Source organism: Pseudomonas sessilinigenes (assembly GCF_003850565.1).
In the GTDB taxonomy this organism is placed as follows: domain Bacteria; phylum Pseudomonadota; class Gammaproteobacteria; order Pseudomonadales; family Pseudomonadaceae; genus Aquipseudomonas; species Aquipseudomonas sessilinigenes.
The window spans coordinates 1868628-1924720 of record NZ_CP027706.1 but is presented as its reverse complement, the minus strand read 5'-3'; the positions used below and the strand labels follow the sequence as shown (position 1 = coordinate 1924720).

At 63.1% G+C, this 56093-nt stretch carries 54 protein-coding genes, 6 tRNA genes and 2 pseudogenes (2 of these 62 cut by a window edge); 16 read left to right on the top strand and 46 right to left on the bottom strand.

Features of this window, described 5'->3' with window-relative positions; all coding sequences use genetic code 11:
- The 12 genes from C4K39_RS09125 to C4K39_RS09070 all read right to left on the bottom strand — a co-directional run.
- On the bottom strand, positions 1-347 hold the 5' portion of the coding sequence (locus tag C4K39_RS09125) for a nucleotidyltransferase family protein (RefSeq protein ID WP_068577979.1). It extends 250 nt beyond the left edge of the window; the window shows 347 of its 597 coding nt (coding positions 1-347); the start codon lies at positions 345-347; the stop codon falls past the left edge of the window.
- Positions 344-1339 (bottom strand): XdhC family protein, encoded by a 996-nt coding sequence (locus C4K39_RS09120; RefSeq protein ID WP_068577981.1) that lies wholly within the window; start codon positions 1337-1339, stop codon positions 344-346. The genes C4K39_RS09125 and C4K39_RS09120 overlap by 4 nt, the downstream gene beginning before the upstream one ends.
- On the bottom strand, positions 1339-3654 hold the full coding sequence (locus C4K39_RS09115) for a xanthine dehydrogenase family protein molybdopterin-binding subunit (RefSeq protein WP_124346170.1): 2316 nt from the start codon (positions 3652-3654) through the stop codon (positions 1339-1341). The genes C4K39_RS09120 and C4K39_RS09115 overlap by 1 nt, the downstream gene beginning before the upstream one ends.
- A complete protein-coding gene (locus C4K39_RS09110; RefSeq protein WP_068577985.1) occupies positions 3651-4121 on the bottom strand; it encodes a (2Fe-2S)-binding protein in 471 nt (156 codons plus the stop codon). Before C4K39_RS09110 ends, C4K39_RS09115 begins: the two co-directional genes overlap by 4 nt.
- Positions 4122-4370: 249 nt before the next feature.
- A complete protein-coding gene (gene murB / locus C4K39_RS09105; RefSeq protein ID WP_068577987.1) occupies positions 4371-5390 on the bottom strand; it encodes a UDP-N-acetylmuramate dehydrogenase in 1020 nt (339 codons plus the stop codon).
- The gene (locus C4K39_RS09100) at positions 5387-5851 is read right to left on the bottom strand and encodes a low molecular weight protein-tyrosine-phosphatase (RefSeq protein ID WP_068577989.1); all 465 of its coding nucleotides are present in this window, start codon (positions 5849-5851) and stop codon (positions 5387-5389) included. The genes murB and C4K39_RS09100 overlap by 4 nt, the downstream gene beginning before the upstream one ends.
- On the bottom strand, positions 5851-6615 hold the full coding sequence (kdsB, locus tag C4K39_RS09095; RefSeq protein ID WP_124346169.1) for a 3-deoxy-manno-octulosonate cytidylyltransferase: 765 nt from the start codon (positions 6613-6615) through the stop codon (positions 5851-5853). Before kdsB ends, C4K39_RS09100 begins: the two co-directional genes overlap by 1 nt.
- Positions 6612-6797 (bottom strand): Trm112 family protein, encoded by a 186-nt coding sequence (locus tag C4K39_RS09090; protein WP_056836870.1) that lies wholly within the window; start codon positions 6795-6797, stop codon positions 6612-6614. Before C4K39_RS09090 ends, kdsB begins: the two co-directional genes overlap by 4 nt.
- 24 nt (positions 6798-6821) lie before the next feature.
- Positions 6822-7832: a tetraacyldisaccharide 4'-kinase gene (gene lpxK, locus C4K39_RS09085; protein WP_124346168.1), complete on the bottom strand. Its 1011-nt coding sequence runs from the start codon at positions 7830-7832 to the stop codon at positions 6822-6824.
- Positions 7832-8260: an ExbD/TolR family protein gene (locus C4K39_RS09080; RefSeq protein WP_068577995.1), complete on the bottom strand. Its 429-nt coding sequence runs from the start codon at positions 8258-8260 to the stop codon at positions 7832-7834. Before C4K39_RS09080 ends, lpxK begins: the two co-directional genes overlap by 1 nt.
- On the bottom strand, positions 8257-8892 hold the full coding sequence (locus C4K39_RS09075) for a MotA/TolQ/ExbB proton channel family protein (RefSeq protein WP_068577997.1): 636 nt from the start codon (positions 8890-8892) through the stop codon (positions 8257-8259). The genes C4K39_RS09080 and C4K39_RS09075 overlap by 4 nt, the downstream gene beginning before the upstream one ends.
- Positions 8893-8994: 102 nt before the next feature.
- Positions 8995-11226 (bottom strand): DNA internalization-related competence protein ComEC/Rec2, encoded by a 2232-nt coding sequence (locus C4K39_RS09070; protein ID WP_124346167.1) that lies wholly within the window; start codon positions 11224-11226, stop codon positions 8995-8997.
- A 140-nt stretch (positions 11227-11366) separates the two neighbouring features.
- Between C4K39_RS09070 and C4K39_RS09065 the strand changes: the two genes are divergently transcribed.
- Positions 11367-11882: a DUF2062 domain-containing protein gene (locus tag C4K39_RS09065; RefSeq protein ID WP_124346166.1), complete on the top strand. Its 516-nt coding sequence runs from the start codon at positions 11367-11369 to the stop codon at positions 11880-11882.
- Between the two features lie 51 nt (positions 11883-11933).
- On the opposite strand, the gene C4K39_RS09060 is transcribed toward C4K39_RS09065, so the two are convergent.
- From C4K39_RS09060 to C4K39_RS09045, 4 genes are all read right to left on the bottom strand, one after another.
- Complete coding sequence (locus tag C4K39_RS09060; RefSeq protein WP_068578002.1) at positions 11934-12713, bottom strand: ABC transporter permease; 780 nt, start codon at positions 12711-12713, stop codon at positions 11934-11936.
- The gene (locus C4K39_RS09055; RefSeq protein WP_124346165.1) at positions 12710-13642 is read right to left on the bottom strand and encodes an ABC transporter ATP-binding protein; all 933 of its coding nucleotides are present in this window, start codon (positions 13640-13642) and stop codon (positions 12710-12712) included. Before C4K39_RS09055 ends, C4K39_RS09060 begins: the two co-directional genes overlap by 4 nt.
- 132 nt (positions 13643-13774) lie before the next feature.
- Positions 13775-14398: a glutathione S-transferase family protein gene (locus tag C4K39_RS09050; RefSeq protein ID WP_068578027.1), complete on the bottom strand. Its 624-nt coding sequence runs from the start codon at positions 14396-14398 to the stop codon at positions 13775-13777.
- A gap of 42 nt (positions 14399-14440) precedes the next feature.
- A complete protein-coding gene (locus tag C4K39_RS09045; protein ID WP_124346164.1) occupies positions 14441-15100 on the bottom strand; it encodes a transglutaminase-like domain-containing protein in 660 nt (219 codons plus the stop codon).
- Between the two features lie 225 nt (positions 15101-15325).
- Here C4K39_RS09045 and C4K39_RS09040 point away from each other — a divergent pair, with 225 nt between their 5' ends.
- Entirely contained in the window at positions 15326-17773 is a 2448-nt protein-coding gene (locus C4K39_RS09040; protein WP_124346163.1) for an acyl-CoA dehydrogenase, read from the top strand.
- 85 nt (positions 17774-17858) lie between these two features.
- Positions 17859-18266, top strand: a complete 408-nt coding sequence (locus C4K39_RS09035; protein WP_068578010.1) for a PA2817 family protein — start codon at positions 17859-17861, stop codon at positions 18264-18266.
- A gap of 75 nt (positions 18267-18341) precedes the next feature.
- Here the strand turns inward: C4K39_RS09035 and C4K39_RS09030 are convergent, their stop codons facing one another.
- Positions 18342-19286 (bottom strand): LysR family transcriptional regulator, encoded by a 945-nt coding sequence (locus tag C4K39_RS09030; protein WP_124346162.1) that lies wholly within the window; start codon positions 19284-19286, stop codon positions 18342-18344.
- A gap of 89 nt (positions 19287-19375) precedes the next feature.
- Between C4K39_RS09030 and C4K39_RS09025 the strand changes: the two genes are divergently transcribed.
- The gene (locus C4K39_RS09025) at positions 19376-20002 is read left to right on the top strand and encodes an alanyl-tRNA editing protein (RefSeq protein ID WP_068578013.1); all 627 of its coding nucleotides are present in this window, start codon (positions 19376-19378) and stop codon (positions 20000-20002) included.
- Positions 20003-20037: 35 nt separating this feature from the next.
- Positions 20038-20670, top strand: a complete 633-nt coding sequence (locus tag C4K39_RS09020; RefSeq protein WP_068578015.1) for a LysE family translocator — start codon at positions 20038-20040, stop codon at positions 20668-20670.
- On the opposite strand, the gene C4K39_RS09015 is transcribed toward C4K39_RS09020, so the two are convergent.
- From C4K39_RS09015 to C4K39_RS08975, 9 genes are all read right to left on the bottom strand, one after another.
- Positions 20659-21669, bottom strand: a complete 1011-nt coding sequence (locus C4K39_RS09015) for a CobW family GTP-binding protein (RefSeq protein ID WP_124346161.1) — start codon at positions 21667-21669, stop codon at positions 20659-20661. The genes C4K39_RS09020 and C4K39_RS09015 overlap by 12 nt on opposite strands.
- A gap of 64 nt (positions 21670-21733) precedes the next feature.
- Positions 21734-23491, bottom strand: a complete 1758-nt coding sequence (locus C4K39_RS09010; RefSeq protein ID WP_124346160.1) for an amidohydrolase — start codon at positions 23489-23491, stop codon at positions 21734-21736.
- A 107-nt stretch (positions 23492-23598) separates the two neighbouring features.
- A complete protein-coding gene (locus tag C4K39_RS09005) occupies positions 23599-24573 on the bottom strand; it encodes an AraC family transcriptional regulator (RefSeq protein WP_164487270.1) in 975 nt (324 codons plus the stop codon).
- A gap of 721 nt (positions 24574-25294) precedes the next feature.
- A tRNA-Gly gene (locus C4K39_RS09000) sits at positions 25295-25370 on the bottom strand.
- 3 nt (positions 25371-25373) lie between these two features.
- Positions 25374-25449, bottom strand: a tRNA-Glu gene (locus C4K39_RS08995).
- Between the two features lie 105 nt (positions 25450-25554).
- A tRNA-Gly gene (locus tag C4K39_RS08990) sits at positions 25555-25630 on the bottom strand.
- Positions 25631-25633: 3 nt separating this feature from the next.
- A tRNA-Glu gene (locus C4K39_RS08985) sits at positions 25634-25709 on the bottom strand.
- A 105-nt stretch (positions 25710-25814) separates the two neighbouring features.
- Positions 25815-25890, bottom strand: a tRNA-Gly gene (locus C4K39_RS08980).
- Between the two features lie 2 nt (positions 25891-25892).
- A tRNA-Glu gene (locus C4K39_RS08975) sits at positions 25893-25968 on the bottom strand.
- Positions 25969-26373: 405 nt separating this feature from the next.
- On the opposite strand from C4K39_RS08975, the gene C4K39_RS08970 reads away from it, so the two are divergent.
- A complete protein-coding gene (locus tag C4K39_RS08970; protein ID WP_068587940.1) occupies positions 26374-27132 on the top strand; it encodes a hypothetical protein in 759 nt (252 codons plus the stop codon).
- 66 nt (positions 27133-27198) lie between these two features.
- Here the strand turns inward: C4K39_RS08970 and C4K39_RS32180 are convergent, their stop codons facing one another.
- The 3 genes and pseudogenes from C4K39_RS32180 to C4K39_RS08960 all read right to left on the bottom strand — a co-directional run bounded on the left by C4K39_RS32180 (position 27199) and on the right by C4K39_RS08960 (position 30126).
- Positions 27199-28062 (bottom strand): methyl-accepting chemotaxis protein, encoded by an 864-nt coding sequence (locus tag C4K39_RS32180; protein WP_416220677.1) that lies wholly within the window; start codon positions 28060-28062, stop codon positions 27199-27201.
- Positions 28060-28284: pseudogene (locus C4K39_RS32175) on the bottom strand (HAMP domain-containing protein); the annotation flags it as partial. The gene C4K39_RS32180 and the pseudogene C4K39_RS32175, both read right to left, overlap by 3 nt.
- Before the next feature lie 1080 nt (positions 28285-29364).
- Complete coding sequence (locus C4K39_RS08960) at positions 29365-30126, bottom strand: SDR family oxidoreductase (protein ID WP_068587941.1); 762 nt, start codon at positions 30124-30126, stop codon at positions 29365-29367.
- Positions 30127-30361: 235 nt separating this feature from the next.
- Here C4K39_RS08960 and C4K39_RS08955 point away from each other — a divergent pair, with 235 nt between their 5' ends.
- Complete coding sequence (locus C4K39_RS08955; RefSeq protein WP_124346158.1) at positions 30362-31366, top strand: NADP-dependent oxidoreductase; 1005 nt, start codon at positions 30362-30364, stop codon at positions 31364-31366.
- A 61-nt stretch (positions 31367-31427) separates the two neighbouring features.
- Here the strand turns inward: C4K39_RS08955 and pyrF are convergent, their stop codons facing one another.
- The gene (gene pyrF, locus C4K39_RS08950; RefSeq protein WP_068587945.1) at positions 31428-32129 is read right to left on the bottom strand and encodes an orotidine-5'-phosphate decarboxylase; all 702 of its coding nucleotides are present in this window, start codon (positions 32127-32129) and stop codon (positions 31428-31430) included.
- 314 nt (positions 32130-32443) lie between these two features.
- Here pyrF and C4K39_RS08945 point away from each other — a divergent pair, with 314 nt between their 5' ends.
- Both C4K39_RS08945 and C4K39_RS08940 read left to right on the top strand, forming a co-directional pair.
- Positions 32444-33208 carry a response regulator gene (locus C4K39_RS08945; protein ID WP_068587947.1) on the top strand — a complete coding sequence of 255 codons (765 nt, stop codon included), beginning with the start codon at positions 32444-32446 and terminating at the stop codon, positions 33206-33208.
- Positions 33208-34260, top strand: coding sequence for a sensor histidine kinase (locus C4K39_RS08940; protein WP_124346157.1), 1053 nt, complete (start codon positions 33208-33210; stop codon positions 34258-34260). The genes C4K39_RS08945 and C4K39_RS08940 overlap by 1 nt, the downstream gene beginning before the upstream one ends.
- A 14-nt stretch (positions 34261-34274) precedes the next feature.
- Here the strand turns inward: C4K39_RS08940 and C4K39_RS08935 are convergent, their stop codons facing one another.
- From C4K39_RS08935 to C4K39_RS08890, 10 genes are all read right to left on the bottom strand, one after another.
- Entirely contained in the window at positions 34275-35327 is a 1053-nt protein-coding gene (locus tag C4K39_RS08935; RefSeq protein ID WP_068587950.1) for an AI-2E family transporter, read from the bottom strand.
- 69 nt (positions 35328-35396) lie between these two features.
- On the bottom strand, positions 35397-36200 hold the full coding sequence (locus C4K39_RS08930; protein ID WP_178083955.1) for a DUF4892 domain-containing protein: 804 nt from the start codon (positions 36198-36200) through the stop codon (positions 35397-35399).
- 8 nt (positions 36201-36208) lie between these two features.
- Positions 36209-36868, bottom strand: coding sequence for a glutathione S-transferase family protein (locus tag C4K39_RS08925; protein WP_124346155.1), 660 nt, complete (start codon positions 36866-36868; stop codon positions 36209-36211).
- 50 nt (positions 36869-36918) lie between these two features.
- Positions 36919-37773 (bottom strand): alpha/beta hydrolase, encoded by an 855-nt coding sequence (locus C4K39_RS08920; RefSeq protein WP_124346154.1) that lies wholly within the window; start codon positions 37771-37773, stop codon positions 36919-36921.
- Positions 37770-38576, bottom strand: coding sequence for an alpha/beta fold hydrolase (locus C4K39_RS08915; protein ID WP_124346153.1), 807 nt, complete (start codon positions 38574-38576; stop codon positions 37770-37772). The genes C4K39_RS08920 and C4K39_RS08915 overlap by 4 nt, the downstream gene beginning before the upstream one ends.
- Before the next feature lie 114 nt (positions 38577-38690).
- Positions 38691-39134 (bottom strand): hotdog fold thioesterase, encoded by a 444-nt coding sequence (locus C4K39_RS08910; protein ID WP_068587959.1) that lies wholly within the window; start codon positions 39132-39134, stop codon positions 38691-38693.
- A 31-nt stretch (positions 39135-39165) separates the two neighbouring features.
- Positions 39166-40833 carry an AMP-binding protein gene (locus tag C4K39_RS08905; protein WP_124346152.1) on the bottom strand — a complete coding sequence of 556 codons (1668 nt, stop codon included), beginning with the start codon at positions 40831-40833 and terminating at the stop codon, positions 39166-39168.
- Between the two features lie 157 nt (positions 40834-40990).
- Positions 40991-41440 (bottom strand): phosphohistidine phosphatase SixA, encoded by a 450-nt coding sequence (gene sixA / locus C4K39_RS08900; protein WP_124346151.1) that lies wholly within the window; start codon positions 41438-41440, stop codon positions 40991-40993.
- The gene (locus C4K39_RS08895; RefSeq protein WP_124346150.1) at positions 41437-41784 is read right to left on the bottom strand and encodes a DUF4389 domain-containing protein; all 348 of its coding nucleotides are present in this window, start codon (positions 41782-41784) and stop codon (positions 41437-41439) included. The genes sixA and C4K39_RS08895 overlap by 4 nt, the downstream gene beginning before the upstream one ends.
- Before the next feature lie 18 nt (positions 41785-41802).
- Positions 41803-42828 carry an NAD(P)H-dependent glycerol-3-phosphate dehydrogenase gene (locus tag C4K39_RS08890; protein WP_068587967.1) on the bottom strand — a complete coding sequence of 342 codons (1026 nt, stop codon included), beginning with the start codon at positions 42826-42828 and terminating at the stop codon, positions 41803-41805.
- 195 nt (positions 42829-43023) lie between these two features.
- Between C4K39_RS08890 and C4K39_RS08885 the strand changes: the two genes are divergently transcribed.
- The 5 genes from C4K39_RS08885 to fabB all read left to right on the top strand — a co-directional run bounded on the left by C4K39_RS08885 (position 43024) and on the right by fabB (position 49969).
- On the top strand, positions 43024-45150 hold the full coding sequence (locus tag C4K39_RS08885) for a TonB-dependent receptor plug domain-containing protein (protein WP_124346149.1): 2127 nt from the start codon (positions 43024-43026) through the stop codon (positions 45148-45150).
- Position 45151: 1 nt separating this feature from the next.
- Positions 45152-46075, top strand: coding sequence for an ABC transporter substrate-binding protein (locus C4K39_RS08880; RefSeq protein WP_068587971.1), 924 nt, complete (start codon positions 45152-45154; stop codon positions 46073-46075).
- Positions 46072-47973: an ATP-binding protein gene (locus C4K39_RS08875; protein ID WP_068587973.1), complete on the top strand. Its 1902-nt coding sequence runs from the start codon at positions 46072-46074 to the stop codon at positions 47971-47973. The genes C4K39_RS08880 and C4K39_RS08875 overlap by 4 nt, the downstream gene beginning before the upstream one ends.
- A gap of 248 nt (positions 47974-48221) precedes the next feature.
- Positions 48222-48737 carry a 3-hydroxyacyl-[acyl-carrier-protein] dehydratase FabA gene (gene fabA / locus C4K39_RS08870; RefSeq protein ID WP_068587975.1) on the top strand — a complete coding sequence of 172 codons (516 nt, stop codon included), beginning with the start codon at positions 48222-48224 and terminating at the stop codon, positions 48735-48737.
- Between the two features lie 11 nt (positions 48738-48748).
- Entirely contained in the window at positions 48749-49969 is a 1221-nt protein-coding gene (fabB, locus tag C4K39_RS08865; protein WP_068587977.1) for a beta-ketoacyl-ACP synthase I, read from the top strand.
- A gap of 58 nt (positions 49970-50027) precedes the next feature.
- Here the strand turns inward: fabB and C4K39_RS32170 are convergent, their stop codons facing one another.
- The 4 genes and pseudogenes from C4K39_RS32170 to C4K39_RS08850 all read right to left on the bottom strand — a co-directional run bounded on the left by C4K39_RS32170 (position 50028) and on the right by C4K39_RS08850 (position 53299).
- On the bottom strand, positions 50028-50891 hold the full coding sequence (locus C4K39_RS32170; protein ID WP_416220676.1) for a methyl-accepting chemotaxis protein: 864 nt from the start codon (positions 50889-50891) through the stop codon (positions 50028-50030).
- Positions 50883-51653, bottom strand: a pseudogene (locus tag C4K39_RS32165) (MCP four helix bundle domain-containing protein); the annotation flags it as partial. The pseudogene C4K39_RS32165 and the gene C4K39_RS32170, both read right to left, overlap by 9 nt.
- A gap of 139 nt (positions 51654-51792) precedes the next feature.
- Positions 51793-52257, bottom strand: coding sequence for a DUF3859 domain-containing protein (locus C4K39_RS08855; protein ID WP_068587980.1), 465 nt, complete (start codon positions 52255-52257; stop codon positions 51793-51795).
- Positions 52258-52336: 79 nt separating this feature from the next.
- A complete protein-coding gene (locus C4K39_RS08850; RefSeq protein ID WP_124348327.1) occupies positions 52337-53299 on the bottom strand; it encodes an amidohydrolase family protein in 963 nt (320 codons plus the stop codon).
- A 194-nt stretch (positions 53300-53493) separates the two neighbouring features.
- On the opposite strand from C4K39_RS08850, the gene C4K39_RS08845 reads away from it, so the two are divergent.
- Positions 53494-53910 carry an OsmC family protein gene (locus C4K39_RS08845; protein ID WP_068587900.1) on the top strand — a complete coding sequence of 139 codons (417 nt, stop codon included), beginning with the start codon at positions 53494-53496 and terminating at the stop codon, positions 53908-53910.
- Between the two features lie 61 nt (positions 53911-53971).
- Entirely contained in the window at positions 53972-54844 is an 873-nt protein-coding gene (locus C4K39_RS08840; protein WP_124346148.1) for a pirin family protein, read from the top strand.
- A gap of 45 nt (positions 54845-54889) precedes the next feature.
- On the opposite strand, the gene C4K39_RS08835 is transcribed toward C4K39_RS08840, so the two are convergent.
- Both C4K39_RS08835 and htpG read right to left on the bottom strand, forming a co-directional pair.
- Positions 54890-55618 (bottom strand): dienelactone hydrolase family protein, encoded by a 729-nt coding sequence (locus C4K39_RS08835; protein ID WP_124346147.1) that lies wholly within the window; start codon positions 55616-55618, stop codon positions 54890-54892.
- Positions 55619-55692: 74 nt separating this feature from the next.
- Positions 55693-56093, bottom strand: the 3' end of a protein-coding gene (gene htpG, locus C4K39_RS08830) for a molecular chaperone HtpG (RefSeq protein WP_068587936.1). It continues 1504 nt past the right edge of the window; the window shows 401 of its 1905 coding nt (coding positions 1505-1905); its start codon lies off the right edge, out of view; the stop codon is at positions 55693-55695.

Below are 56093 nucleotides of genomic sequence, written 5' to 3'. Positions count from 1 at the left end.
AGGATAAAGGGCATATCCCCCAACCAGATCATCCAACCATTGGCATCGGCACAAGCAGCCACTGCCACAGCCAGGCTATGCCCCATCCCCATGGACTCCAGCAACAGCACCTGGCAACCGTAGGCATGCGCCAGTTCCACCACCTGCGGTCGATCCGGCGTGGTCACCAGCACTCGTCGCTCAACCTGCACCGGCACATTCACCAGCACCTGTTCCAATACGGGACGCATTACCCCGTCACGACCACGGCACGGCGCCAGCAACTTGTCCTTCTCAGCTCCGGCCATCTGACGAAAGCGCGTGCCCTGCCCCGCCGCCAGGATGATTGCACAGGGCCGCTCGTTCACTTCACCGTCTCCACCACCCGCGCCGGCAGCTTCTTCTGCAACAGCTCGACGCCATTCTTGAGCGCAACGATTTCCGCCAGCAGCGACAAGGCAATCTCTGCCGGTGTGTGGCTGCCGATGTGCAACCCGACAGGTCCGTGCAAGCGCTCGATGGACTGCGCCGACAGGCCCAGCAACGCCAGGTTGTCCCGGCGTTTCTGGCTGTTGGCCCGGGACCCCAGGGCGCCCACATAAAATGCCCGGGAGTCCAGTGCCGTCAGCAACGCCATGTCATCCAGGCGCGGATCATGGGTCAGGGCCACCACCGCCGTGCGCTCGTCGGGCTCGATGCTCAGCACGGCATCGTCAGGCATTCCTGCGACGAACCGCCCATCCTGTGCTTCCCAACCGTGTACAAACTCCTGGCGCGGATCGCAGATCAGTACTTCGAAATCCAGCAGGCGCGCCATCTGCGCCACATAGCGTGACAGTTGCCCGGCACCGATCAGCAACAAGCGCCAGCGCGGCCCATAGATTGCTCGCAGGATCACCCCATCAAACGCCAGTTCATCACTGCGACTCGCCGCTTTGAGCAGCACCTCTCCAGTGCGCAGGTCCAGCTCCCTGGCCACGATCTGGTGCGCCTGGCAACGTTCGAGCAGCTCGGCGACCCAGGCCGGATCCCCAACCCGCTCCTCGGTCAGGCGCAAGGTTCCCCCGCAGGGCAAGCCGAAACGCGCCGCCTCCTCCAGGGTCACGCCATAGGTCACCAGTTGCACCGGTGGCCCATCCGGCAGCAGGCGCCCATCTCCCAGGCGAGTGATCAGGTCGTCCTCGATGCAGCCACCGGACACCGAGCCGATCACCACGCCATCGTCGCGCAGGGCCAACATGGCCCCGGGCGGTCGCGGCGCACTGCCCCAAGTCTGGACCACGCTGTACAGCACTACCGCGTGCCCGGCACGCCGCCACTCCAGGACGCTACGCAGGACATTCAGGTCGACGCTGTCCATCAAGCGCTCGCCTGTTGCCAGCCCTGCAACTGGTAACGCACCGGCAGGCTACGGATACGCTTGCCAGTGGCGGCGAAGATCGCGTTGCACAACGCCGGGGCAATCGGTGGCACGCCGGGTTCCCCCACACCGCCCAGCGGCACCTCGCCAGGTGGCGTCACCAGATGCACCTGGACCTCCCGGGGCGCCAGGGACATGCGCGCCACTTCGTACATATGGAAATTGTCCTGCTGGACCTTGCCATCCTTGAAGCTGATTTCCCCCAGCACCGCATTGCCCAGCCCCATGACGCAGGCCCCTTCGAACTGCGAGCGGATGCGCTCAGGATTGATCTGCGGACCACAATCCACGGCAATGTCGGCCTTGTGCACAATCAAGGTGCCATCCGCCTTGACCTCCACCTCGATCACCGCCGCCACATAAGTCACGAAGCTGTAGTGCACCGCCAGCCCCAGGCCACGCCCCTTGGGCAACTCACGGCCCCAGCCAGCGGCTTTCGCCGCGGTTTCCAGTACCGTACGCAGGCGCCCGGTATCGATGGGGTAGCGCTCGGGGGACTCGCCGTAGTTCCACTCCTCGCTCAAGGTCCGCGGATCGATCTTCCGATCCGGCCCCAGCAACCGCAGCTGATACTTCAACGGATCCTCGCCGGCCTTGTGGGCCAGCTCATCAACAAAACTCTGGATCGCGAAACCGTGGGGAATGTTCGAGACCGAGCGATACCAGCCAACCCGGGTATGGGCCGCCGCCTCCGGGTTCTCCAGTCGCACATTGGGGATCGCATAGGCCATGTTGGTGAAACCCATGCCCAGTTCGAAGGCCGCCTCATGGTTCATGCCCGGGGCGAACAACGCGGTGATGCTCGGTGCCACGGTGCGATGCAGCCAACCCGCGGGCATGCCGTCCTTGTTCAGCCCGGCCTTGAGGTACTCGGCCGACACGGTATGGAAGTACGAGTGGTGGATGTCGTCCTCACGAGTCCATTGCACCCGTACCGCCTTGCCGGGAAAAGCCTTGGCCAGGACCGCCGCCTCGAGAATGAAGTCGGGCTTGGACTTGCGGCCGAAACCACCACCCAGCAATGTCACGTTCACCGTGACCTGATCGAAACCGATGCCCAGGCGCTCGGCAATCCGCTCACGGGTCACCTGTGGTGCCTGGCTCGGCGCCCAGGCTTCGCAGCGCCCCTCCTGGAAACGCGCCACCGCCACCATCGGCTCCATGGGTGCCTGGGCCAGGTGTGGCAAGTAATAGGTAGCCTCCAGGCTGCTGTCGGCGCCACCCAGGGCCCCATCGATATCGCCGGTGCTGCGCACCACCTTGCCCGGCTTCTGCGCGGCCGCTTCCAGCTCCTTGCGATACTCGATGGAGTTGTAGCTGGCGTTGGCCCCATCATCCCATTCGATCTTCAAGGCATCGCGCCCCTTGATCGCCGCCCAGGTATTGCTCGCCACCACCGCCACTCCGCCCAAAGGCTGGAACTCCGAAGGCAATGGGCGACTGTCGATGGGGATTACCTTGATCACACCCGGTACTTTCAGTGCAGCGCTGTCGTCCACGGACTTGACCTTGCCGCCATACACTGGCGGCCGCGCCACCGTAGCGAAGAGCATGCCTTCGAAGTGCACGTCGGCGCCGTACACCGCACGGCCATTGACGATGTCCTCGCCATCGATCGCCCGGGTCGCTTCCTTGCCGATGTACCGAAACTGCGACGCCGTCTTCAGGCGCAAGCTGTCCCGCGCCGGTACCGCCAGGGCCCCGGCAGCCACAGCCAGGTCGCCATAGCCCAGCTCCCGCCCGCTGGGCTGGTGGACCACCTTGTGCAGCTGCGCCCGGCATTCCGCCAGTGGCACTTGCCACTGCGCGGCAGCCGCCTGCTCCAGCATGGTCCGCGCGGCGGCGCCACAACGGCGCATGGGCTCGAACCAATGGCGCATGCTGCGCGAACCATCGGTGTCCTGATTGCCATAGCGCGCTTCGTCACCTGGCGCCTGCTTGACCTTGACCCGGGCCCAATCGGCCTCCAGCTCATCAGCCACCACCATGCTCAGACTGGTGCGCACGCCCTGGCCCATTTCCGAGCGATTGCAGATCACCGTCACCGTACCGTCGGCGTCGATGCTGACATAGACCTTGGGATCGTCGACCCAGCCATGGGGCATGCCTTCGGCACCGAACTTCTTGTCCTCGGCAAACGCATCCTGCCAACCCCAGCTAGCAGCCAGCACCAGGGCACCGGTGGCGCCCACGCCCTTGAGGAACCCCCGGCGACTGAGGTTGTTCAGTGTGAAATCACTAGGCAAGCGGTTCATGCCTTGGCCTCCTGCAAGTGAGTGGAGGCCTGGCGGATCGCGGTCTTGATCCGATTGTAGGTACCGCAGCGACAGATATTACCGAGCATCGCTTCTTCGATCTGTTCATCGCTGGGATTGGGATGGGTCTTGAGCAGCGCAGTCGCAGACATGATCTGGCCACCCTGGCAGTAACCGCACTGGGCCACCGCAGTATCGAGCCAGGCTTGCTGAACCACCTTACCTACCGGGTCATTGTGCAGGTTGTCGATGGTGCTGACATTCTTGCCCAGGACCGAGCCTACGGGGGTAATGCAACTGCGTGCCGGATCACCATCGATATGGATGGTACAGGCGCCGCACAGGCCCATGCCGCAGCCGAACTTGGTACCGCTATAGCCGATCACATCGCGAATGGCCCATAACAGGGGCATGTCCTCGGTGACGTCCAGGGGGTGATCTTGACCATTGAGCTTAAGGGTAATCATGGGCACGCCCGCATTCTGTAGGGTGATGGGGTCGAGCCATCTGTCGCGCGGCACCGCGATCGCGGGGCACGCAGATCGGCTCAGGCTAATCGGGCTCTCTTATGAAGACAGGGCTTCAACGGGCCTTTCAGGGATAACAAAAGCACATTCTTAGCCTGCTAAGTTAAGCCCTAATTAAAAAAAAAGCCTTGCCCGAACGTCAGCCGGGCAAGGCCTTGTGATCATGGCTGGCAATAGCGCCAGCCGCACTTAGTAGAGATTGGGCTCCATCTCCAGCTCGACCTGGAAGCGCTCGGCGATATCTCGTTGAATCCGCCGTGCCAGCTCCAACAGCTGCTGCCCCGTGGCGCTGCCATAGTTGACCAGTACCAGGGATTGCAGGCGATGAACTCCGGCGTCGGCTTCGCGAAAGCCCTTCCAGCCCGCTTGCTCGATCAACCAGCCGGCAGCCAGCTTCACCTGCCCGTCCGCCTGTGGATAACCCACCAACCCCGGGTGAGCCTGGCGGATCTGCTCCGCCAGCCCTGCCGGTACCACCGGATTCTTGAAGAAACTGCCCGCGTTCCCCAGCACCGCCGGATCAGGCAGCTTCTCGCTGCGGATGCTGCAGATCGCACGACTGACATCACGGGCATCGGGCTGCTCGACCCCCTGCTCGCTCAAGCGCTGGCGCACCGGACCGTACTCCAGGTGCAAATGCCCGGCCCGACTCAGGGCAAAGCGCACCCGCAGGATCAACCAGCGACCGGCCTCACGCTTGAACAGGCTGTCGCGATAGGCGAACTGGCATTGCTCCAGGTCGAAGTCCCGCAGCTCCCCGGTCTGCCGGTCGAGCGCCGTGAGGCCGGCGAATACATCCTTGATCTCGACGCCGTAGGCACCGATGTTCTGCATTGGCGCGGCACCGACGGTACCGGGGATCAGACTGAGGTTCTCCAACCCGGACAACCCCTGCTCCAGCGTCCACTGAACAAAGGGATGCCAGGTCTCCCCTGCCTCGGCCTCTACCACCACCCGCTGCCCGTCATCGCTGAGCAGGCGGATGCCACGGCTGGCCATGCGCAGCACCAGGGCCTGGATATCCTGGGTCAGCAGCAGATTGCTGCCACCGCCGATCACCAACAGTGGCACCTGGTGCTCACGGCTATAGGCCAGCGCCTCACGGACATCTGCATCGTCGTGGGCCTGGGCGAACAACTGGGCCTTGACCTCGACCCCGAAGCTGTTGAACGGCTTGAGGGATACATCGGACTGGACATGCAGGCTCATAACCGCCCCTTCAATTCGATCACCAGGCGATCGCAGGCCGCCTCGATCAGGTCCAGCACTTCCTCGAAGCCCTTTTCCCCGTCGTAGTATGGGTCTGGCACCTCGTCGCGCACCGCCTCGTAGCGCCGCAGGAACAGGTCCAGCTCAGCCTTGCCCAAAGCAGGCTGCAAGGCCTTGAGATTGCGCAGGTTGCTGTGATCCATGGCGAGGATCAGGTCATAGCGCGAGAAGTCGGCGCTGCCGACCTGCTGCGCCCGTTGTGCCGACAGGTCATAGCCACGCTGCAGCGCCGCCCGTTGGCTACGGGTGTCCGGCGCCTTGCCGACATGCCAGTCGCTGGTACCGGCGGATGCGACCTGCACCTGCTCTGCAAGGCCGGCCTCGCGCAACTTGTGGCGCAACACGCCTTCGGCGGTGGGCGAACGGCAGATATTGCCCAGGCAGACGAAAAGGACCTGCATCAAGCCTCCAGCAAGCGCCGGACGCGCTCCAGGTCTTCTGCGGTATCCACGCCGGTGGGCGGTGCTTCGAGGGCATCGGCTACATGAATCCGCACGCCGTGCCACAGGGCCCGCAGCTGCTCCAGGGACTCGGTATTCTCCAACCAGCAAGGCCCCCAGCTGACGAAGTCGTGAAGGAAGCCAGCCCGGTACGCGTAGATGCCGATATGGCGGCGATAAGGCACGCCGGCCGGCAGCTCGTCGCGATTGCGGGCAAAGGCGTCCCGAGCCCAGGGCAAGGTCGAACGGCTGAAGGTCAAAGCCAGGCCATTGAGGTCGCTGACCACCTTGACCACATTGGGGTTGAACAGGGTCTGTGCATCCTCGATCGGCTCGGCCAAGGTGGCCATGCGCGCTTCGGGATGGCCAGCCAGGTTGGCGGCTACCTGGTCGATCACCGCCGGCGGGATCAGCGGCTCGTCGCCCTGGACGTTGACTACGATGGCGTCTGCCGCCAGGCCCAGTTGGCTGGCGACTTCCGCCAGGCGATCAGTACCGGAGTTGTGGTCTTCACGGGTCAGCAGCGCCTCGGCACCAAAGCCCCGGCAAGCGTCGACGATGCGCTGATCGTCAGTGGCCACGACCACACGCTCGGCGCGACTCTTGCTGGCCTGCTCCCAGACCCACTGGATCATCGGCTTGCCGGCGATCAGTTGCAGCGGTTTGCCTGGCAGGCGGGTGGAAGCAAAACGTGCCGGGATAACGACGGTGAAGGCGCTGGTCATTTCTCCAGGCGCTCCTCGGCGGTCAGGGTGCGAGCTTCGCTCTCCAGCATGACCGGAATGCCATCGCGAATCGGGTAGGCCAGGCCGGCTCCCTTGCTGATCAGCTCGGTCTTGTCGGCGCTGAGTTTGAGAGGGCCTTTGCAGATCGGGCAGGCCAGGATGTCGAGCAGTTTGGTGTCCATGAGGGTTTCCCTGGATAAAAGCGGTTAAGGCAATAGGCGATCGGGCAGCAGGCGCATCAACTGGGTATCGAACCAGGCGACGAAAGCCGGCGATGGCACCGCGTCCACCGCCAGGTACCACCAGTCGGCAGCCGCGAAGCCGCGGCATTTGACCGCGTCTTTTTCAGTCATGACCAACGGCAATGGCGGGCTGAAAGCCAGGGCCTGCGCACTGAATTGGGCGTGGTCGGCAAATGCATGGGGAACAGGTCGCCAGTGTAGCGTTTCAAGGGTATTGAAGAAACGCTGGGGGTTGCCGATGCCCGCTACCGCATGCACGGCCTGCCCCGGGGCAAAATGCTCAACGCCGCGACGCTCGCCGCTTTGCAGGTTGACCAGTGCCGAGGGCTGGAGCTGAAAGGCGAAACCATCGTCGCGATCATCGCTGGCGCCGTTGTACAACAGTGCATCGACGCTGTGCAGGCGCTCCACCGGCTCACGCAGCGGCCCGGCCGGCAGGCAACGGCGATTGCCCAAACCACGGGCAGCGTCGATCAGCACCAGCTCCAGGTCCCGGGCCAGGCGGTAGTGTTGCAGGCCATCATCGGACAGAATCAGGTCCAGCGGTTCCGCGGCCAGCAAGGCCTGCACCGCGCGACTGCGATCAGGATCGATCATCAATGGCACGCCACAGCGCTGGACGATCAACAACGGCTCGTCGCCAGCCACCTCGGCGCTGTCCTGGGCATCGACGCGCCATGGCAGGTGCGGCGGCTTGGCCCCATACCCACGGCTGACGACCCCAACCCGCAGGCCCAGGCGCTGGCAATGCTCCACCAGCCACAGGATCAAGGGCGTCTTGCCAGTGCCGCCGACGGTGATATTACCCACCACCACCAAGGGCACCGGCGGCTGGTAGATCTCGCCCTGGCCCGCCAGGAAGCGCTGGCGCTTGCCCACCACGACACGGCGATACAGCCATTCCAGGGGCTGCAACAGTTTCAACGCGGGATGGCCCTGGTACCAGGCGGCCAACAGACGATCGGAAAATGCCATCAGGGTGCCGTTGCCGCCTCGACGGTAGTCATGCGCAAGTGGCTGAAACCGAGCTTGCCAGCGGCGTCCATGGCGGTGATCACCGCCTGGTGCTGGGTCTTGCCGTCGGCACTGATGGACAGCGGCAGGTTGGTGTCGCCACCGGACTCCTTCTGCAATGCATCGATCAGGCTCGCCAGGTCACTCTTGGGCAGCACCTGGTTGTTCACCGAGAACACGCCATCGGCACTGATGGCGATATCCAGTTGCTTGACCTGCTGGTCCTCGGCGGGCGAACCGCTGACCGCCTCCGGCAAGTCGACACGCAGTTCGGTTTCCCGGGTGAAGGTGGTGGTCACGACGAAGAACAACAGCAGGATGAACACCACGTCGATCAGCGACGCGAGGTTGATATCCACGGTTTCCCGGGGTTTGCGACGGAACTTCACGCTTTGTCCTCGGCCAGGTCGACATCGCGGTCGCCCTGGATCACCTCGACCAGCTTGATCGCCTCCTGCTCCATGCCCACCACCAACTCATCGACCCGGCGTTGCAGGAAGCGATGGAAGAACACCGACGGAATACCCACCATCAGGCCGGCCGCCGTAGTGATCAGCGCCTTGGAAATCCCCCCCGCCAGTACATGGGCGTTGGTGGTCATGCCCGAGCCCATGAACGAACTGAAGATATCGATCATCCCCAGTACCGTACCCAGCAGGCCCAGCAAAGGCGCCATGGCGGCGATGGTGCCGAGGGCATTGAGGTAGCGCTCCAGCTCGTGGATGACCCGGGCAGCCGCCTCCTCGATGCATTCCTTCATGATCTCGCGGCCATGCTTGGAGTTGGCCAGGCCTGCGGCCAGGATCTCACCCAGTGGCGAGTCGGCGCGCAACTCCTTGAGCTTGTCCTTGTTCAGCTGCTTGTCCTTGATCCAGCGCCAGACCTGGCCCAGCAGATGGGGCGGTGTGACACGGCTGGCTCGCAGGGTCCACAAGCGCTCGGCAATGATGCCCACGGCAGCGATGGAACTCAGAATGATCGGCAACATCATCCAGCCGCCGGATTTGACCAATTCCCACACAGTGACAGCCCCCTCGAAAAAGTGCGCCACTCTAACATAGGGGCTGGACGCACCGAAGACCGTGATGTCGCATGTTCAGAGGCTTTAATAACCCACGGTTATTTAAGGCATTGCCGGTGGAGCACGCCAGAAACGCCGCTGCTCCCGCACGCTGTATGGCTTGCTGAAGGCCCCCAGTTGCAGCTTCAGTGCCCCCTGCTCGGCGCTGTCGTAGATGATCACGCCCTGGCGTCGATAACGCGCCACCACTTGCGGGTGGGGATGGCCATAGGCATTGCCACGCCCCCGGGAGATCAGCACCGCGCCAGGGGCCAGGCGCTGCAACAAGGCCCTGGACGACGAGGTCCGGCTACCGTGGTGAGGCGCTTGCAGCCAATGCACAGGCACCCCCAGCGGACTGTCTAGAAAGGCTCTTTCGGCCTGGACGTCGATATCGCCGGTGAGCAGCAGGCGCTCTCCATTCGCCTCGACCAACAGCACGCAGGATGCCTGGTTGCCATCACGGGCTTGGGCCCATTGCCATTGGCTGAAACGCACGCCATCCCATTGCCAGCTCACTCCGGACTCACAAGGTGTGGCTTGCAGGGCCGCCGGCAACTCCCGGGGCTCGCCACTGCGTACCAGGTGCACCGGCAACGCCCGCTGCACCGCCAGGGCACCTCCGGCGTGATCGTTATCGGCATGGCTGAGCAGCATCAGGTCCAGTTGCCGGATGGCCAGCCGATGCAAGGTCGGCACCACCACTCGCTCCCCCAGGTCGAAATCACCGCTGCGGGCGCCGGCGTCATACAGCATCGCGCGCTCCCTGGTACGCAGGATGAATGACAATCCCTGCCCCACATCCAGCTGCCAGACCTCGGCCTGGCCATAGGGCACCCGCTGCGGCGGTGGCCAGGCCACCAGCAACAACAAGGGCCAGCCGAAAATCCGCAACGGTGTACCAGCAGGCAACAGCAACAAGCCAGCACCCAGGCAGGACAAGACCCAGAGCCACCAGGGAAGCAGGGGTGCCATCCAAGCCGGGGACCATCGGGCCACCACCTCCAGCCAACGAAACAACCCGTCGAGCAACCCACCGGCCAGCCACAGCATTCCCTCTCCCAGATAGGGCACGGGCAACAGCAGGCACCCCAACAAGGCTGGCGGCAGTACTAGAAAACTGATCCAGGGAACGGCCAGCAGATTGGCCACTGGACCACTGAGGCTGATGGGCAGGCCCAGGGCCAGTAGCGATGGCAAGAGGCCGATGGCCACCAACCACTGGGCGCGGCTCCAGCTTTGCCACCAGCGCCATGTCCCCAGGCGCCCAGCGAAGGTGAAGACCAGGATCGCCACCGCGGCGAACGACAACCAGAACCCCGGTTGCAGGCTGGCCAGGGGTTCGAACAGCAAGACCGCATCAAGCGCCAGCAACAACGGCCACCAGGTCCCCAGGTGACGAAAGCGCAAGCGCCAGAGCAGGACCAGCGCCACCATCACACAAGAGCGCTGGACGGGCACGTCGAACCCGGCCAGCAGCCCATAACCCAGGGCCGCGAGGAATGCCAGGGCACAAGCCCAGGGCAGCCAGGGCCAACGCTCGGGCCACGCGCCATGACGTGCCAATCCCGCCACGGCCAGGTAAACCACCCCGGCCAACAGGCTGATGTGCTGCCCGGAGATCACCATCAAGTGCACGGTGCCAGTGTCCTGCAGCAGCTGCCAATCCTCACGCGCCAACCCGGAACCGTCCCCCATCACCAGAGCAGCCAGCCCTCCGGCACGCCCATGGGCCTCGACGGCCAATAACCGCTGGCGCAAGCCATCACGCCAGGCACCACGGGCCGCAGCCAGTAGCTGGCCGTCCTTGATCGTACCGGTGGCGCCAATCCGCCTGGCCAGCAACCAGGCTTCGTAGTCGAAACCCTGCAGATTGAGCAGGCCCGCCGGGCGCCGCAAGGTCACCGCCAGGCGCCAGCGCTCGCCACTTCTGACCTGCGGCCCATCACGCCAGCTCAGGCGCATTCGCCTTGGCAACCGATCACGCCGGGCCTGGGCATCCTGCACCTCGAAACGTACTACCCCTGTTCCGCTCTCCGGCAAACCGACGACCCTCCCCTCCAGCCAACGGGTCTGCCCATCCAGTCGCGAGGCCAGGCGGTCATCAAGCGCCCATTGCGCGCACGTGCACGCCCAAGCCAGGCCGAACAGGAAAAATGCCACCGGATGTGTACGAAACGGCAGCATCATCAATGCCAGTATCCCCATCGGCCACAACCACCAGGCGGGCGGCAAGGCTGGCAGGAAACCCAGTGCCAGAAGCCCCGCGGCCAACCCCAGCATCCCTGTGCGCATTCGCCACTCCATCCATGACAATCCCTACCCTGGGATTAGCCAAGAATGTCGGGAGGCGGCTTTATCATTTGTCACAATGTCTGAATTTGCCCTAGTTACAATCCGGTCATAATTGCCGCTTGACCCGACCGAGAAGCCTTATGCCCCGGCGCTTATTCCGACGCTACATGCCAGATCCCAGCAGCATCCGCGAACACAAGTCCTTACGCTTTCTCGGTACCCTGCTGCATGACGCCAACCTCTGGCACCTCAACCGGCACTCGGTGGCCCGGGCCATGGCCGTGGGCCTGTTCGCCGCCTTCATCCCGATCCCGATGCAGATGCTTCTCGCCGCAGTGCTGGCCATCTGGCTGCGGGGCAATATGCCCATCAGCGTCAGCCTGGTGTGGCTGACCAACCCGATCACCATGCCGCCGGTGTTCTTCTGCACCTATCAGCTAGGAGCCTGGCTGATGAACGTACCGCCACGCACCCTGCCCGACAGCCTTACCTGGGAGTGGATCAGCGGCCAGTTGTCCACCCTGTGGCAACCCTTCCTCCTGGGTTCGGTGGTGGCCGGCCTGGTACTGGGGGCCCTGGCCTATTGCCTGACCATGCTCTATTGGCGTTGGTGGGTCGCCCGCCAATGGCGACGGCGCAAGTTGCAGAGGCGCTAGAAACGACAACGGCCTCCCGAGGGAGGCCGTTTTCATTGCCGACAGTGCTGCTTACTGGCGCATGCCGCGCCCGCTGACCAGCAACCGGGCACAACCGATATAAAGCACCGCCGTGGCCACCAGCATGAACGTGATCGCGGTGCCGATACTGATATCCGATACCCCGAGGATGCCGTAGCGGAACGAGTTGACCATGTGCAACACCGGGTTGGCCAGGGACACGGTCTGCCAGAACGGCGGCAGCAGGTTGATCGAGTAGAACACCCCGCCCAGGTAGGTCAGTGGTGTCAGGACGAACGTCGGAATAATCGAGATATCGTCGAAGTTGCGTGCGAACACCGCGTTGATGAAGCCCAACAGCGAGAAGATCGTCGCCGTCAGCACCACCACCAGCACAGTGATGCCCAGGTGATGCACCTGCAGCTTGGTGAAGAACAGCGACAGCAGCGTCACGATCACTCCCACCGCCAGCCCACGCAGCACCCCACCGAGGGTGTAGCCGACCAGAATAGTGTGGGGCGACACCGGCGACACCATCAGTTCCTCGATGGAGCGCTGGAACTTGCTGCCGAAGAAGCTCGACACCACATTGCCGTAGGAGTTGGTGATCACCGACATCATGATCAGCCCCGGCACGATGTACTCCATGTAGGTGAAGCCACCCATGTCACCGATTTGCCGGCCAATGAGGTTACCGAAGATGACGAAGTACAGGACCATGGTGATGGCTGGCGGCAGCAGGGTCTGCGGCCAGATCCGGGTAAAGCGCTTGACCTCGCGGTAGACGATGGTATTGAGCGCCACCAGGTTGGCTTGGAACTCTGAACTCATACCGCCACCTTCGACAGATTCTTCTCCACCAGGGACACGAACAGTTCCTCAAGTCGGTTGGTCTTGTTACGCAGGCTCAGCACTTCGATGTTTTGCAGCGCCAATTGGCCGAACAGCGCGGTGATCCCTGCGGCTTTGTCCACCTGGACCTCCAGGGTATGGCTATCCACCAGTCGGGCCGGATAACCGACCAACGAGGGTGCGACGGACAGGTCATGCTTGAGGTCGAGCAGGAAGGTCTCCACATGCAGTTGGCCGAGCAACTGGCGCATGCTGGTGTTCTCGACGATGGTGCCGTGGTCGATGATGCCGATGTTGCGGCACAACTGCTCGGCCTCTTCCAGGTAGTGAGTGGTGAGGATGATGGTGATGCCCTTCTGGTTGAGCTCGGTGAGGAAGCTCCACATCGAACGGCGCAGCTCGATATCCACCCCGGCAGTGGGTTCATCGAGGATCAACAGGCGCGGTTCATGGACCAGGGCCCGGGCGATCATCAACCGGCGCTTCATGCCACCGGACAAGGAGCGCGAAGGCATGTCGCGCTTGTCCCACAGGCCGAGCTGGGTCAGGTATTGCTCGGCCCGCTCCCTGGCGATCTTCGCCGGAATACCGTAATAGCCGGCCTGGGTCACGACGATGTCGAAGGTCTTTTCGAACTGGTTGAAGTTGAATTCCTGCGGCACCACGCCAATGCTGCGCTTGAGCGCCGCCGGCTGGCGATCCAGGTCATGGCCGAAGACATTCACCGTTCCGCTGGTCTTGTTCACCAGGGTCGAGAGAATGCCGATAGTGGTGGATTTACCGGCCCCGTTGGGACCGAGCAGGGCAAAGAAGTCACCCTCGGCGACATCCAGATCGATACCACTCAGGGCCTGGAAACCGTTGCCGTAGGTTTTGGTTAGCTGCCGGATGGACAGAGCGGAACTCATATCGGATTCATGCACCAAGAAGAGGGAGTTTTATAGTTAAGGGCGGCCCGGCCAGATTGCAACGACGCCGGACGCTCGCCATGTTGCGTGCCGACGCCCTGCAAGTACAGTCATGTCTATCAATAGTGGGTATTAAGTCAACGCGGTCATCACCGCCCGACGATAGGCCGGGCGCTGCTGCAGGCGCTGGTACCAGGCTTCCAGATGGGGCATCGATGGCCGCTCGATCGGCATCTCGAACCAGGCATAAATGAAACTGCCCAAGGGAATGTCGCCCATGCCGATCTGCTGGCCGGAGAGGTAGGGTTGCCCGGCCAGCGCCTGGTCGACCCGCCCCAGCAAGTCGGCACAGGTGTCCCTGGCCGCATTGATCTTCACCCAATCCTGTTGTTCCGACGGGGTGCGCAATACCCCCCAGAACAGGGGACGGAACACATCGGCGAAGGTCGAGGTGTTCCAATCCATCCACTTCTCGGCACTGGCCCGTGCCTGCACGTCGGCCGGATACCAGGGCGTGCCGGCGGCATGCCGAGCCAGTAAATAGCGCACGATGGTGTTGGATTCCCAGAGCACGAAGCCTTCGTCCTCGATCATCGGGATCCGCCCGTTGGGGTTCAGCGCCCGGTACTCGGGGGTGTCCACCACACCGAAGGCGCCACCGGCATCCAGGGACTCATAGGCCAGCCCCAATTCCTCGGCGCACCACAGCGCTTTCCTGACATTCGATGAATTCTTGCGTCCCCAGATCTTCAGCATGACCATCCCTCGGTAATGAATGCCGGGGCAGTCTACGCCTGATCAGCCGCGACTCAAATCGCTGTGCATATCCCCAAGTCCTGTGAATTGCGGCTGGCCGATCAGATGCGGATAGCATTTTTTCAGGTGGTCGAAAAAGAAGTGCTCCGGGACATCGGCAAACTGCCCATGGTCCACCAGGTATTCCATCAACTGCTCGCCCTGGCGATTGAAGGGATGGAAGACGCTGTCATGCACGCCGTCGAACTCCAGCGGCGCCACATCGAACAGCTCGCACAGGTCCTGGTTGAACGCCGGCGTGGCCTTGACCCAACGCCCGTCCAGGTACAGCTCGGTATAGCCGTGCATGGCGAACACGTCGCTGCGCAACAATTCCAGCAAGCGCGGGGTCGAGAGATGGTTGCGCACGTCCGCCAGGCCTATCCGGGCAGGAATCCCGCAATGCCGTGCACAACCGGCCAGCAAGGTCGCCTTGGGCACGCAATAGCTCTCGCCCGTGGCCAGGGCGTGGCTGCCGCGCAGGCTCCCGGGGTCGAGGCTGAAAGTGTAGGGGTTGTAGCGCACGGCCTCGCGTACCGCGTAGTAGAGGCTCACCGCTTGCTCCCTGGGGTCGCCTCGGGTGCCGCGATGAGATTCGGCGAACTCCACTACCGCCGGGTGGTCACTATCGATGAAGCGGCTGGGACGCAGGTACTCGTGCATGGGCATAACCTCCAGGTGAACCCTGAGTCTATAGAGGCATCCAGCACAGAGATAACGACGTTTCAGCCAAAGATCATGGCCTGCTTCACCCAGCCGGACGAAACGGGCAGCCGACGTTCACCGGCCAGGGCCTGCCTGTCCCGCACCGCCCCGGGCACCCGCTTGGTCGCACGCCGACTAAGCTCTGAGGGTGCTTCGGCCCCCTGGCCTCATGGAGGATTGAATATGCTGTTGTTGTGGATACTGGTTCTGCTGGCTGGCGTCGCCTACCTGGCACATCGCCGCACCGCTCCGTTGCCCGCCCTGGGCGCAGTCGCTGTCTACCTGCTGGCCATGGGCATCTTCAGCCACGCTCCCGGCTGGTTGCTGCTGGTGTTCTGGGTCGTCCTGGCGGCAGTGGCCGCGCCCCTGTTGCTGCCGGACCTGCGGCGCAAGCATTTCAGCGCCCCGCTGTTCAACTGGTTCCAGAAAGTCTTGCCACCGATGTCGCAAACCGAGCGCGACGCCATCGACGCCGGCACCGTGTGGTGGGATGGCGAGTTGTTCAGCGGGCGTCCTGACTGGAACACCCTGCTGGCCTATCCCAAGGCCCAGCTCACCGAGGAAGAACAAGCCTTCATCGACGGTCCCACCGAAGAACTCTGCGCCATGGTCAGCGACTGGCAGATCGGCCAGCAGATGGACCTGCCTGCCGAGGCCTGGGCGCATATCAAGGAACATGGTTTCTTCGCCCTGATCATTCCCAAGGAGTACGGCGGCAAGGGCTTCTCGGCCTATGCCCACTCCCAGGTGGCGATGAAGCTGGCGACCCGCAGCGGCGACCTGGCCTCCACGGTCATGGTTCCCAATTCCCTGGGCCCGGCCGAACTGCTGCTGCACTACGGCACCGACGAACAGCGCAACCACTACCTGCCGCGCCTGGCCCGGGGCGACGATATTCCCTGCTTTGCCCTGACCGGCCCCCTGGCCGGCTCCGACGCCGGGGCCATGCCGGACACCGGCATCATCTGCAAGGGCCAGTGGCAAGGCGAGGAAACCCTCGGCCTGCGCCTGAACTGGGAAAAGCGCTACATCACCCTGGGCCCGGTAGCGACCCTGCTGGGCCTGGCCTTCAAGGCCCATGACCCGGACCACCTGCTGGGCGAAGAGGAAGACCTGGGCATCAGCCTGGCCTTGATCCCCACCGACACCCCCGGGGTGGAAATCGGCCGCCGCCACCTGCCCCTGGGCGCCGCCTTCATGAATGGCCCCAACTCCGGCAAGGACGTGTTCATCCCCCTGGACTTCCTTATCGGCGGCCAGGACATGCTCGGCAAGGGCTGGATGATGCTGATGAACTGCCTGTCGGTGGGACGCTCCATCTCGCTCCCGGCAGTGGGCACCGGTGCCGCCAAGTTCACCAGCCTGGTCACCGGCCAGTACGCCCAGGTACGTGAGCAGTTCAACGTGCCGCTGGCGGCCTTCGAAGGCATCCAGGAAGCCCTGGCGCGCATCGGCGGCAATGCCTGGCTGATGGACAGCGCGCGCATGCTCACCGCCAACGCCGTGGACCTGGGGGAAAAACCCTCGGTGCTGTCGGCGATCCTCAAGTACCACCTCACCGAGCGCGGCCGCGAATGCATCGGCCACGCCATGGATGTGCACGGCGGCAAGGGCATCATCATGGGGCCCAACAACTACCTGGGCCGCAACTGGCAGGGCGCGCCGATCTTCATCACCGTGGAAGGCGCCAACATCCTGTCGCGCAACCTGATGATCTTCGGCCAGGGGGCGATCCGCTGCCATCCCTTCGTGCTCAAGGAAATGGCCCTGGCCGGGCGCGAAGACCATGACCAGGCCCTGAGGGAGTTCGATGCCCTGCTGCTCAAGCACATCGGCTTCGCCGTGAGCAACGCCGCCAGCACCCTGGTGCTGAACCTGGGCCTGGGTCGCTTCGAAAAAGCCCCGGGGGACAGCCTCAGCCAGGGCTACTTCCGCGCCTTGAACCGCCAGGCCGCAGCCTTCGCCCTGCTCGCCGACCTGTCGATGATGCTCCTGGGTGGCGAACTCAAGCGCCGCGAGCGCCTGTCCGCACGCCTGGGCGATGTGCTCAGCCACCTGTACCTGGGCTCGGCGGCGCTCAAGCGCTACCACGACCTGGACTCGCCGGAGTACCTGCAACCGCTGCTGGCCTGGGCCATGGAAGAAAGCCTCGGTCACTCGGAACGGGCCCTGGACGAACTGCTGCGCAACTTCCCCAGCCGCACCTTCGGCTGCCTGCTGCGGGTCCTGGTGTTTCCCTTCGGCCGGCGCCATACCGGCCCCTCGGATCGACTGGACGCCGAAGTGGCGGCGATCATCGGCCGGGCCAAGGGTGACCCGGCCCTGGAAGCCGTGCTCGAAGGTTGCTACCGCCCGCAAGCGGCGGACGATCCGGTGGGTGCCCTGCAGCATGCCTGCGAACTGATCAGCGCCGCCCATCCACAATACAAGCGCCTGCACGAGGCGTTGAAAAGCGGCCAGTTCAAGCCCGCGGCCGGCGAATCGGTCATCGACACCGCGCTGGAGGCCGGTGTCCTGCAGGCAGCCGAGGCGCAAAGCCTGCACGCGGCCGAAGCAGCGCGGCGCAAAGTCATCGATGTGGATGATTTCGCCAAGCAAGAGTTGACCTTGAGCGAAGGCAAGACCCGCTAGGCGACCGCCCTTGGGCTGGTCGATTATGAAACCGGGCGTGGGGGCTATATACTCCCGCGCCCGTTTTGCTCTTGAGGACCCTGTCATGTCCAACACCGTCGCCGACCATCTCGTCCTGCTGGACCACCTGCGCAGCATCCTGGTGGCCGTGGGAGAAGCCGAACAGGTTCCCGAAGAAAGCCACGCGCTGTTCCTGGAGCGCTTCGATGAACTGCGCGCCTCGCTGCCGATCGATCCGATCGAAAGCCAGTACCTGGGCCAGGACCTGCTGTGCCAGATCATGCAACGCTACCCACAGATCGCCCACCTGGTGCCGCGCGACCTGCTGTGGTACTTCGCCGGCGACTGCCTGCACTACATGCCCGACGAGGAAATCGACCTGTACCAGGCCCTCGAGGAGCGCCGCTACGAGGCCGAGCAGAACGACGAGCCCTTCGACTGGAACCAGGAAAAACAGCTGCTGGCGCTCTCCGACCAGGACAGCAAGCACTGATCGATACGCCTGGCGTCACCAAGGCCCGTACGGTTACACCGGCGGGCCTTTTTCATGGGCGCCGTTTGCCGGCGACTAGGGCGCCTTGCCCGGCCGGCCCAAGGTCGGTTCCTTGGCCAGGCACTCCACCAGGTAATCGATGAACACCCGCAACTTGGGCGGCAGGTAGCGGGTCGGCGAGTGCAGCAGCCAGGCGCCGCCGTGGTAGGAGGCCAGGAAGGTCCACTCCGGCAGCACCTGCACGATCAAGCCCTGCTCCAGGGCATGGCGCGCAGTGAAGTACGGCAGGCTGCCGATCCCCAGGTGCTGCAGCACCGCATCCAGGCGTACGCCGGTGTGGTTGGCGGCGTAGCGCCCACGCACCGCCACGGTGACCGCCTTGCTGCCCTGGGTGAACTTCCAGCGCGCGTCGCTGGGCGTCTCGCCCAGGTAGATGCAACTGTGCTGGCGCAGGTCCTGGGGATGGCCCGGCGTGCCGTGCTCCGCCAGGTACTGCGGCGTGGCACACAGCAGATGATCGATGCGCAGCAACTGGCGGCCGATCAACCCAGGCGGCGGCCGGTCGGTGATGCGGATCGCCAGGTCGACATGATCGTCGATCAGGTCGACGTCCCGGTCTTCGTGCAGTAACTCCACATCCACCTTCGGGTAACGCCGCAGGAACTCGGGCATGTGCGGGTGCACCACGAAACGCCCCACCGCCTTGGGCACGCTGACCCGCACCACGCCCTCGGCCTCGTGGGTGAACTGGCCGCTGATCTCCATCACCGAACGCGCCGCGCTGACCATCTCGCAGCAGCGCTTGAACACTTCCTCGCCACCATCGCTCAAGCGCAGCTTGCGAGTGGTGCGTTGCAGCAAGCGGGTGGCCAGGGCCTTCTCCAGGCGCGAAACGCTGCGGCTCACCGCCGAAGGCGAAGAACCCAGCTGGCGCGCGGCCTCGGAGAAGCTACCGGTCTCCACCACTCGGACGAAAATGGCCATTTCGGCCAGCAAAGGCAGGGGTAGATTTATGCTCATGACGCAATAGTCCATTGAGTTTCGAACGGATTATCACGCAATCGAGGCCGCCACATAATAAAAAAACACTCACTTGCAAGGTCTCGAACATGACGCTGCGCCTGTATTTCCAAGACGATGAATTGAATATCCCGGTGCAAGTCCTGGGCTGCACCAGGGTGGACGACTCGTTTATCGCCACCCTCGACGCCACGCCTTTCCATCCCCAGGGCGGCGGCCAACCCAGCGACACCGGCTGGATTGGCGAGGCCCGGGTGCTACGGGTACTGCAGGACGGTGAACAGATCCTGCACCACCTGTCCCAGCCCCTCGAGCCCGGCTCTTTCATCGCCCGGGTGGACCCGGACCAACGCCTGTTCAACAGCCGTATGCACTCGGCCGGACACCTGATCGGCCACTTCGGCCAGAGCCTGGGTTGGATACCGGTCAAGGCCCACCACTGGCCAGGCGAAGGCCGGGTGTCGTTCAAACCGGGGCCGACACCTCAGGCCATCGATGCCGACTTGCTGCACAGCGCCATCGAACAATGGATAACCGCGGATTTGCAGCGCCGCATCGAGTTGCAGGACGGCATGCGCCAGGTCGGCTTCGGCCCGTTGCCGACCTTTGGCTGCGGAGGTACCCATGTACAACGACTGCGGGAACTGGGCCAGGTACGCATTGAATCGGTAACGGAAAAAAAGGGCGTGCTCTCGGTCAGCTACGACCTGGCCTGATCCCTCGCCCCTTCAACCTGCCTCACGGAGTTTCCATGCTGTCCACCTATCTCGGTGAATTCGCCGCCCTGGCAGTGGTTCACTTTCTCGCCGTGCTCGCTCCCGGGCCGGACTTTGCCGTCACCATCCGCCAGAGCGTGCGTTTTGGCCGCATGATCGGCACTTGTACCGCCCTGGGGATCGGCGCCGGCATCTCGGTCCATGTGCTCTATACCCTGTTGGGCGTCGGCGCCCTGATGCACACCACGCCCTGGTTGCTGAACGTCGCCAAGCTACTGGGTGCCGCCTATATCCTCTACCTGGGCATCAGCCTGCTGCGCAGCAAGGCCAAGTCCAGCGTACCGGGGGAAGCGGAGCCTGAGCCGGCTCGACAGACACTGCCGCGCGCCTTCATCACCGGTTTCCTGACCAACGCCACCAACCCCAAGGCGACCCTGTTTTTCCTGGCAATCTTCACCACCCTGGTCAGCGCCAGCACGCCACTGAGCATCCAGGCCCTGTATGGCGCCTGGATGTGCCTGGTGAACGCGCTGTGGTTCGTCATCGTCGCGCTGTTTTTCTCCAGTTCCCGCGTCCGCCTGCTGTTCATGCGCCTGGGGCACTGGTTCGAACGCTGCATGGGGCTGGTCCTGCTGCTGTTCGCCGGACGCTTGCTGTTATCGCTCTGAGCCCACGGCCAGCCGGGTAACAGTGAGCTCTGGGTGGCAGACCGATTGCTCCAGGCGCTCACACAGCGCCTGGGCATCCAACTGCCTGGAGCCGATCACCACCAGGTGGCTACCCACGGCCTCTTGCTCATCCCAGGTCGCGGCAGGCTGGATATCCAGGCGCGCGCCCACCAGATGCAGGACAAAGCGTCGTTCGGGGTACCCCTGCAGATAAAGAAACCCCTTGGCTCGGTAGACATGGTCCGGAAACCCGCCAATCACCTTGCGCAGGGCCGCCAGGGACAGGGGCGCCGAGCTGTGCCAACTGAAACTGCTGAACAGTTGATCATGTCGCTGGGGCCTGGCCACGGCATAACCCGGCTGGCGGGCATGGAACGCAAGCGGCGCGAAACGCTCCGGGCTGGTATCAAAGATGAAGGGCAAGGGGATATTGGCAAAGACCGCCTCATGGACCTTGGCCCGGGGAAACAGCCACTGCCGCTTCAGCTCCTGCAAGCTCTCGGGACTGACCAGATCGACCTTGTTGATCACCACGATATCGGCAGCGGCCAACTGTTCCTGGGCCAGGGGCCTGACCTCCTCAGGCAGGTCGCGATGACGCTCGGCATCGAGCAGCACCACCACGGTGTCGAGTACCAGCCGTTGGCGCAATTGCGGATACCTCAAGGTGTGCACCACCCGCCCAGGATCGGAAACACCACTGGTTTCTATCAGGATATGTTCGGGTCGCCCCTCTTGCATCTTGCACAACTTCTCAAGTTGCTCGATCAGATCACTTTCAACAGTGCAACAAATACAACCATTGGCCAGGCTGGTTATATTCTGCGAGGCACTGACAATCAAATTGGCGTCTATGTTTATTTCACCAAAGTCATTGACCATGACCGCAATCTTCAAACCATGGTCGCCATTAAGAATACGGTTCAACAACGTGGTTTTTCCCGAACCGAGAAACCCGGAAATAACACTGACACGAATGATCGGAAGTTTCGAAGACATTGCTCTCACCCACACTGGCAAGTTCAGGCATGACCGCACGAATGATTCGCGCACCGAATACTAATTAGATTTTTTCGTGGAACTGCGGCAGTTCCTTGCGCCAGCGTGCCTGCCATTGCGTACCGCCAAAACGATCATGTCGATCCCAGACCACTGCGCCCTCCAGGACAGTGAGATCGACTTGGGTATTGTGGATATTGCCCCTGGGCTCCAACTCGAACAGGTTGCGATCGAGCACGATCATGTCCGCGGACTTGCCGACCTCGATACTGCCGCAACGATGCTCCAGCTCCATGCACCAGGCTCCGTTGATGGTCATCACCCGGATGGCCTGCTCCAGGGAAATGGGGCTGCCGTAGTAGCAGGCATCGCTCTGGTCCCATGGGTTCTGCCGGGTGATCATGGTCTCGAAACCGATCCAGGGATTGATGTCCGATACCGGCCAATCCGTCCCCATCACCGCGACGCCTCCTGCATCGAGTACGCCCTTGAAGTTGAACAGCCGCTGGGAACGTTCCTCGCCATTGGCCTGGGCGCGGGCCATGGAGAAGGGATAGGGATACCAGGCCACCGGGGAAAAATCGGCGGTGACCTGTAATGCCTTGAATCGCGGCAGGTTCTGCTCGAGCAACACCGAGGAGTGCGCGCAATGGTGCCGCACGCCATCGGGTCCGTTGCGCCGCCGGGCCTCGGCCACGGCATCGAGGAACAGGTCCGACGCCGCATCGCCGGTACAGTGGGCGATCACCCGGATGCCTTGCCGGTCCAGGTCCACCACCAGGTCGGTGATATGTTCGGGGGTCAGGTTCAGGCTGCCTCGCCACTGCCCTGCGCCGCTATAGGGCGTGGCGAAGTAGGAAGACTGGGTTTCATGGGTGCCATCGAAGTGGAACTTCACCGCACCGGCATTCAAGCGAGCACTGCGGTAGAAGTGCCGCTCACCGGCCAGCAGCTCCCAACGACGCCTGACCGGGAAGATATCGTCCTGCCAGCTGATCGCCGCCTCCACCCGCAAGGTCAGGTCACCGGCGTCATCCAGGGTCTTGAGTGCGTTGAGGCGATGCTCGCAGACATGGACGTACTTGGTTCCGACCACCCCGCGCCCGGTCTGGTACTGGACGCCTTCACCGTAGGCACGGACCAGCGCATGCATCGGCGTGGGCGGCATGGCGGCATGAATCATGGCGTAACCGCCGTCCACGAGAACGCCACTGGGCTCACCGGTCACCGAGTCGCGAACAATGTAGCCGTTGCTCGGATCCTGGGTTTGCGCATCGATGCCCGCCAGCTCCAGTGCCTTGGAATTGACCATGATCGAACCCCAGGAACGATCGAGGATCGCCACCGGGCGATCGGCGATGATCTGGTCCAGCCAGTCGCGCCCGGGCTCGATCCCGGCCTTGCGGAACTCGAAGTGGACGAAGTATTGCCCGTAGATCCAGCCATCTCCCGGGTGTTGGTTGGCGTACTCCAGGATGCTGGCCTTGACGTCCTCCGGGGTGGGACTGTCCAGGCCGACACTCAAGTAGCCCGAATAGCGCGGCGCCAGTGCCAAGTCGGGGTGGGTATGCATATCGTAGATGCCCGGCATGGCGAACGAGCCCTGCAGGTCCACCACTTGGGTCTGCTCGTCGATATAGGCCTGGATATCGACGCTGCGCCCTACCGCGACAAAGAGCCCATCCTTTATCGCCACCGCCTCGGCCCACGGTTGTTGTTCATCGACGGTATATATCTTGCCGTTGAGAAACACCATGTCGGACTTTGCATCGCTATATCCGGCATGACTCGACTTGAAGTTTTTATTCTTTTGACTGTTCATGTGAATACCTCCCCTGGGATATCTACAGAACAGGATCTATCAATCTCTCCAAGCCCTTCAATATCATATCCTCGCATTCCACTATCATTAGATTGCAGCCAGCAACTTCACTGGCAATTCACTCCATCCCGACCAAAACGACACTCTTGCGCGGTAAAACCAAACCACTTCTTGAACGCCCGATAAAAATTCGCTGGGTAGTCATAACCCAGGGTGTAAGCAACTTCCTGTAGGGGAATACGCGTTTTTTCCAGATATTCCCTGGCCAGCCCCATTCGTACTTCAAGGACCACCATGCGGTAGTTGACCCCAGCCTTCGCCAGGTGTCGGTAGAAGGTGATGGGAGTCATCCTGACGCGCTCGGCCATGACTTCCAGGCTAGGGAACTCGCGCTGGGGGTTCATCAACAGCATCCGTCGCACGTCGTCGATCAGGCCGCTCTTGTTGTTATCCAATTGGGCCATGACCAACAGGCACTGCTCATGGCACAAACGCGAAGTGGAAGGGTTGGCCGCAGGAAAGGGCAACTCGTACCAGGTCTCGGGAAACGACAACCGCGTGCCGGGTCGGGAGAATTCGATCCGGCCGGGAAAGATCTCGCTATAGAGCGCCTTGTAGGCCGGTGCCGGGTAATCCAGCTCCAGGCGCAACTCCTGGCTGTCACTGACCTCCGGCAGGCGCTGGCAGATCCAGTGCCAGGTGGAGGCCAGCCACTCTTCCTGCAACCCACGCGCATTGACGCCAGGGTGCAGGGGCGCGTGCAGCAGCACTTCGACCCGGCCACCACAGACACGCCTGGTTCCATTGAGCGGATGCGGGAGCAAGGCGGTGCTACCGAAGGTCAGGTCCCAGGATTTGCGCAGGTTTTCTGCGCTCAGGCAGGCATACCCCAGCAAGCCGATATCGGTGATGTCGTACAACGCCCCCAAGCGCAGGTAGAAACCGCGCTCGGCAACACTCTCGGGCACCTGCTCGAGCAGTTGGTAGTACTGCTGGAAACTCAGCGCCAGCTCGTCACCCGCAAGCACCGCCCGGGCATCGCTCCCCACTCGCGCCAATGCTGTCGGCAAGTCGAATGGCACCGACATGTCCCGCAAGCAGCGGCGCAGATGCCGCAGGAAATTAGCGGCAATACGATTGGTTTCCTGTGTGGCGATCAAATGCACCATGTTTTGCCCCGCCCGCTCCATTACCCGTCATGACCGCAGGCTAGCCGCAAACGCAGTTCAATGAGGCCAGTCGTAGGGTGCCTGCAAGCGCGGCGTGAGTTCGAGGCCCTGGACATGGTCTGCGATATCGCCCAGTGCCATCACCGACCTCCAGAAGATAGGCAGCCTCGCTACTCACCAGCGAACTGCCATAGCGAAAATCACGATCGACCAGGATCAGTAGAGCGAGGTAGGACATTTCGCTCTGTGGCGCGCGAAAGGCCTGAGGGCTTACTCCAGCGAGGATAGTCGCACCCTGTTGGGATACCGTTCGGTGCTATAGCTGGGAACGAAGACAATGCTGTCCAGGCCATCGAGAGGCGGGTCATCGACGCATACCTTTATTTTTATAGTTAAGGGCAAGGTGCTTTCGATGAAGAAACTAGGCTGCGGCGCCGCTCGGTTCAATATCATATTCGATCAATCAAATATCATTTTCCTGCAAGCTCCAGTACTGCCGGGAGCTGGCAGGACAAGGGAGCGGACGAGCTCGAAACGGTATCTGCCCAGACGATTACAGGACGGCGTGAAGCCAAGATCGCTTTATGACGCGCAAACAAAAACGCCGCTCGAATGAGCGGCGTTTTTGTGAATTTGGAGCGGGAAACGAGACTCGAACTCGCGACCCCGACCTTGGCAAGGTCGTGCTCTACCAACTGAGCTATTCCCGCAAATGGCGTCCCCTAGGGGACTCGAACCCCTGTTACCGCCGTGAAAGGGCGGTGTCCTAGGCCACTAGACGAAGGGGACACGCTACCCGGAACACATGGTGTGTGTTTCGGTGTCCAGGTCCACATCCGAAGACTTGGGTCCTGGTTTCACTCAGTCTCGCCCGAAAGCCAGACTGTTTAAAATTGGAGCGGGAAACGAGACTCGAACTCGCGACCCCGACCTTGGCAAGGTCGTGCTCTACCAACTGAGCTATTCCCGCAAATGGCGTCCCCTAGGGGACTCGAACCCCTGTTACCGCCGTGAAAGGGCGGTGTCCTAGGCCACTAGACGAAGGGGACACGCTACCCGGAACACATGGTGTGTGTTTCGGTGTCCAGATCCGCATCCGAAGACTTGGGCTCTGGTTTCACTCAGTCTCGCCCGAAAGCCAGACTGTTTAAAATTGGAGCGGGAAACGAGACTCGAACTCGCGACCCCGACCTTGGCAAGGTCGTGCTCTACCAACTGAGCTATTCCCGCATTGGCGTCCCCTAGGGGACTCGAACCCCTGTTACCGCCGTGAAAGGGCGGTGTCCTAGGCCACTAGACGAAGGGGACACGCTACAACATTCACTCCCTCCAGCGTTTCGCGTTTAGCTTTCCGCTGAAAGTGGCGCGCATTCTATGGATGCTTTGGGAGGTCGTCAACCCCCAGATATAACTTTATTTAAATCAATAACTTCGGACCCGTTTCAGGCCTGCCATGGGCTTTTCTGCTGCCCGCGCTTTGACGCCTATATTCTGTCACCCGACAAGACGCTATAGTCCTGCGCAGCCGGTGATATCAATTTGAACCCATGGCCCTCCCTGTTCGCCTGCTATCACTATAGAGACGGTCATCGCATCTATAGGGACAGGGCTCAAGCCATCTCCGGCTCGTCGAGCGGCGCTATGCGCCCAAATGCCAAGCCACTACACTCGCACGCGAAATCCTATAACGAGGTTTTAACGGTGACACCACTCATGATCACCCTGCTGGTAATAGCCGGGATCGCACTCTTGATCGCCATTGGCTACATGAACCATGTGGTGGAAAACAACAAGCTGGAAAAGGTCCGCACCAAGGTCGAGCTCAATGACCGCCTGCGCCGCTGTGGCGAACTCACCGAAACCTTCCCCGGCCAATTCATGTCGCCGGCCCTCAAGTTGCTGCTGACCCGCCTGGAACTCAATGTGGTGCAGCGCCTGCTCAACCTGGATAAAGCCAACACAGCACTCAAGGCCCGCCTTGCCGAGCTGAACACCCTGGTAGGCCAAGGGGAGTCGATCCCGGTCAACAACCCGCCATCACCGATCCTGACCGAAGCCAAGGCCAAGGACGTGCGCTTCCTGCTGGAGGCCATGCACGGCCAGGTCACCCGCGCCGCCCACGATGGTTTCCTGCCCCCCAACGAAGCCAAGCGCTGGATCAAGGAAATCCGCCATATCCTGGTGCTGCTGCACATCGAATTCTTCAACAACCTGGGACAGCACGCCTTGCAGCAGAACCAGCCAGGTCAAGCCCGCCTGGCCTTCGAGCGCGGAGTGCAATACCTGCGCAAGCAACCGGACCCCAAGGTCTACAGCGAACAGCTGGAGTACCTGGACAAGCTCCTGGCACGGGCCAATGCCATGGTGCTCTCGACCCTGGAGCCGGCGGAAGACGAGGTCAACGAGTTGACCCAGGGCCTGAAAGAAGTGGAAGCCGACGCCGACTGGAAAAAGAAAGCCATCTACGACTGAGATGGATGATCGTGCCCGGCGCGCCATGCCGGGCACTGGCTGGCTACAGCCATGCCCACCTCGCCGCTACAGGCGAAAATGCCCCACCATGGATTTCAACTCGCCCCCCAATTGCGCCAGCTCGATGCTCGACGCGGCGCTGCCCTGCATCGCCTGCGAGGACTGATCGGCACTGGCGCGAATGCTGGTGACACTGCGATTGATCTCCTCGGCCACAGAGCTTTGTTGCTCGGCGGCGGCAGCGATCTGCTGGTTCATCTGCTGGATCAGCGACACGGCCGCGGCGATGCTGCCCAAGGCGCTTTCGGTAAGCAACGCATCGCTCACCGCTAGCTTGACCAACTCACCGCTGCCCTGGATCTGCTGGACCGACGAGTCCGCGGCTGCGTGCAAGGCCACCACCAGACGGGCGATTTCTTCGGTGGACTGCTGGGTGCGCTTGGCCAACGCCCGCACCTCATCGGCCACGACCGCAAATCCCCTGCCCTGCTCACCCGCCCTCGCAGCCTCGATGGCCGCATTGAGCGCCAGCAGGTTGGTCTGCTCGGCCACGCTCTTGATCACATCCAGCACGCTACCGATATTGGCGATCTCGGCATTCAGGCTCTGGATACCGCTGCTGGCGCGATTCGCTGAATCCGCCAGTTGCTCGATACGCTGCATGCTCTGGCGTACCACCTGCTGGCCAGTCTCGACCTTGTCATCCGCGGCCTGGGCCGCCAGCGCCGCCTCCTCGGCATTACGTGCCACATCATGGACCGTGGCGGTCATCTGGTTCATGGCCGTGGCCACCTGTTCGGTTTCCTCCTTCTGGTTGCTGACTTCCAGGTTGGTCTGCTCGGTCACGGCAGACAGCGACTGCGCCGATCCGGCCAGGCTTTCGATCCCCGATTGCAGGCCGCTGACGATACTGCTCAAGCCGCTGCTCATTTGTTGCATCGCCTGCATCAATTGGCCGATCTCGTCACGCCGCCCGACCGCCACCGTCGCCGTCAGGTCCCCCGCGGCTATCTGCTGGGCCACCTGCATCACAGTGCGCAGGGGCCGGACGATTGACCGGGTAATAGCCAAGGCCGCCAACAACCCCACCAACAAGGCCAAGGCCGACGACCCAAGGATCAACAGGGCGTTTTTCTCCAGCTCGTCCTGCATCGACCGATCCTGGGCGGCATAGGCCTGGTCAACACGGGCCATCACCTGGGCCGCACGCTCGTGCAACTGCCTATAGACCTGCTTCTCCTGGACCAACAGGCCCGTGTACTCGTCGAGTTTTTCGCTGAAGTTGCCGATGTGCCCCGATACCTCATTCAGAACGGTCTGGTATCCCGCGTCCTTGACGCTGCCCTTGAGCTGTTCGACCAGGGCCAGGGACTGCACGGCCTGCTCGATCCGCCCCTGCTCGCCGGGCTCCTGGTCCCCACCCTTGCGGTTCTGGTCCAGGCGCACCCGTGCCTCGTTCATGGCCTGCAACATCAGGCGCGAGACCTGGCTGACCTGGCTGGCCTGCTCGATGAACCCGGCCCCCTCCTGGCCCTGGGAATCCTTGAAGGAATAAGTGCCGTCGTCCACCAGCCCGGCCTGCAGCACATCGAGGTTGTTGGCCACGCTGGACACCGACCAACTGGCCATTTCCAGCGCCAGGTCCTTGGCCTGGGTCAACTCGACGAACCCATCGAAGGCCTTGCGATAGTCAGCCAATGCCAACTCGACATCCGCCATGACCGCCTGGTTGGCCGAGGACTGGCCCTTGAGTCGCTGAGCCAATGCCCCCAGTGCCTCCAGGTTTTCGTGCAGGGTATCGACGACCTTGCTGTCGCCATGCAACGCATAGTCCTGCTCCAGCAAGCGAATCTTGAGGACCCCGCTATTGAGCTGCGACATCTGCTTGAGGCCATCGAAACGCTGGCTGATGGTTTGCAGGGACCAGACCCCGATACCGGCCACCAGTGCCGTCAGGAGCAACACCAGGGCAAAGCCCATGCCCAGTTTCTTGGCCATGCCCAGGTTGGCAAAGCGTCCGCTAGAGGTCGTCGTCATGCTGCGCAATCCCCTTCAAGTCCCCAATGGCGACAGGGCCATTTGTTTTTGCGAAGGGTCGCAACGGCGAACACCGGCACACAAGTCTCTGGCGTCGCAATAATGGCAAAAAGCTAGACAGAGGTCGTTTTCAGGACGCTGAAGGTCGATTCCATCGACGCCTGGCGGCATTTGCCGCCAGGAACCGGCCACTCATCAGATCGCCGTGGCCCCTCCATCGACAGCCAGTGCCTGGCCGGTGGTAAAGGCTGCGCCGTCACTGCACAGATAAAGCACGGCGCTGGCGATCTCCTCGACCTTGCCGATGCGTCCGACCGGGTGCATGGCCGCGGCGAAATCGGCCTTCTTCGGGTCTGCCTCGTAGGCACGGCGGAACATGTCGGTATCGATCACCGCCGGGCACACGGCATTGACCCGAATCTTCTTCTTGGCGTACTCGATGGCCGCCGACTTGGTCAGGCCGATCACCGCATGTTTGGACGCGGCATAGATACTCATCTTCGGCGCCGCGCCCAGCCCCGCTACCGAGGCGGTATTGACGATGGCGCCTCCACCCTGGGCCAGCAACAGCGGCAGCTGATGCTTCATGCACAGCCACACCCCCTTGACGTTGACCCCCATGATGGCGTCGAACTCATCCAGCGAACCCTCGGCCAGGCGACCTTTCTCGATCTCGATCCCGGCGTTGTTGAAGGCATAGTCCAGGCGACCGTAGGCCTCGAGGGTGCGGGCCATGAGCTGCTGCACATCGGCCTCCAGAGTGACATTGCAGGGCACGAACAGCGCCTCGCCCCCCGCCTCGCGAATCAGCGCCACGGTGCCCTCGCCGCCGGTCACGTCCAGATCCGCCACGACCACCTTCAGGCCCTCGGCAGCGAACGCCAGGGCGGTGGCGCGGCCGATACCGTTGGCCGCGCCGGTCACCAGGGCTACCTGGCCGGAAAACGTCATGCTCATGCAAAGCTCCTCGATCCTGTACGGGCCCAATACCCGGGCCCATCTAGCCATAGAGGGTAGACGCAGCGGCAGCACTATCAGGCATCCGTTTGCCACCCCATGCGTCCGGGTGATGAGGCCTCCTGCCACTTATCACGGCTCTGGATCGCAGCCCATTCGCTGGGCGGGTGAGCCTTGCAGCAGCCGGCCCAAGGGACTATCAACTAGGGTTTCATCCAGCTCTCGAGGGCCTGCCATGACCACCCTGACCAACCGCCAGTTCCTGCTCGCCAAGCGCCCCGTTGGCGCGGCCACCCGCGATACCTTCACCTACCAGCAAGTGGCCGTGGCCGAGCCCGGTGCCGGACAGATCCAGGTGAAGAACGAATACCTGTCCCTGGACCCGGCCATGCGCGGCTGGATGAACGAAGGCAAGTCCTATATCCCGCCGGTGGGTATCGGCGAGGTCATGCGCGCCCTGGGCGTAGGCCGGGTGAGCGCCTCCAGGCATCCGGACTTCGCCGTCGGCGACTACGTCAATGGAGCCCTGGGGGTACAGGACTATTTTGTCGGCGAGCCCCGCGGCTTCTACAAGGTAGACCCACGCCTGGCGCCCTTGCCGCGCTACCTGTCCGTGCTGGGAATGACCGGCATGACCGCCTACTTTGCCCTGTTGGATGTCGGCGCCCCCAAGACTGGCGAAACCGTGGTGTTGTCCGGGGCCGCAGGCGCAGTGGGCAGCATTGCCGGGCAGATTGCCAAGCTCAAGGGCTGCCGGGTGGTCGGCATCGCCGGCGGCCAGGACAAGTGCCGCTTCCTCGTCGAGGAACTGGGCTTTGACGGTGCCATCGACTACAAGAGCGAAGACCTCCAGGCCGGTCTCAAGCGCGAGTGCCCCAAAGGGGTCGATGTGTATTTCGACAATGTCGGCGGCGATATCCTCGACGCCGTGCTCACCCGCCTGAACTTCAAGGCCCGGGTGGTGATCTGTGGCGCCATCAGCCAGTACAACAACAAGGAAGCGGTCAAGGGACCGGCCAACTACCTGTCGTTGCTGGTCAATCGGGCGCGCATGGAAGGCTTCGTGGTGATGGACCATGCCGCGCAGTTCGCCGCCGCCGGGCAGGAAATGGCCGGCTGGATGGCCAAGGGGCAACTCAAGAGCAAGGAGGACATCGTCGAGGGCCTGGAGACGTTCCCGGAAACCCTGATGAAACTGTTCAGCGGCGAGAACTTCGGCAAGCTGGTGCTCAAAGTCTGAAAGCAGGCCAGCCCCGGAACCGGGGCTGGAGACAGGGAGCCGGAAGAACGGCTCCCGGGTATTACAGGGCCAGCTCGGCCACTACGTCGGCCAGGGCCTTGGCCGGATCCGCTGCCTGGCTGATGGGGCGACCGATCACCAGGTAGTCGGAACCGGCATCCAGGGCCTGGCGCGGCGTCAGGATACGCCGCTGATCGTCGTGGGCGCTGCCCGCCGGACGGATCCCCGGGGTCACCAGTTGCAGGGACGGATGGGCGCTCTTCAGGGCCTGGGCCTCGAGCGCCGAGCACACCAGGCCATCCATACCGGCCTTTTGCGCCAACGCGGCCAGGCGCAGTACCTGTTCCTGGGGTTCGATATCCAGGCCAATGCCAGCCAGGTCCTCACGCTCCATGCTGGTGAGCACGGTGACACCGATCAGCAGGGGCTGCGGGCCGCTGCGCTGGTCCAGCACCTCACGGCAGGCGGCCATCATGCGCAGGCCACCGGAGCAGTGCACGTTGACCATCCAGACGCCCATTTCCGCAGCAGCCTTGACCGCCATGGCGGTGGTGTTGGGAATGTCATGGAATTTCAGGTCCAGGAACACTTCGAATCCCTTGTCCCGCAGGGTCCCGACAATCTCGGCCGCGCAGCTGGTGAACAGCTCCTTGCCGACCTTGACCCGGCACAGTTTGGGGTCCAATTGATCGGCCAGTTTCAGTGCGGCGTCACGGGTGGGGAAATCCAGGGCGACGATGATAGGTGTCTGGCAGGCGGACATGAAGAAGCTCTCAGGCAAGTCGAAATCGGCGCGGATTGTAGCGCAAGCCGCACCGATCCGGGACCCGATGCGCGCTAATTCCTCCTCAATGGCGATCCGAGGTCCCCACCAGCACGGCAAATTCCCCAGGCATCGGGTCTTTTGTATCGATCCGGATACACGAACGACACGCCCGTAACACGCCATGACGCTACCCTTGCCAGCCGCAAGACCCTCGAACAGCGCTTCCAGCCCCCGGGCCGGACGCCTATGCTGAAGTCGCAAGCTTGCCACTCCCTGGTGGCCGGCAGCCTACCTGGCAGATGACCCTACCCATGCATAACACTCCAGCCCCTCTCAACGACGACTCCAAAGCCCCGGCCAATGGCGACGACAAGCGCTGGAACACCCGGGCGCTGATCGTCGACGACGACCTGCCGATCCGTGAGCTGCTGATCGGTTACCTGGCGCGCTTCAACATCCACGCCAGCGGCGTCACCGATGGGGCCGCGATGCGCCAGGCCCTGCAAACCGAACATTTCGACGTGGTGGTTCTCGACCTCATGCTGCCCGGCGAAGACGGCCTGTCCCTGTGCCGTTGGTTACGCACCGAATCGGAGATCCCGATCCTCATGCTCACCGCGCGGTGCGAGCCTACCGACCGCATCATCGGCCTGGAACTGGGCGCCGACGACTACATGGCCAAGCCCTTCGAGCCCCGGGAACTGGTGGCGCGAATCCAGACCATCCTGCGCCGGGTGCGCGACGATCGCAGCGAACAGCGGGCCAACGTGCGCTTCGACAACTGGCGCCTGAACAGTGTCCTGCGCCAACTGATTTCCGCCGACGGCCTGGTCGTACCACTGTCCAACGCCGAGTTCCGCCTGCTCTGGGTCTTCCTTGAACGCCCACGCCGGGTCCTGAGCCGCGAGCAGTTGCTGGATGCCGCCCGTGGGCGCTCCATCGAAGCCTTCGACCGCAGCATCGACCTGCTGGTGTCGCGCCTGCGGCAAAAGCTCGGCGATGACCCCAAATCACCGCAATTGATCAAGACCGTACGTGGCGAGGGCTACCTGTTCGACGCCCGGGACATCGGCTGATGCGTGGACGCGTCGATACGCTGTTCGGCCGGCTGTTCGGCGTCTTGCTGGTGGCAATTGTCCTCGCCCATCTACTGGCATTCTTCTGGTTCCACCATTACGGCCCCCCTCCACCGCCGCCGCCCCCACCGCCCGGATCGGTGGCTCTCGACAATGGCCAGGCCCCGGCCCCGGTGCCACGCTTCCCCCGGCGACCGCGCCCCTGGTTCGGCGGCCCATTGGTGCCCCTGACCTTCCAGTTCATCTCGCTGATCATCGCAGCCTGGTACGGCGCCAAGTTGCTATCACGCCCCATCCAGCGCCTTAGCGCTGCCGCCGAGCGGCTCAGTGAAAACCTCGACAGCCCGCCGTTGGAAGAACTCGGTCCCCACGAGGCACGGCAAGCCGCCAGCACCTTCAACCAGATGCAAAAGCGCATACGCGAGCAGGTCCAGCAACGCGGGCGCATGCTCGGTGCGGTCTCCCACGACCTGCGCACGCCCCTGTCGCGCCTGAAACTGCGCCTGGAGCAGATCGAGGACAGCAAGCTGCAAGGACAGATGCGCCAGGACCTGGACGACATGATCAAGATGCTCGATGCCACCCTCAGCTATCTGCATGAACAGCGCACCAGCGAGATCTGGCAATTGATGGACGTCCAGGCGCTAGTGGAATCGATGTGCGAGAACGCCCAGGACCAGGGCGCCGATGTCCAGGCCCAGGGCCATTGCGCGCCCTTGCTGGTACAGCCCATGGCCCTGCAATCGTGCCTGAACAACCTGCTGGACAACGCGTTGCGTTATGCCGGCCAGGCCACCTTGACCCTGGAGGACAGCCGCGATCAATTGCTGATCCGCGTCATCGACCATGGGCCGGGTATTTCTGCCGACAAGCGCGAGGCGGTGTTCGAGCCGTTCTTTCGCCTGGAAGGATCGCGCAACCGCAACTCAGGCGGGGTGGGCCTGGGCATGACCATCGCCCGCGAAGCGGCCGAGCGCATGGGCGGCCAGTTGCGCCTGGAGGAAACCCCTGGCGGCGGCCTGACCGCGGTATTGCGACTGTCGCGCCCCTGAGCGCCCTGCAGGCCTCAGCGCGGTTCCTGGGGCCGTGACTGGCTGGCGCTCCAATCCAGCAACAGGCTGTAGGCCACTGCCAGCAAGGTCGGGCCGATGAACAAGCCGATGAAGCCAAAGGTGAACAAGCCCCCGAACACTCCCAGCAGGACGATCACCAGCGGCAGGTTGCCACCGCGACTGATCAGGTAAGGCTTGAGCACGTTGTCGACGCCACTGATGATGAAGGTGCCCCAGATCCCCAGGAACACCGCCATGCCGTACTCGCCCTTCCAGGCCAGCCAGGCGGTGGCCGGAATCCAGACCAGGGGCGGCCCCATGGGAATCAGGCTGAGCAGGAAGGTCACGATCCCCAGCACCAGTGCTCCGGGCACCCCGGCGATGATGAAGCCGATCAAGGCCAGCAGGCCCTGGGCCGCCGCTGTGCCGATCACCCCGTTGACCACGCGCTGCACCGTACCGGCCACCAGGTCGATGTAGTAGCCCGCACGATCGCCGATCAGGCGCTCCAGCAAGCGATGCACGAACAACGCCAGGCGCGGGCCGTCGCGATAGAAGAAGAACACGAAGACCAGGCTCAGGGTCAGCTCCAGGATGCCCCCGCCCACCTGGGCGCTACGGGCCAGCAACCAGTTGCCCACCTGCCCCAGGTAAGGCTTGACCGCCACCATCAGTGCCGCGCCCTGTTCGTCGATGCTGTTCCACCAACCCACCAGGCGCTCGCCCACCAGCGGCAAGCTGCCCAGCCATGCCGGGGCCTCGGGCAAGCCATCCACCTGGACATCCTTGATGAACGCCGTGGCATCACGCACGTGATCCGCCAGGTTGAGGCCGAGCCAGACCAGTGGAGCCGCTACCAGCAGCATCCAGCCCAGGGTCAGCAAACCGGCGGCCAGGGATTCGCGGCCGTTGAGCCAGCGAGTCAGCAAACGCATCAACGGCCAGCTGGCAAAAGCCAGGACCGCCCCCCAGAACAGGGCCGACCAGAAAGGTGCCATCACCCAGAAGCTGGCACCGAACAGCACCAGGAGCAGGATCTGCACCAACAGGCGATCGTTATTGGGCATGAAATGTCTCGCGCAAGAGTAACCAGTGAAGAGTAGGCGAGCCCGCGAGTGCGGGCCGCCTGCAAGAGCTTAACGCAGCAGTTCGAAGTGCAGGCCGGATGCCTGGGTGTCGCCGGTTTCCATTCGCGTCGCGCGTACGCCCTGGCCGATCAGGGCCTGGCGCCAGGCTTCGGCCTGTCTACCGGAGAGACTGACCCGCAAAGTGGTATCCAGGTTCAACCCACGCGACAGCAAGTTGAGCCAGGCCGGTTGTGGCTCGGCAAGCCTGGCCAGGTCCAGCCTGCCGGTATCCTTGAGCTGGCGCAGCAAGGTCGCGGAGGTAGGTAGCAGCTCTCCCAGTGGGGTCCCTGCGTCGAACTGCTCCACATGCAGGTAGGCCCGGCGATTGCCCCGGGTAATGCTGTAGAGGGCCACCAGGGAGTTGTCCCTGGGCGCTGCCAGGCGCAACAACAGGTAGGCCTGTTGCTCGTCGATGCCGTACAGCTTGGCATTGCCGAATACCTCGTTGGCCCACAGGCTGCTCTCGCCGCAGTCCCGGGCCTGGCACCAGAACAGCAGCTCGGCCCCCTGCATCTGCAAGGCTTCGCGGGCCAGGGTGAAGGCTTCGTTGGAGCTACGCTCGGCGGGCAACTGGTAGGTGACGGTAGTGAGCTTGCCGCGGGCATTGACCTGGCCATCGAAACGCAACTGGCCGCTGATTCTGCGGATCGCCCCCATGGGGTAGATCCGCTCCTGCTCCGCCTCGGGGCGGTAGTCGACGATTTGCGCATCGGTCAACCGTGGTACCAGGGGCAGATCCTGGCTGCCGGGCAGATCGGCGGCGACCGCCAGCAGGCTGACCAGCGATAGGCCCAGAACACTCAGAGAACGCATTGGGCCCCTCATCGGATCAGCATGGCCTGGGCGCCCTTGACGACGCTGGCGTCATCGCTGCGTTGCGGGACCTGCAAGCCACGCTGGACCGCAGGCCGAGCCTCCATGGCCGCCATCCAGCGTTGCAGCGCCTCCAGCCCCTGGACCGGAACACCCGACCACTCATGGCCGCGTACCCAGGGGAAGGTGGCGATGTCGGCAATGCTGTAGTCGCCGGCCAGGTACTCGACCTGCTGCAGGCGGGTGTCGAGCACCTCATAGAGCCGCCGGGTCTCGTGCTGGTAACGGTCGATGGCGCCCTGGAGCTTCTCCGGGAAATAGCGGAAGAACACATTGGCCTGTCCCTGCATCGGACCGATGCCGCCCATCTGGAACATCAGCCATTGCATGACCACCGAGCGCCCCTTGGCATCGGTCGGCAGCAAGCGGCCGGTGCGCTCGGCCAGGTACACCAGGATCGCACCGGATTCGAATACCGGAAAATCGCCATTGTCGCGGTCGACGATGGCCGGAATACGCCCATTGGGATTGATCTTGAGGAACGCCGGCGCCTTCTGCTCCTTCTTGTCGAAGCTCAGGGCATGCACGGTATAGGGCAGGCCGAGCTCTTCAAGCAGGATGGAAACCTTATGGCCATTGGGGGTCGCAGCGGTGTACAGATCTATCATGGTTGTCTCCCATTTCAACCCGCCAAGCCTCGACAGTTGACCGGATCAAGTCAAGGAAGGGCGAAAAACCGATTGAAACAGTCTGCGACAAAGGTGGCACCGGCCTCATCGTTCAGGTGCAGGTGGTGCCCGCCCGGCAGCTGTTCCAGGTTGAAGGGTAGACGCTGGAGCAATTCCTGGTGCTTGGCCAGCATGCCATCGCCAGCCACCACCAGTTGTGTTGGGCAGGCGACCCGCTGCACGAAGGACATGGCCTGCTCTTGGGTCAGGCGCAGCGGCGAGGCCAATGTCAGGCGGCTGTCGCTGCGCCAGGTGTAGCCACCGGGCACCGGCATCAAGCCACGTTGGGCCAACAGCTCGGCGGCCTCTCGGCTGACGGCCACCACCCCTTTCATCCGCGCCTCGATGGCTCGCTCCAGGGTGCTGTAGACCGGCTTGCGCTTGCCCTGCAAATCCAGTTGCGCCTGCAGTGCCATGCCCAGGCGCTCGGCGGAGCCTTCGCCGGTAGCGGTAGGCGGGATGACGCCATCGATCAGGGCCAGGTGACTGACGCGGGCCGGCATGGCTGCCGCCAGCACCAGGGACACGATGGCCCCCAGGGAGTGGCCCATCAGGGCGAAACGCTGCCACCCCAGTTGCTCGGCCACCTGCAGCACGTCGTACACATAGTCCCATAAGGCATAACCCGCTCCAGGCGGGCGATGCCCGGAGTGCCCATGGCCGGCCAGATCCAGGGCGACGATACGCAGCCCTTCGAGCCTGGGAGCCAGGCGCGCGAAGCTGTTGGCATTGTCCAGCCAGCCATGCAGGGCGATGACCGGCAGGCCGTCCTCGGGGCCGAACAGATGGGCTGCCAGCTCGATATGCGGCAGGCTCAGGCGCACTTCTTCCACGGCCTGGTTCATGCCAGGCTCCGTTGCTGGTCGTGCTGCCAGCGATTGAACAGGTCCTTGAGCAAGGTCGCGGTGTCTTCAGGTCGCTCAAGGGGAAACATGTGGCCGCCGGGCATGGTCAGCGACACGCCCTGGGGCATGCGGCCCACGGCGCTGGTGTGATGGCGCATCACCACCCTGCTCTGCTGGCCGCGTACCACCGCCAGGGGCACCTTGAGCTGACGGGCACTGCCCGGGCTGGTGTGCGGTACGCCGCGGTAGATACTGATCTCGGTGGCCGGGTCGAAACGCAGGCGCAGGCGATCGCCCACTTGCAGCAAGCCATGCTGCAAGTAGGCATCCAGGCAATCCGGGTCGAAGGCGCGAAACAGGGTCTTGCGCGAAAAGTAGCTGCGGGCCGACTCGATGTCGGTGAACTCCTCGCGGCGGCCCAGGGTACGGCCAGCCGGGGTCAGGCGGTCGATGAAGCCAAAGCGCTTGGCCGCGAGGATCACCCACTGGTCGGCGCGGGTCAGCACCGGCGAATCGAGCATCACCACCCCCCGGTACAACTCCGGGCACCGCAGGGCCGCGTGCAGGTGCAGCACGCCACCCAACGAGTGCCCCACGCCCCACACCGGCTGCGCCTGCTGTTGCAGGTGATGAATCAGCTCATCCACCAGGCTCTGCCAATTGTCATCCACCGGAAAGCGTGGATCGTGGGCATGCTGCTGCAAATGAGCCACCTCGAATTCCGGCGCCAGGGCGGCAAACAACTTGCCGTACGTGCCGGAGGGAAACCCATTGGCGTGAGCGAAAAACACCTGTTGCGACATACCGTCCTATCCATCCACCAAACGAATACCGATTGTCCGCAGGCCCTTGCACCAGGGCAATGACCGTAACGGACAGGAATACTGACACCCAGGCTCAGCCTATGGCGTGCGGCCTCACTGCGCTGGCGGAGTCTGTCCCAGGGGCACCACCGCCATGGTCAGGCGCGAGACACAGCTGGCCTTGCCTTCGTCGCTGCTCAGGCGGATGTCCCAGACATGGGTGGTGCGCCCGATGTGAATGGCCCTGGCCACCGCTGTGACCCGCCCGCTGCGCAGGCCGCGCAGGTGATTGGCGTTGATCTCCAGCCCCACGCAATAGAACTTGCTGGCATCGATGCACAGGTAGCTGGCCATCGAGCCGACCGTCTCGGCCAGTACCACCGAGGCGCCGCCATGCAATAAACCGTAGGGCTGGTGGGTACGGTGGTCGATGACCATGCTCGCGGTCAGCGATTGCTCGTCAAAGGACTCGAAGCGAATATCCAGCACTTCACCGATGGTGTTCTTCTGGATCGCATTCAATTGTTCGAGGTTTGGGGTGGTGCGCCACAGGCTCATCGCCATTTCCTTCTTGTTAGGTTGTCGTCGCTCAATCCTGCCACAGCACGACTTCTTCGCGCTCGCTCCAGGCCTGGAAACTACCGCCATAGGTGGACTCGATCACATTGCGCTTGATCTTCAGCGTCGGAGTCAGGAAACCGTTCTCCACCGCCCAGCTGTCCTTGACCACCACCAGGCGATGCAGGCGCTCATGCTTGTCCAGGCGACCATTGACCTGGGCCAGCAGGCCTTCCAGGCTGCTGTGCAGGTCTTCGCGAGTACTGCCTCCGGCAGCCCGCTGGCCAGCCGCCGACAATACGCACAACCCCAGGGGCGCGCTCAGGCCATCACCGACCACGCACACCTGCTCGATATGCGCGTGTTCGGCCAGGCGGATCTCGATGGGGGCCGGGGCCACATACTTGCCCTTGCTGGTCTTGAAGATCTCCTTGAGCCGGCCGGTCAGGCGCAGGTTGCCGGCAGCATCCTGCTCACCCTTGTCGCCCGTGCGCAGGAAGCCATCCTCCGTGACCGTTTCCGCGGTTTTCTGCGGGTCCTTGTAGTACCCCTGCATCACCGCGCCACTGCGCACCTGGACTTCCCCCGACTCATCGATGCGCACCTGGACCTCGGGACACGGGCGGCCGATCCAGCCGGGGGCATATTCCCCGGAACGGCCGATATGGGAATAACCACAGTTCTCGGTCATGCCATAGACCTCCAGCACGTCCAGGCCCAGGCGCTGGTACCAATGCAGCAGGGCCTGGGGCACCGGCGCCGCCCCGGACAGGGCAACCCGCAAGGCATCCAGCCCCAGGCCCGCCAGGACCTTGTGCCCGACCCGCTTGCCGATGAAAGGCAGGCCCAGGAGAAAATCCAGGCGCCTGGCTGGCATCTTGCTGTAGACCCCCATCTGGAACTTGGTCCAGATTCGCGGTACCCCGAACATCGCGGTGGGCCGGGCACGTCGCAGGTCAACCAGGAAGGTATCGAGACTTTCAGCGAAGAACACCGTCTGTCCGGTGTAGATCGCCGCCATCTCGACGAACATGCGCTCGGCCACATGGCACAGCGGCAGGTAGGACAGCAGCCGGTCATCGGGGCCCAGGCCAAACAGGTCGACCCCATGGCTGGCGGCAAACCCCAGGTTGGCGAAGCTGTGCATCACACCCTTGGGCATCCCGGTGGTGCCGGAGGTATAGATGATGGTGGCCAATTGCTCAGCCGCTGGGCAGGGACTCTCTGCCAGGGGCTGGCAGCGTTGCAGGTCGTCCCAGCAAAAATCGAAGCGCCCCTTGGGGGCCAGCGGCAGGCTGATCGTAGGTAATCCGGGCCTGACCCCCGCAGCCATTTCCGGCCAGGCATCGAGCTTGCCGATGAACACCAGGGCCGATTCGGAGTGCTCCAGCACCTGGGCCACCGACTCGGCGGTGAGGTTGGGGTACAACGGCACCGAGACATGTCCGGCCATCCAGATCGCCAGGTCGGCGATGATCCAGTGGGCGGAGTTCTTGCCGATGATCGCGATACGGCTGCCCGGAGGCAGTTGCCGTTCCCGAAGCCACTGGGCGGCGCTGCGGACCTGTCGCGCGACGTCAGCCCAGTTCAGCTCCTGCACCTTGCCACCCCCGCAGGGCTGGACCAGGAAACGTTGCTGGGGATGACGAGCCTCGCGCTCGTAGAACACTTGCAGGGGCAAACGAAAAGCAGCAGACATGACTCGCTCCTCTGTTTTTGTTGTGTTCGGGAACAGCCTCTGACCAACCAAGCACTTGCTCGGTCGACTATTCCACGCACAAAGGAGCGCCGCAAGTTAAGAAATGTAGCGCACGCACCTGCAGGCAAACGGGTCCACGCCCCACTGCCTGCAAGATTCAGGGATGCCTGATGCGGGTGAGGGTCATGGTCCCGGCCAGCGGCCAGTCGCCTTGCAGCTCGGCCAGGCTGGCGGTGTCCATGGCTTGCGGGTCACGCAAATGACCATGCTGCAACAGGCCGATCAGGCTGCCCACCAGGGGCTGGTGGCTGACCAGCAGCAGATTGTCGGCGCTGTCCAGTTGCTCCAGCGCCTTCAAGGGATTGGTGTCCGGCGTGAGCCACGGCACCGTAAGCACCTCTCCTTCGAACCCCAGGGCTTCGCGTACCAGGTGCGCCGTTTGCTGGGCCCGGGCGTATGGGCTGGCGAGAATCGCCGCAATGGGCTGGCCGATCAGCTGTGCCGCGCTGTCCAGCACTTGCTGGCGGCCATGGGCCGTAAGGTTGCGCTGGGCGTCGGTGGCCGCATGGGATTCAGCCTGGCCATGACGCAGCACCCACAGCTTCACAGCTTGGGCTCCTCGTCACGTACCGGATGCGGTGCTGGCGGCACGCTGTGGGGCGCCTCGCCTTCCGGTGCCCGTGGTGCCGGCCAGTCGGCGAACGGCCAGGGTTTCTGTTCAGTGTGGAAACTGCCGAAACGGCCGATCTGCGCCAGGAACTGGCTCAGGCTGTCGCCGAAATTCATCAGGCCGGCATTGGGGGCACCGTAGACCAACCGGTAGATCAGTTGCACCACCACCAGCGCGCCCAGGAGGAACTGCGCCACCTGCCACACCAGGGCGAATACCAGCATCCACAACACCCGCAGGAGAATGGATTCGTACTTGGCCTCGGAATTCGTATCGTTCATGTCTCGCTCCTGTACTGCTCAGTTGAATCCGCTGGTGGAGATAAAGTCGACATCGGTTTTCGGTTCGCCGCGCATCAACAGCTCGATCACCTGGTTCAGCGTCCGGCCTTCGAACAGGATCGCATGCAGGCCGGCCACCAGCGGCATGTAGACGCCCAGCTCCTGGGCCTTGGCCTTGAGCACCTTGAGAGTATTGACGCCCTCCGCCACTTCGCCCAGGCGGGTCACCGCCTCGTCCAGGCTCAAGCCCTGGCCCAGGGCGAAACCCACCTGGTAGTTGCGGCTCTTGGGCGAGGAACAGGTGACGATCAAGTCGCCCACCCCGGCCAGGCCCAGGAACGTCATCGGATTGGCTCCCTGGCTCACGGCAAAACGGGTCATTTCCGCCAGGGCCCGGGTGATCAGCATGCTCTTGGTGTTTTCGCCCATGCCCAGGGCGACCGCCATGCCGGCGATGATTGCGTAGACGTTCTTCAAGGCGCCGCCCAGCTCGACGCCGAAGCGATCAGCACTGGCATAGACCCGGAAGGTCCGCCCATGCAACACGGCCTGGACCTGCTGGCACAGCTGTTCGTCCTCGCTGGCGACCACCGTGGCGGTCAGGGCGTGCTCGGCCACTTCGCGCGCCAGATTGGGCCCCGACAGCACCCCGATCCGCGCCTGGGGGGCGATGTCTTCGAGGATCTCGCTCATCAGCTTGAAGGTCTGGGCCTCGATGCCCTTGGTCAGGCTGACCAGCATCTTGCCGCCCAACAGCTGCGCATGGGGGGCCAGCACGGCGCGCAAGGCGCTGGAGGGCAAGGCGACGAAGCACAGTTCGCTGTCGCTCAGGGTGGCCAGCAGGTCGGTGACCGGCTCCACCGCGGGATGGATCTTGATGCCTTTGAGATAACGCGGATTCTCGCGATTGAGCCGAATGGCCTCGGCCTGTTCGGGATCACGCATCCACTGGCGCACTGCCTGGCCGTTCTCGGCCAGCAGATTGGCCACGGCGGTACCGAAACTACCGCCTCCCAGGACCGCAATAGGGCGCTGTTGTGTCATATGCAATCCGTTTATCCATAGCAGTGGCGATGGCGGCATTATACGGAGCGGCCACTGCACCACCAGCCCCGGCAACCATTCCGACGATCTGTCGCAAACCCGCGCGGGCACTGGGCGCTTGCCAGGCACAGCGACTGGAAAACTCGAGCGTCTCGGTTAACATGCGCGCCATCTTTCAAGATTCAAGGCTGCGCCGTGTCCGCTGGTCCCCCCTCTATTCGCCTGCCACTGCTGCTGGGCCTGCTGCTTGGCCATCCGGCGCAGGCCGAAGATCTGTTCGTCGATGAGACCAGCCTGCCCCAGGTGCTGACCGCCACTCGTCTGAAGCAGTCGCCAGCAGCGGTCCCCGGCAGCATGACGGTACTCGACAACGAACTGATCAGGGCCAGCGGTGCCCGGGAGATCAGTGAACTGCTGCGCCTGGTGCCGGGCATGATGGTCGGCGCCATCAGTGGCAACCAGGCCACGGTCAACTACCACGGCACCAACGCCAGCGAGGCCCGGCGCATGCAGGTGCTGATCGATGGCCGCTCGGTCTACCGACCGGGTCTGGCCACGGTGGACTGGAGCGATATCCCGGTGGCCATGGAGGATATCGAGCGCATCGAGGTATTTCGCGGCCCCAATACCGTCAGCTACGGCGCCAACGCCCTGATGGCGGTGGTCAACATCATCACCCGCTCGCCAGCCAACAGCCATGGCACCCGGTTCAAGGTGACCCGCGGCCAACGCGGCATCAGCGACTGGTACGCCAGCCAGGGCACGGGCTGGGACGGCGGCGACCTGCGCCTGTCGATGTCCGGGCAGGAGGATGACGGTTTCGACAGGCGCCTTGACGGATCGGACTATCGCGACAGCAAGCGCCTGAACCGCATCGGCCTGTCGGTGAACCAGATGCTCGATGAGCGACAGAGCCTCGACTGGCAGTTCAATGCCAAGGAAGGCAGTAACCAGCAGCCTTATACCTATCGGCCGGTGTTCTATGGCGTCTCCCAGCAAGGCAACAACTCCGATGTAGTCGCCAAGGACTACGCCGGTTCCCTGCGCTGGAACCTGGATATCGATCCACGGCACAGCCTGTATATCCAAGGCTCGGCCCAACACTGGGATCGCCAGAAAACCTGGAGAGCCTGCGATGCGGCCATCTCCTTCAGCCCCGAACTGACACGCCTGTGGCAACTCAACCCGAACTATGCCGAGCGTCTGGCCCGAGGCATAAAGGATTTCAGCGAGGACAAAGCCCCTCCTGCAAGCACGGAGGCAGAGCAAGCCATCGCTGAGCAGGTTCTCTCCCAATGGAGAAAGGAAGGTAAAAGCACCGTCTGCGGCCTTATCGACCAGAGCTCGCGGGAAACCCGCTACGACCTGGAGCTGCAGGACACCCTGAGCCTGGCCGACAACCTGCGGCTGGTCAGCGGCATGAACTATCGTTATGACCGTGCCGACTCGCAGACCTACTTCAACGGCACGCTCGACGACTCCACCTGGCGCCTCTTCGGCCAGTTGGAGTGGCGGGCCAGCGAGCATTGGTTGATCCAGGGCGGGGCCATGTACGAAGACTCCCAGTTGACTGGCCACTCCCTGACACCCAGGATCGCGGCCAACTACCTGATCAACCCGCGCCATGGCCTGCGGGCGGTGTATTCCGAGGCCGTCCGGTCCCCGGACATGTTCGAGAACAACGTCAACTGGAGCTACCGGGTCACCGGCCTGGATCGCCCGGTCTACGGCCAGAACAGCGCCCAGTACTTCGTCAAGACCCGAGGCCCGGGCAATCTTGACCAGGAACGCATGCGCTCGCGGGAGCTGGGCTACAACGGCTACTTCGTCGATCAGGCGCTGAACCTCGACATCAAGCTGTTCTACGACGAGATCAGCCGGATGATCAGCGAGCCGCTGCGCAATAACCAGTACATCGCCAGCAACAGCAACTCGGCACGTTTCTCCGGGACCGAAAGCCAGTTGGACTGGCAACTGGACCGCAATGATCGCCTGCGCCTGACCTACGCCTACGTCCATGCCCAGGCCAGCAACCGCCTGGACCGGCGCCTGAGCGCCACCAACAGTGGTTCTGCCGGCTGGCTGCGCAACTGGGGCCAGGGTTGGTCCAGTTCGCTCTTCTACTATGGGAGCGACGCCCTCAACGGGTATCGCTTCCAACGGATCGATACCCGTATCGCCAAGCGGCTGGCCCTGGGCCGGGCCAACCTGGAACTGGCCGGCACCCTGCAGCAACGGCTCGACCACCAGCCCACCACCTTCGCCGATAACCGCTACGACTCGCGGCACGTAGCCTATGTCAGCGCCGAGCTGGAGTTCTAGCATGGTGCTGCTGCGCACGGGCCGGTACAGCGCGCGTCGCCTGGGTTGGGGCCTGGCCCTGCTGGGACTGCTGCTGTGCGTCCCATTGCGCGCCGCCGAGGTCTTGCTGACCGCCAGCGAGGATAGTGAAGGGGTGCGCACCTTTACCCAGGAGCTGGCCAGCCTGCGTCCCCAGGACCAGGTGCATTTCGTACCGTTGGCACAGCTACCGGCGCCAGGGCAATTGCCCGGGGGCATACGCCTGGTCCTGCTGGACCCGCAAAGCCTCGATTGGCGCCTGCAGGAGCCCCTGGGACCGGCGACCCTGGTCTTGCGCATCAGCCGCCTGCAAGCCGAGCAGCGCTTGCAGGGGGCCCCACGCGCCAGGCTCAGCCTGCTCTGGAGCGACCCGCCCCTGGCGCGCCAGTTGCGCTTGATCCGCAGTGTGCTACCCCAGGTCCGCCGCGTGGGAGTGCTGTATGGCCAGGACAGCCAGTTCCTGCTCGAGGAACTGCGCCTGGCAGCACGCAGCCTGGAGCTGGAGATCATCGCCGAATCCTGGGACAACATCGGCGACAGCCGGCCGCTGCAGGCAGTCCTGCGCAACAGCGAGGTTCTGCTGGGCCTGGACGACCCCAGCCTGTACAACCCCAAGACCGTGAAGAACCTGCTGCTCAGCAGCTACGCCCGACAACAAGCCCTGATCGGCCCGAACGCGGGCTTCGTCAGGGCCGGTAGCCTGGCCAGCACCTACAGCGACCAGCAAGACTGGTTGCAAACCCTGGACAAGCTACTGGACCAACCACCGGCACATTGGCCCCGCTCGCTGTACCCGGCGGCCTTCAAAGTATTGAGCAACCCTCAGGTGGCACGCTCCCTGGGCATCGAGGAAGTCGATGCCCAGGCCGTCGCACGCCAGTTGAGCGAAGGAGAGAAACGCCCATGACAGTGCGTCGCCGTTGGGACATCCAGACCCGCACGCAGCTCATCAGCCTGGGCCCTGCCCTGCTCCTGACCTTGTTGTTGATCAGTTTCTTCACTTTCGTGCGCATCCAGGACCTGCACCAGGAGCTGAACCATACCGGCCAGTTGATCGCCAACCAATTGGCCCCGGCCACCGAGTACGGGGTGATCTCGGGTAACAACGAAGGCCTGGAGGCCCTGTTACAGGCGACCCTGGCCACGCCTCACGTGCACTTCCTGGAAGTCCAGGACAGCGCCAACAATATCCTGGTGTATGTCGAGCAAGCCTCGGCCAGCCACAAGCACGCACAACAGATCAAGGTGTTCCAGGCACCGATACGCCTGCAACGCATCCAGGTGCACAACGACTTCCTGCAGAACGATCCAGGCAGCCTGGCCAGCCAGGGCGACGGCTACCTGGGACGGGTGATCGTCGGCATGTCCAACGATGCCTTCAGCCAGCGCCAGCAGGAAATCCTGCTCAAGGCCGCCATCCTTGCCCTGTTCGCCCTGCTCTTCACCTACCTGCTGGCCCGACGCCTGGCCTCGGGCCTGGCCCAGCCGATCAGGGCCATGGGCAACGCGGTCAAGGCGATCCAGGAAGGCGACTTCAAGACACCACTGCCCATCGTCGACGACGGCGAACTGGGCAACCTGGCGCGCCACATCAATAACCTGGCGGCCGGCCTCGAGGTGGCCAGCCGCGAGCAGCAGCAGGCGATGTCCCAGCTGATCCAGACCCGGGAAGAAGCAGAGCAGGCGAACAAGGCCAAGTCCGACTTCCTGGCGATGATGAGCCATGAACTGCGCACTCCGATGAACGGTGTCCTGGGCATGCTGCAGTTACTGGAGACCACTGAAATGACCCGCGAGCAGAGCGAGTATGCGGCGCTCGCCTCCGAATCCACCGAGCATCTGCTGAAGGTGATCAACGACATCCTCGACTTCTCGCGTATCGAGCGCTCGGCCCTGGAGCTGGAGCACATTCCGTTCAACCTGGCCGAACTGATCAGCAGTTCGGCCCAGGCCTTCCAGCACAGCGCGATGCAACGCGGCCTGGACCTGCGCCTGCGACTACCGCCAGGCATGGAGGCCCTGCAGGTCAAGGGCGATCCGACGCGGATCCGCCAGATCCTGGTCAACCTGATCGGCAACGCACTGAAGTTCACCGACCAGGGCAGCATCAGTATCGAACCGCAATGGCAGGCCCTGGACCACGAGCTCTTGTGGTTTACCTGCGCAGTGCGCGACAGCGGGATCGGGATCAGCCCGGCCAGCCTGGAGCTGATGTTCGATGCCTTCCAGCAGGCCGACAGCTCGATCTCCCGGCGCTATGGCGGTACCGGGCTGGGGCTGCCCATTGCCCGGACCCTGGCCGAGCGCATGGGCGGCACCTTGCGCGCCCAGAGCGAAGAAGGCCGGGGATCGGTATTCACCCTGGAGATTCCGCTGGCGCTGTTCCAGCAGAGCCTGCCGATACTGGCCCCACGGGTGAACAGTGCAGCCCAGCAGGGCGAAGGCCGCAATGTCCTGTTGGTGGAGGACAATCCGGTGAACCAGACGGTGATCCAGGCCATGCTGCGCAGCCTGGGCTTCACCGTGACCATCGTCACCGACGGAGCCCAGGCGGTACGCAGCGCCGAAAGCCTGATTTTCGAGGCCGTCCTGATGGATTGCCGGCTGCCGCTGGTCGACGGCTACGAGGCCACCCGGCAGATCCGCCAACTGCCCGGCTGCGTCGATCTACCGATCATCGCCCTGACCGCCAACGCCTTGCAGGGCGACCGCGAAGCCTGCCTTGCAGCGGGCATGAACGACTATCTGGCCAAGCCATTCAAGCGTGCCGATCTGCAGCAAATTCTCCAACGTTGGGTGCAGTAACGGGTTATTTTCGAACTTCTGCGACTGGCGTGGCGGGCGAAAGTGCGGCAGTCTTAGGCACCCGACAGGGCCCTGAAAAGGCCCTTGAAAAAAATTTCAGTGCACAAGTGTACATTCATGCCCTTGGCGCTGTGACTTTCACTACAACGCAATAGTCTATGAGTAGGCTGCCGGCTCGAGGCATGAATGCTTCGATCGGCCGGGAAGATTTGCCCAACCCTGCCGCACGGGACTATTGAGGAGCTCGCATGACCAAACAAAACGCCTTTACTCGGGAAGATCTGCTGCGCTGCAGTCGCGGTGAGCTGTTCGGCCCAGGTAATGCGCAACTGCCCGCCGGTAACATGCTGATGATCGATCGCATTACCCATATCAGCAGCGAAGGCGGCAAGTATGGCAAAGGTGAATTGGTCGCCGAGCTGGATATCAATCCTGACCTGTGGTTCTTCGCCTGTCACTTCGAGGGCGATCCGGTCATGCCAGGCTGCCTGGGCCTGGATGCCATGTGGCAACTGGTCGGTTTCTTCCTGGGCTGGCAAGGCCTGCCGGGCCGTGGCCGGGCCCTGGGCTCGGGCGAAGTGAAATTCTTCGGCCAGGTGCTGCCGACCGCCAAGAAGGTCACCTATAACATTCATATCAAGCGCGTACTCAAGGGTAAGCTGAACCTGGCCATCGCCGATGGTTCGGTCAGCGTCGACGGCAAGGAAATCTACACTGCCGAAGGCCTGCGGGTCGGCGTGTTCACCTCCACTGACAATTTTTAAGGGTTATCCGCATGCGCCGCGTCGTTATCACTGGTCTGGGCATCGTTTCGTGCCTGGGCAATGACAAAGAGACCGTCTCCGCTAACCTGCGTGCAAGTCGCCCTGGCATCCGCTTCAACCCGGAATATGCCGAAATGGGTCTGCGTAGCCAGGTTTCCGGCTCCATTGACCTGAACCTCGAAGAACTGATCGATCGCAAGATCTATCGCTTCGTCGGCCATGCGGCGGCCTACGCCTACCTGGCCATGAAGGACGCCATCACCGACTCCGGCCTGACCGAAGAGCAGGTGTCCAATCCTCGCACCGGCCTGATCGCAGGCTCCGGCGGCGCCTCGACCCTGAACCAGATGGAAGCGCTGGATATCCTGCGCGAAAAAGGCGTCAAGCGCGTTGGCCCGTACCGCGTCACCCGGACCATGAGCAGCACCGTTTCCGCTTGCCTGGCCACCCCGTTCAAGATCAAGGGCCTGAACTACTCCATCGCCTCTGCCTGCGCCACCAGTGCTCACTGCATCGGTACCGCCATGGAGCAGATCCAGATGGGCAAGCAGGACATCGTCTTCGCCGGTGGTGGTGAAGAAGAGCACTGGACCCAGTCGTTCCTGTTCGACGCCATGGGCGCCCTGTCCACCCAGTACAACGAGACCCCGGACAAGGCCTCCCGCGCCTACGACGCCAAGCGTGACGGTTTCGTCATCGCCGGCGGTGGCGGCATGGTGGTGGTCGAGGAGCTGGAACACGCCCTGGCCCGTGGTGCCAAGATCTACGCGGAAATCGTCGGCTACGGCGCGACTTCCGACGGTTACGACATGGTCGCCCCAAGCGGCGAAGGCGCCATCCGCTGCATGCAGATGGCCATGTCCACCGTTGACACCCCGATCGACTACCTGAACACCCACGGCACCTCGACCCCGGTCGGCGACGTTGCCGAGATGAAGGGCGTGCGTGAAGTGTTTGGCGACAAGGCCCCGGCCATCAGCTCCACCAAGAGCCTGTCGGGTCACTCCCTGGGCGCTGCCGGTGTCCATGAAGCGATCTACTGCATGCTGATGATGGAAGGTAACTTCATGGCCGGCTCGGCCAACATCGACGAGCTGGACCCGGAAGTGGCCGACATGCCGATCCTGACCAAGACCCGCGAAGACGTTGCCTTCAACACCGTAATGAGCAACAGCTTCGGCTTTGGTGGCACCAACGCTACCCTGGTCCTCAAGCGCTGGCAGGGCAAGTAAGCCCAGCCGCTGCAATAAAAAGCCCCGACTGGTTCGGGGCTTTTTTATTGCCCGCGATTCACACCGAGAAACGCGCCACCATGGTGTTCAAGTCCACGGCCAGGCGCGACAACTCCTGGCTGGCGGCGCTGGTCTGGTTGGCTCCCGCCGAAGTCTGGTGGGCCAGGTCGCGGATGTTCATCAGGTTGCGGTCCACTTCCCGTGCCACTGCCGCCTGTTGCTCCGAGGCACTGGCAATGACGACATTGCGCTCGTTGATCTCGGTGAAGGCCGAGGCAATCTCCTCCAGGGCCTGGCCGGCGGCCTTGGCCACCTCGAGGGTCGAACGGGCACGGTTATTACTCTGCTGCATGGAGCTGACCGCCTGATCGGTGCCCTGCTGGATCCCGCCGATCATCTGTTCGATTTCCTGGGTCGACTGCTGGGTCCGATGGGCCAAGGCTCGCACTTCATCGGCTACCACCGCGAAACCGCGCCCGGCATCCCCGGCCCGGGCCGCCTCGATGGCCGCGTTCAAGGCCAGGAGGTTGGTCTGCTCGGCAATGGAGCGGATCACCTCCAGCACCTTGCTGATGCCATAGACCTTCTGCGCCAGGTCCTCCACCTGAGTGGCATTGGACGTCACATCCTGTGCCAGTGACTCGATGGAAAGCACCGTCTGCTGCACCTGCTCGCGACCATGCTGGGCGATCCGGTCGGACTCCCGGGAGGCCTGGGACGTGGCCACGGCATTGCTGGCTACTTCCTCCACTGCCGCGGTCATCTGGTTGACGGCCGTGGCCGCCTGCTCGATTTCCAGGCTCTGTTGATGCAAGCCCCGGGTCGCATCCTCGGTGACACAACTGAGTTCTTCCGATGCCGACGCCAACTGGCTGGAGGAGTCGGAAATCCGCTTGATGGTTTCCCGCAGGCTGCTCTGCATCGCCTTGAGTGCGTGCAGCAGGCGCGCCGGCTCATCCTTGCCAATCACCTTGATATCACCGGTCAAGTCGCCACCGGCTACCACCTCAGCCACATTCAGCGACTGCGCCAGCGGCAGGACGATACTGCGGGTCAATAACAGCGCCAGGCTGATGGTCACCAGCGCGGCCAGCACGATCATCACCACCACCCAGATCCGCGACTTGCTGAACACTGCCTGGGCCAGGTCGGTGGCCTGGGTGGCACTCTGCTTGTTCAGTTCGACCAGCTCATGCAGGGTTGCAGCCATTTCATCGGCCAACTGGTTCATCTCGCCATTGACCACCTTGACCGCATCCTCCACCTGATTCTGGCTGGAGAATGCCATGACCTGGGACTGACGCTGTAGGTACTGTTTCTCTATGGACTTGAAGCGGTCGAACAGGGCACGCTCCTGGGGCAGCACGATCAGGGACTCATAGCGCCCCTGGGCAACCCCCAGGCCACTCTTGATGTCGTTGATCTTGGTTTCGTTCTGGGCGATGGCCTGCGGATCGCGATTGATCAGCAAGCGCAGGGTCAGGGCGCGGATGCGCAAGAGATCCTGATTCATATCGCCGACGGACATGACACTGGGCAGCCAATTGCTCTCCACTTCATCGGACTGCTGGCGCATGTTGGCCATTTGCATCAGGGCGAATGCCCCGAGGATAAACACCATGAGCGCCAGCAAACCAAAACCCAGGCTTGCGCGAGGCGCAATATTGAGACTTCTGAGACTCATTCCTCTGGCTCCTTCCTAGAGCGCTGCAAGACCTTGCAGCAGGGTGCTCTTAGACGGTATCGGGCCGGAAGGATTTTGCGTAAGACGAAAAGGTGATATCAAAACGCCCAAGCACTTCGATACCTGGGCGTAAAACGATTCAGCGCACCGAAAATCGCTGTTCTGCCAGCAAACGGTCGCCCTGGAACACCATAAAGTGCCATTCGCCAGGAACGACTTCATGGCTTTGCGTGAACTCGTAGGCCATCACATCCTGGGGCGCGTTGGGCACCAGCTTCTGGGTGACCTCCAGTTTGTCATGGCGCACCCCATCGGGAGTACGGATGCCTGGAGTCAGGTATAGCAGGGTCAGGGGCTGCCCCTCGGCGGCTTTTCCCTGCAATTGGTAGCGCATGCCGAACTTGGTGCCCAACCTCGCCGGAACCACTGCAGTCTGCTGGATCTTCTCGTTGCTGCGACGCAGCACCCGCTCCCCCGATTGCAGCTCGGCCTTGGGGCCTTCGAACACGCCGTATTCCACGGGTCCTTCAATGCGGACTTCGGCACTGGCCAGGCCACTGAAAACCATCAGCGCTGCCAGAACGCTTGAACGAGTGAGATGCATACCGCGCTCCTTGATTGAGATGGCGCGAGCTTATGAAGAAGGCATGACAGGCTAATGACAATCCGCCCGAGGAGCCGCCTTAGCGAGAGTCCGGCAGGATCGCCAGGAAGTTGTCACGGGCCACCTTGCGCGCCACCTCCACCGGCAAGGCATCGAGAAAGCCATCAAAGCTCCGGAGCTCCTGCCCCAGCTTGTCGAAGCGACCGACCCCATCCGACCCCAGCATGAACCGCTCGGGGAAGCGCTGCACCAGTTGTAGCCACTCCTGGCTCGGCATGCCCTGCTCATCCATCAGATACGGCGTGAGCAAGCTCCAGGACAGGTCGATGTAGAGATTGGGATAGGCCTGCAACAAACGCTCCAGGGTTGGCAGCAGGAACGCCAGGCGCTCCTGATGGCGATGGATCTCGGCGCTGGTACCAGCGTGGGCCCAGATGAAGCGCGTCTGCGGATGCTCGCTGAGCGGCTCTTCGATTTCTGCGAGATACAAGGGATTGCGCTCACGCTTGGAGGTGATGTTGGAGTGCAACATCACGGGCAGGTCACGCTCTGCGGCCAGGCGGTAGACCTTGGCCATCGCTTCGTTATTGGCCCGCGGCGTGTCGTCATCGATCAGTGCGGTGAGGTCATCGTGGCGGGTAAAGACCTCACCGATGCCCTGCCACAACCCCGGATCGAGATCGAGCATGCGCTGGATATGGGCCGCGGAATTCTTGTCGTTGGGATTGAACCCCGACAGGAACGGGTGCAGGCGCCGCCGTTGTTCGACCGGCAACTGCTTCACCGCCGCAGCCACCAGCACATCGGTGGCGCTGTACCAATAGGCACCGGCGTCGTCTCCCGCGTAGTAGCGTGGACGCTTGGGTTCGTCCTCGTGCCATTTCTTGGCTACCGGAATCCCCGAGATCATTGCCTGCTCGATACGGTTGTCGGCCATGGCCTTGAGCAGCGCTTGCATCCCTTGGGTTTCCTGGAAAAAGTCCACGTAGTGCAGGTGCGCATCGCTGTAGGCGTAGTCCCGTGCCTGGGCCGCCAGGGGCATCAGGGCCCAGGCCCACAATGTACCAACGTAGAAAAGTCTCCAGTGCACTGAACGGTCTCCTGGGGTGTCGAGGCAGGGTAGACCGTGGCGCCAGTTCGCAGGTTCAGAAAAAGGGGAACGTGAGGCTTGTGCGATGCTCTATAACTTCAGCACCTTTAACACCCGATTCCATCAACCACTGCCTGAGGTTTGCCATGACTATCACCGTCAATACCGAGTCCAGCGAAGGTTACCGCCACAGCATCCAGGTGGACGACCACCACTTCTTCACCGACCTGCCCAAGTCCGCAGGTGGCGAAGGCACCGCTCCCGAACCCCACGACTACTTCGATGCCGCCCTGGGTGCCTGCAAGGCCCTGACCCTCAAGCTTTATGCGCAGAAGAAGAACATCCCGCTCACCGGCGTCACGGTGGAGATCAAGCATGACAACAGCGAAGAGCCCAAGGGCAAGTACGCCCTGCACGTGAAGCTGACCCTCAAGGGCGTGCTCACCGATGCCCAGCGCGAGGAACTGCACCGGGTGGCCGACCGCTGCCCTATCCACAAGCTGATGACCACCAGCGAGGTGACCATCGAGACCCACCTCTCCGAAGGCGCCTTCAGCCAGTAGCGCGCGGCACGGGCAAGCGGGTTATGCTCCGGGGCATAACCCGATCAGCCTGGAGCCCGCCATGAATTCCCCCCTCGTGATCCGTCCCCGTGCCGAGGACGTCGAAGGCCAGCCCATCCTGCGCCCCCTGCCCTCGGCACAATGCCGCAGCGTCGGGCCTTTCGTATTCTTCGACCACATGCTCGAGACCGCCTACCCGGCGGGCAAGGGCATGAACATCCGCCAGCATCCGCATATCGGCCTGTCCACCCTCACCTACCTGTTTGTCGGGCAGATCCAGCACAAGGACAGCCTGGGCTCGGACCAGATCGTCCAGGCCGGGGACGTCAGCTGGATGACCGCCGGCAGCGCCATTGCCCACGTCGAACGTACTCCACCGGCGCAACTGGCCCAAGACCGGCGGATGCATGGATTACAGGTCTGGCTGGCTTCCCCCAGGGAACATGAACAGGGACCCGGGCACTACAGCCATCATCCGGCTGGCACCTTGCCAGTGAGCGACAACCTCGGGGTGAGCATCCGCATGATCGCGGGTAATGGTTTCTGCCTGGAGTCGCCAGTGCCGGTGCTCTCACCGACCCTGTATGCCGAACTGCACCTGCAGACCGCCACCAGCCTGCTGATACCGACCGAGCATCAACAACGGGCACTGTATGTGCTGGACGGCGAGGCACAGCTGGACGGCGAGCCACTGCCCGTGCATTCGCTGGTGGTATTGCCGGAGGGGGAAAACGCCACGCTGTTCGCCGAGAGCGATTGCCACGCGGTGCTGATCGGTGGCGCCCCACTGGACGGGCCACGGCGCATCAACTGGAACTTCGTCGCCAGCGATCCAGCCCTGATCGACGAAGCTCGCCGCCGCTGGGCGGCCGGGGACTGGCCACAGGTGCCAGGAGAAAGCGAGCGCATCGAACTGCCGCCCGCCCGCCACTGAACCCACCCCTGCGCAAGCCTGCCCGCTTGCACAGGGACTGGGAAATCAGCCCTGGAACACCTCGTCGAACAGGTGGTGCATGGTGGCGAAGGCGCGGCCCGCGACCTTGGCGTCATACATCATCTTGCCGGGCACATTGGCGTGGGTGTCGGTAAACGAATGCACCGCGCCGCCATAGCTGACCAATTGCCAGTCCACCCCGGCCGCGTCCATCTCCGCCTCGAAGGCCGGCAATTGCTCCTTGGCCACGAACGGATCGGCCGCCCCATGCAGCACCAGCACCGCGCCCTTGATATGACGCGCGTCGGCGGGCTCGGGAGTATCCAGGGTGCCGTGGAAAGACACTGCCGCCTTCACCGGCGCGCCGCTACGGGCCAGCTCCAGGGCACAGCAGCCACCGAAGCAGAAACCGAAGGTCGCCAGCTTCGAGGTGTCGACCGCCGCCTCCCCTTGGGCCTGCAAGGCCGCGAACGAGGCCTGCATGCGCTTGCGCAGCAGCGCCCGGTCATCCTTCAGCGGGGTCATCGCCGCCCCCGCTTCGTTGAAATCACGAGGCCTCAACGCCTGGCCATACAGGTCGGCGACCAGCACCACATAACCCTTGGCAGCGACAGCCTCGGCGATCTTCTCCGCGCCGGCGGTAACCCCCATCCAGTTCGGCGCCATCAGCAAGCCCGGGCGGGGCCCCTTGTGGGCGGCATCGAAGGCCAGGCGGCCCTCATAGGGTTGTCCATCGATCTGATACACCACGGAACGCACGGTGATTTGACTCATGACTCAGCTCCTCCAGCAAAGGGACACCAGAATGAAAAAACCCGCCGTTAGGGCGGGTTTTTCTTGCTACTTGATTAAACCGACAGCTCGACCAGGAGCTTGTTCAACCGGCGGACATATGCCGCTGGGTCTTTCAAGCTATCACCGGCCGCCAGGGCAGCCTGGTCGAAGAGGATGTGCGACAGGTCGCCAAAACGCTCCTCGCTCTGCTCGCCGTCGAGCTTCTCGATCAACGGATGGCTTGGGTTGAATTCGAAGATCGGCTTGGAGTCCGGCACCTTCTGCCCGCTGGCTTCGAGGATCTGGCGCATCTGCAGGCCCAGGTCCTGTTCACCGATGGCCAGGATCGCCGGCGAATCGGTCAGGCGGTGGGAAACCCGCACTTCGCTGACATTCTCGCCCAGGGCGGTCTTGATCCGCTCCACCAGGCCTTCTTTGCTCTTGGCGACTTCCTCGGCGGCCTTCTTGTCCTCTT

Bases quoted from the DNA above. Each gene is read 5' to 3' on its own strand.
- fabA (WP_068587975.1), top strand. From the start codon at position 48,222: ATGACCAAACAAAACGCCTTTACTCGGGAAGATCTGCTGCGCTGCAGT.
- C4K39_RS09060 (WP_068578002.1), bottom strand. From the start codon at position 12,713: ATGAGTTCAGAGTTCCAAGCCAACCTGGTGGCGCTCAATACCATCGTC.
- C4K39_RS09120 (WP_068577981.1), bottom strand. From the start codon at position 1,339: ATGGACAGCGTCGACCTGAATGTCCTGCGTAGCGTCCTGGAGTGGCGG.
- C4K39_RS32170 (WP_416220676.1), bottom strand. From the start codon at position 50,891: ATGCAGAGCAGCCTGCGGGAAACCATCAAGCGGATTTCCGACTCCTCC.
- C4K39_RS08890 (WP_068587967.1), bottom strand. From the start codon at position 42,828: ATGACACAACAGCGCCCTATTGCGGTCCTGGGAGGCGGTAGTTTCGGT.
- pyrF (WP_068587945.1), bottom strand. From the start codon at position 32,129: ATGTCCGCCTGCCAGACACCTATCATCGTCGCCCTGGATTTCCCCACC.
- C4K39_RS08955 (WP_124346158.1), top strand. From the start codon at position 30,362: ATGACCACCCTGACCAACCGCCAGTTCCTGCTCGCCAAGCGCCCCGTT.
- lpxK (WP_124346168.1), bottom strand. From the start codon at position 7,832: ATGGCATTTTCCGATCGTCTGTTGGCCGCCTGGTACCAGGGCCATCCC.
- C4K39_RS09030 (WP_124346162.1), bottom strand. From the start codon at position 19,286: ATGAGCATAAATCTACCCCTGCCTTTGCTGGCCGAAATGGCCATTTTC.
- C4K39_RS09055 (WP_124346165.1), bottom strand. From the start codon at position 13,642: ATGAGTTCCGCTCTGTCCATCCGGCAGCTAACCAAAACCTACGGCAAC.
- C4K39_RS08855 (WP_068587980.1), bottom strand. From the start codon at position 52,257: ATGCATCTCACTCGTTCAAGCGTTCTGGCAGCGCTGATGGTTTTCAGT.
- C4K39_RS09070 (WP_124346167.1), bottom strand. From the start codon at position 11,226: ATGCGCACAGGGATGCTGGGGTTGGCCGCGGGGCTTCTGGCACTGGGT.
- C4K39_RS08920 (WP_124346154.1), bottom strand. From the start codon at position 37,773: ATGAACCAGGCCGTGGAAGAAGTGCGCCTGAGCCTGCCGCATATCGAG.
- murB (WP_068577987.1), bottom strand. From the start codon at position 5,390: ATGAGCCTGCATGTCCAGTCCGATGTATCCCTCAAGCCGTTCAACAGC.
- C4K39_RS08970 (WP_068587940.1), top strand. From the start codon at position 26,374: ATGATCACCCTGCTGGTAATAGCCGGGATCGCACTCTTGATCGCCATT.
- C4K39_RS08935 (WP_068587950.1), bottom strand. From the start codon at position 35,327: ATGCCCAATAACGATCGCCTGTTGGTGCAGATCCTGCTCCTGGTGCTG.
- C4K39_RS08925 (WP_124346155.1), bottom strand. From the start codon at position 36,868: ATGATAGATCTGTACACCGCTGCGACCCCCAATGGCCATAAGGTTTCC.
- C4K39_RS08845 (WP_068587900.1), top strand. From the start codon at position 53,494: ATGACTATCACCGTCAATACCGAGTCCAGCGAAGGTTACCGCCACAGC.
- C4K39_RS08875 (WP_068587973.1), top strand. From the start codon at position 46,072: ATGACAGTGCGTCGCCGTTGGGACATCCAGACCCGCACGCAGCTCATC.
- C4K39_RS09050 (WP_068578027.1), bottom strand. From the start codon at position 14,398: ATGCTGAAGATCTGGGGACGCAAGAATTCATCGAATGTCAGGAAAGCG.
- C4K39_RS08840 (WP_124346148.1), top strand. From the start codon at position 53,972: ATGAATTCCCCCCTCGTGATCCGTCCCCGTGCCGAGGACGTCGAAGGC.
- C4K39_RS08960 (WP_068587941.1), bottom strand. From the start codon at position 30,126: ATGAGCATGACGTTTTCCGGCCAGGTAGCCCTGGTGACCGGCGCGGCC.
- C4K39_RS08940 (WP_124346157.1), top strand. From the start codon at position 33,208: ATGCGTGGACGCGTCGATACGCTGTTCGGCCGGCTGTTCGGCGTCTTG.
- C4K39_RS08895 (WP_124346150.1), bottom strand. From the start codon at position 41,784: ATGAACGATACGAATTCCGAGGCCAAGTACGAATCCATTCTCCTGCGG.
- C4K39_RS09020 (WP_068578015.1), top strand. From the start codon at position 20,038: ATGCTGTCCACCTATCTCGGTGAATTCGCCGCCCTGGCAGTGGTTCAC.
- C4K39_RS09115 (WP_124346170.1), bottom strand. From the start codon at position 3,654: ATGAACCGCTTGCCTAGTGATTTCACACTGAACAACCTCAGTCGCCGG.
- C4K39_RS08905 (WP_124346152.1), bottom strand. From the start codon at position 40,833: ATGTCTGCTGCTTTTCGTTTGCCCCTGCAAGTGTTCTACGAGCGCGAG.
- C4K39_RS09015 (WP_124346161.1), bottom strand. From the start codon at position 21,669: ATGTCTTCGAAACTTCCGATCATTCGTGTCAGTGTTATTTCCGGGTTT.
- C4K39_RS08910 (WP_068587959.1), bottom strand. From the start codon at position 39,134: ATGAGCCTGTGGCGCACCACCCCAAACCTCGAACAATTGAATGCGATC.
- C4K39_RS09040 (WP_124346163.1), top strand. From the start codon at position 15,326: ATGCTGTTGTTGTGGATACTGGTTCTGCTGGCTGGCGTCGCCTACCTG.
- C4K39_RS09010 (WP_124346160.1), bottom strand. From the start codon at position 23,491: ATGAACAGTCAAAAGAATAAAAACTTCAAGTCGAGTCATGCCGGATAT.
- C4K39_RS08930 (WP_178083955.1), bottom strand. From the start codon at position 36,200: ATGCGTTCTCTGAGTGTTCTGGGCCTATCGCTGGTCAGCCTGCTGGCG.
- kdsB (WP_124346169.1), bottom strand. From the start codon at position 6,615: ATGACCAGCGCCTTCACCGTCGTTATCCCGGCACGTTTTGCTTCCACC.
- C4K39_RS08945 (WP_068587947.1), top strand. From the start codon at position 32,444: ATGCATAACACTCCAGCCCCTCTCAACGACGACTCCAAAGCCCCGGCC.
- fabB (WP_068587977.1), top strand. From the start codon at position 48,749: ATGCGCCGCGTCGTTATCACTGGTCTGGGCATCGTTTCGTGCCTGGGC.
- C4K39_RS09025 (WP_068578013.1), top strand. From the start codon at position 19,376: ATGACGCTGCGCCTGTATTTCCAAGACGATGAATTGAATATCCCGGTG.
- C4K39_RS09090 (WP_056836870.1), bottom strand. From the start codon at position 6,797: ATGGACACCAAACTGCTCGACATCCTGGCCTGCCCGATCTGCAAAGGC.
- C4K39_RS09100 (WP_068577989.1), bottom strand. From the start codon at position 5,851: ATGCAGGTCCTTTTCGTCTGCCTGGGCAATATCTGCCGTTCGCCCACC.
- C4K39_RS08835 (WP_124346147.1), bottom strand. From the start codon at position 55,618: ATGAGTCAAATCACCGTGCGTTCCGTGGTGTATCAGATCGATGGACAA.
- C4K39_RS08915 (WP_124346153.1), bottom strand. From the start codon at position 38,576: ATGTCGCAACAGGTGTTTTTCGCTCACGCCAATGGGTTTCCCTCCGGC.
- C4K39_RS09045 (WP_124346164.1), bottom strand. From the start codon at position 15,100: ATGCACGAGTACCTGCGTCCCAGCCGCTTCATCGATAGTGACCACCCG.
- C4K39_RS09110 (WP_068577985.1), bottom strand. From the start codon at position 4,121: ATGATTACCCTTAAGCTCAATGGTCAAGATCACCCCCTGGACGTCACC.
- C4K39_RS09065 (WP_124346166.1), top strand. From the start codon at position 11,367: ATGCCCCGGCGCTTATTCCGACGCTACATGCCAGATCCCAGCAGCATC.
- C4K39_RS09035 (WP_068578010.1), top strand. From the start codon at position 17,859: ATGTCCAACACCGTCGCCGACCATCTCGTCCTGCTGGACCACCTGCGC.
- C4K39_RS08850 (WP_124348327.1), bottom strand. From the start codon at position 53,299: ATGCCCCTGGCGGCCCAGGCACGGGACTACGCCTACAGCGATGCGCAC.
- C4K39_RS32180 (WP_416220677.1), bottom strand. From the start codon at position 28,062: ATGAGCAGCGGCTTGAGCAGTATCGTCAGCGGCCTGCAATCGGGGATC.
- C4K39_RS08880 (WP_068587971.1), top strand. From the start codon at position 45,152: ATGGTGCTGCTGCGCACGGGCCGGTACAGCGCGCGTCGCCTGGGTTGG.